Raw genomic sequence first — 46,114 nt, forward strand, 5'->3', positions numbered from 1 at the left:
AGCTGGGCGTCGGGCAGTTTTTCGATCTGGGCGGCATCGAGGGAGGCGAGAATGCGGGCGTAGTCACCGGCGCCGGAGCCGCCGACGGTGGCGAGGTTGTCCTGCTGCACGGCGGCGTCGAACTGGGTCTGGACCTGCTGAAGGTCGAGGACCGGCTGGATCTGAGCGCAGCCGAGCAGGAGGACGGGCAGCAGGAGGCGGGCGAGGAAGGAGAGGCGGCGGGAGTTCATGGGGTGGGGCGGGTTTCAGGCGATGTTTTTGAGGATGATGCGGGCGGAGCTGAGCAGCGCGGCGCTGTCGGCGGGCGAGAGCTCTTCCTGCAGGACCTGGAGGAGGAGTTTTTCGACCAGGACGGGCAGGGTGGCACCATTGACGCGGTTTTGCAGCGTGTCGGAGGCGAGGTCGAGTGCGGCGGTGAGGGTGGCCCTGACGGGTTTTTTGACGCTGGAGCCCAGGAGGCCGTCGAGATTGGCGGAAACGACGGGCAGGATGCCGGTGACGGTGGCGACAAAGACATCGCGACTCATGAGGCGACGCGGGTCGGGGTGGGCGAGCACGGCCTCGGCGGCCTGCTGGGTGACCTGGAAGAGGACGTTGTCGCGGACGTTGCTGGTGTCGAGCTTGAGCAGTTTGTCGGCATTGAGGACGCCGGTGCTGACGGCGGAGCGGACGAGGGTGAGGAAGCCTTCGCCCGTGACGAGCCGGGCGGGATTGTCGCCGAGGGCTTTGGCGGTGGAGCCGATGATCTGGGCGAGCACGGTCTTCACCTCGTCGTCATCAACGCTGTGGAGGAGCTGCTCGGGGTGTTTCGCGACCTCGGCGAAGGCGAACCGGGTGAGCTCGACCAACTGCCGCTTCGAGAGCAGGTCGCGCGCGGTGGCATCGCCTGCGAGGCGTTTGCCGAGGCCGTTGGCGATGGCGGTGATGGTGTCGGCGAGTATTTGCTTCTGAGGGGAGTCGGCGGGGACGAGGGTCTCGATGTTTTCCGTGACGACTTCCAGGGCGCTTTGAACGACTGCGGAGACGGTTTCGCGGCCGAAGACCTTGCCCGCCTGGGCGGTGGAGAGAGCGCCGACGGTGCTGCTGATGAAGGCGGCGAGGAGTTTGTCGTCGGTGAAGACCGTGCTGTTTTCAGCGACGGCGGTGAGGGCGCTTTTGTAGATGAGTTCGAGGGATTCGTTGGTGAAGAGGTCTTCTTTGCCACTGATGCCGGCGATGAGGCCGGAGAGGGTTTGTTTGACCAGGGGCTTGGCCTTGGGGTCATCGGGCATGAAGAGATCGAGGTTCCCGGTGAAGGCGGAGGCTCCACCCCGGACGACGCTGGAGGCGATGCGTTTGATGAGCGTGCCCCGGCGGTCGCGGGCGGCGACGGAGGTGAGGGCTTCGTAGTCGTCGAGAAGCGACTGGGTGATGCCGCCGACGAGGGTCTGGAGGCGGCGGTCGTCATCGAGCAGGCTGACATGGTCCTGGAGCGTGCGGATGGAGGCGTGCAGGACGTCGTGGAGGAGGTCTTTGGGCGTGCTGTCAGAGAAGCTGACGTCATCGAGCTGGCTGATGAACGAGGCGAGGACCTGACGCGTGCCGTTGCTGCCGCCGAGTTTGTCGGGATTGAGGGCAAAGTAGTCGATGCCGATCTCAGCGACGAGACCGATGACGCGCTGGAGGGCGGGGCGGGAGCCGAAGCCGTCCTTGAGCTGGTCGAGGCCTTTGAGCTGCTGGATGATGGTGAGGGCATCCTGGGAGTTGCTTTCCTGGATGTTCATGAGGGTGCGATAGGCGCTGACCTTGTCCTCCTTGCTCTGCACCCAGGCGAAGGCGGCCCCTGGGGCGCGCAATTCTTTGTGGTCGCGGAAGTAGTCGATGGCGGCGGACTCCAGTTCATCGCCCACGAGGTCGCCGACGGGCAGGGAGGCGGCGTGCTCGTGGGTGCGGTCGATGACGATCTGCTGCACCCGGTTTGCCAGCTTGATGCCTGCCTGGATGGCGAAAATGACGGTGGCTGGATTGATCATGCGCCGGGTAAAGCGCATCGGTGATTTCAAGACAAGACAAAAGCAGCCCGGGAGACGCGGCAGCTCGCGCAAAAGCTTGATCCGGCCGTGCCCGCTCCGGTATTCTGCGGCGCATGTGTGATCTCGCTGCCGTGATGGCCCGATGGCTGCCGCTGCTGGCCGTGGGGCTGGCTTCCTGCCAGCAGACGGCTCCTGTCGAGGAGGTGCGGCGGGCAAAGGTGCCGACAACGCAGCGGCTGGTGGTGAGCGTGAAGGATCAGATGATGGTGACGTTTGACCGGGAGATGCCGAAGAAGATCTACCCGGTGAGCACGTCGAAGTTTGGCACGGGTGACAAGCCGCGGTCGTTCAAAACACCGCTGGGGTGGCTGGAGGTGGTGGAGGTGATCGGGCAGGGACTGCCCGCCGGTGCGAAGTTAAAAGCACGGCAGCCGACCGGGGAGGTCGTGCCGCTGGAGGCACCGGGGCGGGATCCGATCGTGACGCGGGTGGTGCGGCTGCGCGGGATGGAGCGTCGCAATGCGCGGACGCTGGAGCGGTTGATCTACATTCACGGAACGCCGGAGGAATCGAAGCTGAAGACGCCGGTGTCGTTCGGCTGCGTGCGGATGGGTTCGGCGGACATCATCGCGCTGTGCCACTGGCTGAAGCCGGGGGCGCGGGTGGACATCGTGGCTGGAAAGCTGCCAGCGCCAGAGGCGTTGCCGGACTGAGGTGGTGTCGCTGGCTGAATGGCTTGCGGCTTGATGTGGCCGTGCAGCGGGGATATGGAGTGGCGGCAGCCCCTGGCTGCCGCCTCCCGAATGACTCCGAGTGTCCTGAAACGCCGCCAGATTTTGAAGACCGTGTCATTGACGGTGTTCGGCACGCTGGTGGCGTGGTATGTGAGTGCGATCCTGAGCTTCGCGGGGAACTCCTACGGCTTTAACAACCGGTTCTCGGAGGTGGCCCTGCAGCACCACTGGTGGTATCTGGTGTGGAGCAATTTCGTGGTGCTGAAAGGGTATGTGCTGGTGGCCGCAGGCTATGTGGGGATGATTTATCCGCTGGTGCGGCTGTGGGGGCAGGTGTGGTCCCTGACGCGGAAAAGCGTGGTGTGGCTGACGCTGCTGTTCGCGGCGCTGCTGTATGGTTTCTTCATCTTCAAGCTGATGCTGGAGAAGCCGTACTTCGGTGATTACAGCTACCTGCTGGGGTGGTATGACGCGCTGGGCCGGGGGTGCGGCACGCGGGTGCAGGATGCTGTGCATGGGCTGATCGTGCAGGTGTTTCCCACGGTGGCGATCGCGGCGGCGGCCGGCTTCTACCTGTTTGAACTGCGGAGCTGGTTCACGCGGGCGGCGCGTCCGCTGCTTTTCAGCATGGCGGCTGTGGGCGGCGTGCTGGGCCTGCTGGTGGTGAGCGGTTATGGAGGTGCCAGGGCTCCCGGCGTGGATGAGGAGCTGGCCGGGACGAAGAAGCGGCCGAAGAACATCCTGATCCTGGGCTCGGACTCGCTGCGGGGCGATCATTTGTCCTGCAACGGGTATCATCGCGCCACTTCGCCCAATATCGACCGCATCGCGGCGAATGGCGTGAACTTCCAACGCTGCCTGACGCCCATCGCATCGACACTGGAGTCGCTGACGAGTCTGTTTTCGTCGCAGTATCCGCACACGCATGGCGTGCGGCACATGTTCCCGAACCGGGCGATGGTGGACCGGGCGAACAAGGAGGCGCCATCCCTGGGGGCCACGCTCCAGCAGCATGGCTACGACACGGCGGTGATCGGTGACTGGTGCGCGTGCGGCTTCAACGAGCTGCCGATGGGCTTCAAGGACATCATCGTCTCCGACTTTGACAACTTCCGCGTTTACATGAGCGAGGTGGTGTTTCTGCATCACCAGATCCTGCCGCTGTTCTTTGACAACCGCGTGGGCCACATGCTGTTCCCGAAGCTGAAGTCGTTCGCGAACTACATGACGCCTGAGGTGGTGACGGACCAGGTGATCGACCGGCTGAAACAAAGGGCTCAGGATGGCAAGCCCTTCCTGCTTTTCGGCTACTACTCCTGCACGCATCTGCCCTACAAGACGCCGACGCATTACGCGAAGCTGTGGACGGACCCGAAGTACGACGGCCCGCACAAGCATGAGCTGGCGCTGAACGTGGACGAATTCATCGGCAACACGGACATCAATGACAAATGGAGCAAGCTGCCGCCCGAGGAGGTGGCGCAGATCACCGCGCTCTATGACGGCTGTGTGCGGATGTTTGACGACTCGGTGGGCCGCGTGATGGCGGAACTGGAGAGACAAGGCCTGATGGATGACACCATCGTGCTGGTCACCGGAGACCATGGCGATGACCTGTTTGAGCCGAATTGCACGTTTGGACACGGCACGACGTTCAATGGTGGTGACCAGGCCAATCATGTGCCGGCCATTCTTCATGTTCCAGGTCTGAAGGAGCCGCAGAAGCATGCAGGAATCTCCCGGACGATTGATTTCGTGCCGACGCTGCTGGATCTGGTGAATGTGCCCGCCGACCGGCGGTTTGAAGGCACCAGCCTTGCTCCGCTGATCCGCGGCGAGAAAGAGAGCCTGGGCCTCGCCTTCTTCGGAGAGACGAGCTACCTGTTCTTCCGGCGGAAAATTCCCGGGGAGGAGCCTCTCTTCATCCCGCCGATGGACGAGACGACGTTCATCGATCCTGATTTCGACTTCCACTTTGTCCTCAAGGACAAGTTTCAGGACGCGGTGCTGAAGACGAAGGAGCACTGTGTGCGCACCGAGCGCTTTAAATACATCCGGACGCCCGGCGTTCGCCATTCGATCGAAAGGCTGTTCGATCTGCGCAATGACCCTCACTGTGAACGTGACGTCAAAGAGCTGTATCCAGACGTGAGGGCACGTCTTGCCGCGGCGCTTGATCATTGGCGGGAGACCCGGGCTCAGAGCACGACTCACGAGATCTACGGGATCCTCGGTGAGGAGACGCTGAAGGCGGCGGCAAAGCCGTGACGATCTGAGCGGGCTTGTTTGCGGCCGATCACGCGGGTGCCACGCACCACTCAATTGCGGTGGTTTGGCGTGGTTTAAAATCAGGAATGAGCGGCAGCTTTGAGAAAACTTACATTTCTGAAATTGAGTGGCCTGTTGTGGCGGCGCATACTCATCAGCAAAGGCATCAAAAACTAGAAGCATCGCGTTTTTGACTCCTGAGTTTGCCAAACCGCCCCACTCTTATGAAGACCCGCCTCCGCAATGCGATTGCCGCGCTCACGCTGGCCTGCCCTCTGCTTGCTGCAGGGCACGCTGGAGATTCGCTCGAGAACGTTCTCGTGCTGTATGACTTCAACAAGCTGATCTGCAACGACTCGCCGAACGTTCCCGCCTTCGTTTCGCCCTGCGTATGCGCGACCGACGTGACGTTGAACCGCCTGTGCCAGCAATTGGAGCAGTGCGGACCTGACGGCAGCCAGTTCCGCAATTTCAGCGGGTGGGACACCGCCTACGACTACTCGTTCGCGCGGAATGACTTCAGTTCGGTGCCGGGAACCCTGTCGTTTGATGTCTCCGTCAGTCCCGACGCCATCGCGAACATTTCGGGCGTGTCGTTTGATTGGATGCGTCCGAACCCCAGCTCGGCCGACTCCATCCAGGCCACCATCTTCTGGGAAGACTCCGCCGGTGCGATTCAATACAGTTCCACCGGTCCGATCGCGCTCACGGACGTCGGTGTCTGGACTTCACGCACCCTCGATTTCCCCATTGACGTGGCCCCGCTGCCCACAGGGATCGACACCTCTGGAAAGCAGTTTCACGTCGAGATCTATGCCTGGGGAGCGGATGGCGGCTCTCTCTACCTCGATAATCTGACCCTCAATGGCACGTGCGCACCGATCCCCGAGCCTGGCGGTGCGGTGCTGGTGGCGGCTGCGGGGCTGGCGCTGCTTTTGCGCCGCAGAAACCGGGCATAAAACGTTCCGATTCTTCATCTGGGAGGGGCCGCAGGGAGATCTGCGGCCCTTCTTTTTTGGGATCAGGCTGGCCCCCGATTGCTGGGTATTTTATACAGATTGTGAAAAAGTGCCGTGCGTGAGGCCGTTTGAGCCGCCATGAGGCCCCTCTCTTTCTACTCTCTTCTTGTCGTTTGCTCGCTCTCTTCTGCGCAAGCCGCGGGCAAAACAGACACCGCGTCAGCTGCCCGGCATATTGACGCCATCCTGGCCAAAGATTGGGCGGCGAACAAGCTGCAGGGCAATCCTGCGACGGATGACACAACATTCGTCCGCCGCATCTACCTGGACATCATCGGACGCATTCCGACCACCCGCGAGGCGGACGAATTCCTCGCCAGCAAGGATGCCGGCAAGCGTGGCAAGTTGATCGACAAGCTGCTGTCCTCGGAAGCTTACGTGCAGCATTTCTTCAACTACTGGGCTGACGTTCTGCGGGTGACCTCCAACGGCAACCAGACAGGAGCCATCACCGGCGCCGCCTACGCCAGCTTCGTGAAGCAGAGCCTTCGCGAAAACAAGCCTTACGACCAGTTCGTGCGCGAGATGGTCGCGGCGCAAGGCAAGGCCTGGGACAACGGCGCCATCGGTTACTACATGCGTGATCGCGGAATGCCGCTCGACAACATGGCGAACACGGTGCGCGTGTTCCTGGGCACCCGCATCGAGTGCGCCCAGTGCCACAACCATCCGTTCGACAAGTGGACGCAGATGCAGTTCTTCAAGATGGCGGCGTTCACCTACAACGTGCAGACCCAGGACTACAACGGCGGAGTGATGGGGGATGTGCGTGATCTGCTCCGCGAACAAGAGAGTGAAGCCCGTGCCGCGATCAAGGAGCCGCAGCGTCCGCAGCGGCCAAAGATCTCCGGCAAAATGACGAAAGAGGAGCGTGCCGCCGCCGAGAAGACCTACGCCGACGCCTACAAGAAGTACGAGGCCGAGATGAAGGACGTGCAGCAGAAGCGCCGCGAGGTGCAGGACAAGCTGCGGAAGGAACAACGCGGCTATCAGGAGGCCATGAACGATGTCCGCGACACGATGCGCTACACCAGCGTCAGCATGCGTGACACGAAGCTCACGTTGCCGCATGATTATCAGTACTCGGACGCAAAGCCGCGTTCCGCCGTCTCCCCAGGCACGATGATGGGCCATGAGAGCAACTGCCTGACGGGCGAAACGCCCCTCCAGGCCTATGCGCGTTGGATGACCAGCGCTGAAAACCCACGTTTCAGCACCGTGATCGCCAACCGCCTCTGGAAGCGTGTGTTCGGCCTCGCTCTCATCGAGCCTCTCGACGAGCTCATGGACACCTCGGTTCCGATGATTCCCGAAATGGAGAAACACATCGAGAAGCTGATCGTGGACCTCAAATACGACATGAAGGACTTCCTCCGTGTGCTCTACAACACCAAGGCCTATCAGGCCCAGGTCACCCGCGACGAATACGCTCCGGGCAATCCGTATCATTTCACCGGTCCTCTTCTGCGCCGCATGAGCGCGGAGCAGATGTGGGATTCGTTCGTCACGCTGATCAATCCGAATCCGGACATGATCAATCAGACCAGCCGTGACGCCATGGAGCAGCGCATCCTGCAGGCCAAGAAGATCGCCGACGGGGTGGATTCTCTGTCACCAGAGGAAGCCTTGGAGGGGCTGAAAAAATCGGCCACGATCTACGGCACCAACCGCGAACGCACGGAGAAGCAGCAGAAGCTGTATGCGGAGGCCCGCAGCGCCGCACGCGAGATGCAGGAGAAGGCGGATGCCATGAAGCCCGGACCGGAGCAGGACGCCGCCATGGCCAAGGCGAAGGAATTGAAGGCCAAGTCCGACGCCATCCGCTCGGAGGTGAACCGGATCCAAAATGAAGGCCGCCGCGTGACCTATGCCGAGGTGATCAACGTGGGGCAGAAGAAGCTGTATGAAAAAGTGACTGGCAAGCCCTACCAGACCGTGGCCTTGAACACCAAAGGTGGCGCTGACGGTGCTGCTCCCGCGATGATGAGTGGCGGAGAAATGATGATGACATCCACTGGCGTCCGCACGGAGCGCGTCAACGTGCCTGGATATGATCGCAAGGAGCTGACTCCGGAGGAAAAGCAGGCGGTGTCCGAGAAGGTCCGCGCCGCGCTGACCGAGGAGGCCGACTTCTATGGCATTCCCGAGAAGGAACGCCGCAACTACTACCGCGATCGTGAAGGGGTGAACCGCAACTGGCTCCGGGCCGCTGAGCTGGAAAGCCCCGCTCCGCGCGGCCACTACCTGCGCGAGTTCGGCCAGAGCGACCGCGAGACCATCGAGAACGCCAACAACGAGGCCAGCGTGCCCCAGGCACTGGCCATGATGAACGGCCAGCTCCTCCCGCAGATCCTCAGCCGACACAGCCAGCTCATGCTCACTGTGAACAAGGCTCAGTATCCTGATGACAAGGTCGAGGCCATCTACAGGACCGTTCTTTCACGCAAGCCCACGGATCGCGAGAAGGAAGCCTGGCTCAAGGCGCAGGACGGCGGGCTCACCAACATGGAAGACCTCGTGTTCTCCCTCCTGAACACCCAGCAGTTCATTTTCATCCAGTAAGACCATCAAAACACCAACAACACGCCCAACGCCATGAAGCACGAACTCGCCACCCAACTCCTCCGCTCCGGCGAAATCACGCGCCGTGACTTCGCCGCCAAGACCGCGTCCTCACTCCTCGGGGTCGGTCTTCTTGGCCACTCGATGACCAGCAAGAGCTTCGCGGCTTTTGAAGGCTCCTCGAAACTGAAGCAGGCCGCCACCGCCAAGAACGTCATCTTCCTCTACATGAGCGGCGGCCAGTCGCACATGGACACCTGGGATGTGAAGGAAGGCGTGGAAACCGCCGGTCCGACCAAGCCGATCCAGACCAGCGCCGATGGCGTCCGCATCTCCGAATACCTGCCGCTCACCGCGAAACAGATGCATCACGGCACCATCGTGAACTCCCTCAGCTCCACGCAGGGCGCCCACGAGCAGGGGAATTACATGATGCACACCAGCTACGAGTTGCGCGGCACGATCCGCCATCCCGCGATGGGCGCCTGGCTCAACGTGTTCCAGGGCGGCGGCAACAGCACGCTCCCGAACTTTGTTTACATCGGCAACGACAGCCGCCACCCCGGCGCGGGCTTCTTCCCGGCCGCGCAGGCCCCGTTGTTCGTCAGCAATCCGGAAAACGGCCTCAAGAACATCAAATCCAGCGTTTCCGAGGACAAATTCAAGGCCCGCATGGCCTTGGCTGACGAGCTGGACAAGGACTTCCGCACCACCTTCCCGCATCGCAACGTCAAGGCCTACGCCGACATGTATGATGATGCGATCGCGATGATGAAATCCGAGGATTTGAAGGCCTTTGAGCTTTCAGACGAGCCTGCCGACGTGCGTGCCGCTTATGGCCGTGAGGCCTTCGGCCAGGGCTGCCTCCTGGCCCGTCGTCTGGTGGAACGCGGTGTCCGTTTCGTCGAAGTTTCCCTCGGCGGCTGGGACACGCACAATGCGAACTTCGTCTCCGTGCCCGAGCGCTGCGAAACGCTCGACAAGGGCCTGTCCGCCCTGCTTGGCGACCTCCACAACCGCGGCCTGCTGAAGGACACGCTCGTCGTTGTCACCACGGAGTTCGGCCGCACGCCTGACATCAACCAGAATGTCGGCCGCGATCACTACCCGAAGGCCTTCTCCGGCGTCATGTTCGGTGGCGGCGTCAAAGGCGGCTTCGTCTATGGCAAGACCGACAAGGAAGGTCGCGAAGTGGTCGAGGACAAGGTCAAGATCCAGGACTTCAACGCCACGATCGCCTACGCACTCGGCTTGCCGCTTGACCAGGTCATCTACAGCCCCAGCAAGCGTCCGTTCACCATCGCTGACAAAGGCCAGCCGCTCACCTCCGTGTTCGCGTAAGCGCCGGAGACTGCATAGACTTACGAGACACGCGATGCTTCACCGGCATCGCGTGTTTTTTTTGTTTGGCGGCGAGAGTCAGCCTTTCGTTTTCTTCACCAGACGGATGCCCTCGATGCGCATCTTCTTGTCCGCGGCCTTGCACATGTCGTAGATCGTCAAAGCAGCCACCGAGACGGCTGTGAGGGCCTCCATTTCGACACCGGTCTGCGCGACGGTCACCGCCGTGGCGGTGATTTGCACCGCTTTGGGCCGCAATTCGAAGTCGAGCTGCACCTTGCTGAGCGGAATCTGATGGCAGAGCGGAATCAGGTGCTGCGTCTGCTTGGCGGCCTGGATGCCGGCGATGCGCGCGATGCTGAGAACGTCGCCCTTTTTGACCTGATTTTTGCGAATCAGATCCAGCGTGGCCGCCGCGAGCATGATGCGGCCTTCCGCGACGGCTTCACGACGCAGCGGCGGCTTGGCGGAGACATCCACCATGGCAGCTTTGCCTTTGCGATTGAGATGGGTGAGCTTGGACATGCGTGTTCAGCCACCGATGGCGATCATGCGGCGGTTGGGCTGGTAGTTGTGCCGAAAGTCGTGCTCCTTCGGCTTCCGGGCCACCACGTTCTGGAAGAAGGCCGCCAGTTCGGCGTCGCTGCATCCTCCACGCAGCACGCTGCGGAGGTCGAATTCCAGATAGCTGCCCAGGCAGGGGCGCAGCTTGCCGTCACTGGTCAGCCGCAGCTTGTTGCAGTTCTCGCAGAAATGCAGGTTCGTCATCGCCCCGATGAAGCCGATGCGCTGACCCGTGGCCGGGATGCGATGATAAACGGCAGGGCCGTTGGTCTTGAAGTCCGGCTCCTCAATCAGCGGGCCGGTGGTTTGTTCGACCAGTTGTCTGGCCGTGGCGATGGCCAGGAAGTTGTCGTCGCTGAGCACTTCCTGCGTGCTGACCGGCATCAACTCGATGAACCGCAGCAGCGCGTTCTTTTTCGCGGCGTAATCGATCAGTGCCGGCAGTTCGCGTTCGGTCTGATTCTTCATCAGCACGCAATTTAGCCGGATCGAGTCAAATCCGGCGTCGATCGCCGCGTCGATGCCGCTCAGGACACGGGGCAGCAGGTCACGGCTGGTGGTGCGCTGATAGACGTCACGATCGAGCGAGTCGAGGGAGACGTTGGCCGTGCGGACGCCGGCTGCGGCGAGCTGCTCGGCCAGCGTGCGTCCGTTTTCGACCTTCGCGAGCAGGGTTCCGTTGGTGGAGATGCCGACGCTCTCGATTCCCGGGATCTGGGTCAGCTCTGCGCAAAAGCCGGCGATTCCAGGCCGCGTGAGCGGTTCGCCGCCCGTGACGCGGATCCGTTTGATGCCAAGTGTGGCCCCGATCCTCACCACGCGGACCATTTCATCGTAGGAGAGTGTTTCCTCCTTCGCGAACCACGCCTGCTCCTCCTCCGGCATGCAGTAACGGCAGCGTTCGTTGCACCGGTCGGTGACGGAGACGCGCAGGTAGGAGATGCGATGGCCGAAAAGGTCTTCCACAGGGCAAGGGGGGCGGGCTGGGCCGTCCTCTAACCACATTCTACGTCTGTGCTCAAGCCTTCGTATGCCGCGATGGAACTCGCATCTTGAAGGTCGTCTCGATGCCTGGCGTGCTGGTCAGTTCGATCGTCCCGCCATGGGCTTCCACGGCACGTTTCACGATGGACAGGCCCAGGCCGGTGCCCTTGATCTGCGATGAGTGGTGCTTGTTGCCCCGATAGAAGCGTTTGAACACAAACGGCAGGTCGTGGGCGGGGATGCCGATGCCGTTGTCCGTCACCTTCAGCGTGCAGCCTTCGTCATCCCACTCGCCGGAGATGCGGATGACGAGCCCCGGCCGCGAGTTTTCCTTGATCGAGTTTTCGACCAGGTTGGTGAAGACCTGGTCCCAGTAAAAACGATCTCCCAGCAGCTTCCCGCCATCCTTGGGGAAGGCGAACTCGATCCGGGCGTCGCGGCCCTCCAGCATCGGCGCGAGGTGATCGGCGGCATCCTGTGCACAGGCCCGCACATTGAAAGGCTCCATGTTCAAAGGCGTCGCCGTGTCTTCCAGTCGCGAGATCGCCAGCATGTCCTCGATGATCCGGGCGATGCGCTTCCCGTGCTTCTCCATGATGTCGAGGCTGCGTTTCATCGTCGCCGGTCCCTTCGCGGCATCCTCTTGCAGCATCTCGATGTAGCCATTGATCAGGGTCAGGGGCGTGCGCAGCTCATGGGACGCGTTGGCGACGAAATCCCGGCGGATTTGCTCCGTCATCGCAGATTCCGTGATGTCCTGGATCATTAACCACGCACCACCGCCGACGTCAGCGGGCAGGGGAGCCGCCTCGATCAGGAAATGCCGGCCGCCCAGGTCCGTTCCGGCACCGACATTACCCGGCAGGATCTGGATCCGGCGTGTGGCGTGGCGCTTTTCGGCCAGCGCCTCCTGCACCAGATCGGCCAGTTGATGATCCCGCGCCTCCTCGATCAGCGCCCGCCCGGTGCGGATCACCTGCCGGTGCAGCAGCCGGCCGAAGGTCCGGTTCGCATAGCGGATCCGCTGCTCCTCATCCAGCAGCACCAGGCCCTGGCTGATCTCATCCAGCAAAGACTCAAAGATCCGCCGCTGCTCGGATTGCTGCTCGGCTTTTTCCTTCGCCAGCCACACCGCCGCCGCCTGCGCTGGCAGTTGGTCTGCGTCACGGGCCCGCATTCCCAGAGTCTTCGCCACGCCCTCCCATCGCTTCTGCCATTGTCGCTCGCGCCGCGTCCAGAGGACGGCGCCGAGGATCAGCAGCAGAAGGAGAAAAAGGCTGAAGGCGGTCATGCAGGCAATCCCGGAGGATTCGAATCAAACTGGAAGCCTGTCCCGCGCACGGTCACGATGTGGCTGCCTGCCGCGCCCAGCTTCTCCCGCAGGCGCTTGACGTGCGTGTCCAGCGTGCGGGTGGCCACGTCCGAGTTGTAGCCCCAGACCTCCCGCAGCAGGTCGGCGCGTGTGTGTACGGCAGTGTCGTTTTCCATCAGCGTGGTCAGCAGTTTGAACTCGGTCGTGGTCAGGTCAAGCGGACTGCCATCCAGGTACACCTTCATGCTCTTGCGGTCGATCAGGAAACGGCCGCGTCTGACCTCGGACACGTGCGTCACCTTCTTCACCCGGCGCAGGATGGCGCTGATGCGGAGGTAGAGCTCCCGCGGGCTGAAAGGTTTCGTCAGGTAATCATCGGCGCCCAGCTCCAGGCCGGCGATCTTGTCCACCACCTGGCTTTTCGCGGTCAGAATGATGATCGGGATGTGCGTCGTGCGCGTGTCGGCACGCAGCCTTTTGAAGACCTGCCCGCCGTCGAGTCCGGGCAGCATCATGTCCAGGACGATGAGATCGGGCTGCTGCTCGACCGCCGCCGGCTGCACTTGCAATCCGTTGGCCACACAGTGCGTTTCATGCCCTTCGCGCGTCAGATGCAGCGTGATGAGATCGGAAATGTCCGATTCGTCCTCAACAATCAAGATCTTGCTCATGAACCGGTGTTCTGTGACGGGGCTGCTCCCTGGGCAAACGCATCATGGTGACGAAGATGTCACATAGCAACCTCCTTGCGGCACGATTCCCCGCCGTTTGTGACGCATTCGTCACTTAGGCCGGCTTGGACAGGGGGGCGAACGACGTTTATGAGGCAGACCATCCTAGGTCCATCCCATGAGGGTCATCATCGTCACCGACACCTTCCCGCCGGACATCAACGGCGTCGCACGCACGCTCAGCACCCTGGGCGAGGGCTTGGAACGCCGGGGCCACGAGGTCAAAGTCGTCACCACCGTCGAAGCCACCGCGCCGGGTGGTTTGCGACGCGAGGTGATGCACTCCATGCCGCTGCCCGGCTACCCCGGCCTGCGGATGGGGTTTGCCTCGCTGCGGCAGATGCTGGAGATCCTGGATCATTTCCGGCCGGATGTCCTCTACGTCGCCACCGAGGCGGTCCTGGGCATCGCCGCCATCCGGGCCGCCGCCAGACGTCGGGTGCCGGTCGTCTCCGGCTTTCACACGAACTTCCAGACCTACCTCGAAGACTACCATCTTCCCGGGATGGAAACCGTGGCGCAGGGCGTCTTGCGGGCCATTCACAATCAAACCGCACGCACCCTCACCCCATCCGCCGACACCGCCACCATGCTGGAGCGCTGGGGCATTCAAAACGTCGGCGTCATGGGGCGTGGTGTGGATACGGAGCTGTTCCAGCCGTCGCGTCGTGATCCTGAACTGCGCAAGACCTGGGGCGCGGACGATTCGACGCCCGTCGCCATCTACGTCGGCCGGATCGCCGCGGAAAAGAATCTCGCGCTCGCCGTGCGTGCCTTTGCGGCCTTCCAGCAGGTGCAGTCTCACGCCCGCATGGTCTTTGTGGGCGATGGTCCACGGCTCGCAGCGCTCAAGGAGGAGCATCCAGGCTTCCTCTACGCCGGTTCACGCAGCGGGGAGGACCTCGCGGCGCACTACGCCTCGGCCGATGTGTTTCTCTTTCCCAGCATCAGCGAGACCTTCGGCAATGTGGTGCTGGAAGGCATGGCCGCAGGCCTCGGCGTCGTCGCCTTCGACTACGCGGCCCCGCGTCTGCTGATCCGTGGCGGTGAAAACGGCTGGCTGGCACCCTTCGGTGACGAAAACGCCTACCTGGAGCAGGTACGTGCCGCCGCGTCCTCGTGGAATGACTCCGCCCTCCGTGCCGCCGCACGTCAAACGGCGTTTGATCTTGGCTGGGAACGTGTGATTGAGCAGTTTGAAAACGAGCTGGCGGCCGTGAGGCACGGACCGGCGCTCCCGCAGTGATGAATGATGAATCTCCAGTGCTGAACCCCGCCACAGGCAAGGCGAAGCTGCGTTTCAAGACCATCTTCATCTCCGATGTCCATCTCGGCATGCCGGACAGCAAGGCCGCCCAGGCCGCGCACTTCCTGCGCAACTGCCTCTGCGACAAGCTCGTGCTCAATGGCGACATCATCGACGCCTGGCACCTCCGCCGCCTCGGCGGCTGGAACAACGGCCACACCAACTTCCTCCGCACCGTCCTGCGCAAGATGGAGAAGGAGAGCACGCAGATCATCTACCTGCGGGGCAACCACGACGACATCCTCGACCGTTTCATCCCGATCCGCTTCGGCTCCTTCGTCATCACCGACGAGCACATTCACAAGACCCCTTCCGGCGACTACCTCGTCGTCCATGGCGATGGCTTCGACGCCGTCACCACCAATCACGCCTGGCTCGCCCGCCTCGGCGGCTTCGGCTACAACTTCCTCCTCCGTATCAACCGCATCTACAACGCCTGGCGCGTCTGGCGCGGGAAGCCGCCCTTCTCCTTCAGCGCCTGGGTGAAGCAGAAGGTGAAGTCCGCCGTCGGTGCCGCCGGGAAGTATGAGGAGCAGCTCCAGAGCCTCGCCCGCCAGCGCAACTGCAAGGGCATCATCTGCGGCCACATCCACAAGGCGGACAACAAGATGATCGGCACCACGCACTACGTGAACTCCGGTGACTGGGTCGAGTCCATGACCGCAGCCGTCGAGACACTCGCCGGTGACTTCGAGATCCTCAGCTACGAGGAGTTCTGCCGCCTCACCCATCGCGATCCGAAAGGCACGGCCGGAACCGGTGATGATGGCGATGAACATTTCCCGCCTGAATCTTCCTCAATTCCAATGTAGCAAAACCGTCACACTGGGTCATTCTAGCTCATGCAAGAACACATCTTGTCCACCTTCAATCACTCGCTCGGCCGGCTTCGTCAGGATGTGCTCGCCATGTCCAGCATGGCGCGCAAAAACCTCGCCAGCGCCATGCGCGGGCTCTTGGAACGCGACACGGATCTCTGCAATGCCGCCATCGCCGCCGACCAGGATGTGAACGAGCTGGAGAAGGCCGTGGACAAGCTCGGCATGCAGATCCTCGTGAAGTTCCAGCCCACCGCGCACGATCTGCGCGTGGTCATGGGTACCATCCGCGTCGCCAACAATCTCGAACGCATCGCTGACCAGGCCTCCAGCATCGCCAAACGCGCCCGCCTCATCAACAACCTGCCCGAGTTCGCCGAGGTGAAGCTCATCCAGCCGGTTTACTCGCTTTGCGACCGCAATCTCGACGCCAGCCTCCAGGCCTTCCTCAACGCCGATCCGGATGCCGCCGCTGCCGCACGTCTGCTCGACAAGGAACTCGATGCCGCCGAGAAGGCGCTCGATCGTGAGCTCATCTCCGTCATGGAGTCGCATCACTCGGAGCTCGAAGGCTACATCCATCTCATCTTCGTCGCCCGCTTCCTCGAACGTGTCGGCGACCACGCCAAGAACATCTGCGAGGACACCATCTTCATCGAGCGTGCGGAGGACATCCGCTTCAGCAAGGACAAACGCGCCGAGGCCACGGCGCCCGTCACCGCTTGAGGCCCACGCGGCATGTCTTCGCGGCGCAAACCTTCCTCGTGGCTCCTCGCCGGTGGGTTCATCGTCATCGCCTGGGTGTTTGCGGATGTCGTCCTGTTGAAAGGCCCGCTGCACGTGCTGGTCATGCGGGGCAGGGCAGGGGAGGCCGCGGTGGAAGTCGCCGGCATCACCATCAGCCGCCGCGAATTCGCTGAGGCGCTCCGGGATGACCTGTGGCGGCGTCATGAAACCTGGGCGGCGCTGGATGCGGCCACACGCAGCCAGCGGCGGCACGGCGTGGTGGAAGCGCTCGTCAGCGACCGCCTCGTTCACGCCGCACGCCTGCGTGATCCCGCCTTCCATCCCGCCGCTCCATCCGTCCGGCGTGAAATAGACATGCAGCAGCGTCAGTTCGCCACGCCTGCGCAGCATCCACCCCGCCTCGCCGCGCAGGGCCACACCCCGCAGTCCTTCCAGGAGGCCGTCCGTGCCGCGCAGCTCGATGAACAGTGGTTGCAGGCGCAGCTCGACCTCCGCGTGCCGCCACCTGGCGAGGCTGCCCTGCGCTCCTGGTATGAGCAGCGGAGGGAAACCCTGCGCATTCCACCCGCCCATCATGCGGCGCACCTCTTCCTCAAAGGCAAAGATCGCAGCGCCGAGCTGGCGCGGCTGCGGCACCAGATCGTGACAAAGCAGCAGACCTTTGCCACGCTCGCCGCCAAGCACTCCGAAGATGAACGCACCAAGAGCATCGGCGGTGATCTCGGCTGGTTCACCCGCGAGCGCATGCCGGCGGACTTCATCGCCGCTGTCGGGCGGCTCCCCGTCGGCCAGTTCAGCGAACCTGTCTCCACCAAGCTTGGCTGGCATCTCATCATCGTTCTGGAGCGCCGTGAATCACGCCTGCCCGGCTTTGACGAAGTCCGGGACGAGATCGCCGCCCTGCTCCACCGCCAGCAGCGTGACGCCGCCCTTCAGCAGCTCATCACCGCGCTGAAAAAAGACGCTGCGGCTTCCACGAAATATCACGCCGCGATCATTGACCACGTGGAGCCCGCGCCCTAAATGCCGGCATGAAATCCAACGTCGGCGTTCTTGGTCTGGGCATCATTGGCAGTCGGGTCGCGGAAAACCTCCGCAAGGCAGGGCATGAGGTCTTCGTCTGGAGCCGTAGCGCCCGCCCCGTGCCGAACTTCCTCGCCTCCCCGCGTGAGGTCGCCGAGGCCGCTGGTATCATCCAGGTCTTCGTGCGCGACAGCGCCGCGCTGCTGGAGGCCGTCAACGACATGAAGCCCGCGCTCAGAGCCGGCCACCTCGTGATGAATCACGCCACCGTCAGCAAGAAAGCCACCCTGGAAGCCGCCCGCATCGTCGAAGCCACCGGCGCCGCCTTTCTGGATGCCCCCTTCACCGGCAGCAAGATGGCCGCGCAGAATGGCAAGCTCTGCTACTACATCGGCGGCAGTGATTTGATGCTCGAACGCGCCCGGCCCGTGCTCGAGGCCAGCTCCGCCAAGATCCTCCCCCTCGGCGGCGTGGGCGATGCCATGGTGCTCAAGATCGTCACCAACCTCGTCTCCTCCGTCATCGTCGAGGCCGTCGCCGAAGCCGCCGCCATCACCAAGGCGAACAACATCCCGCTCGAACTGCTGCACACCGCGCTGGAAGGCAACGCCAACTACTCCACCCTGATCGGCATGAAGCTCCCCGCCATCATCCAGAAGGACTTCGAGCCCCACTTCTCCCTGCGCAACATGCTCAAGGACGCCGACTTCGCCCGCGAACTCGCCGCCGAAGCCAGTCTCGCCGTCCCCGCCATCGACTGCACCGCCGCCATCATGCGCAGAGGCGTCGATGCCGGCCAGGGCGACCTCGACTTCAGCGTCATCGGCGACCGGTAAAGCGTGTTCGCTTCATGGACCTCGGCATTCCGATGCCGGGCCAACGTATCCACCCCATCCGCGCACGCGGTTGAAAGTTTCAGGTTTCAAGACTCTGCAAACAACCAGGAGGGCCATCAAGTCGCCCCAGTCGCGACGGTTCGTGGGCCTTGGGCTCATCCACGCCTGATGCGGCGGGCCTTGAAGATTGTCGTGGGCAGCTTGGGTGCGGAGCATCCGAACGCGCAGACGGTTCGACAGAACTACCTCGGCCTCCTGAAAGCCCTGAACGTGCCGGAAAGTGAGTGGGAAGAGCGGGTGAGGAGCGCGGTGGCCGGGGAGTAGGACGCGGGGTCTCCACGCGCCGACGCTCAACTTTGAAGCGGTTCTCTCGGCTCGAAAGGAAGCGGTGGAGAAGGGCGTCCGAGCGTCGGAGCGCGAGGATGGCGAAGCCTGCTCGCCTGTTTCAAGGCCCAACGTGAACGACGGGCCGGTGATGCCTGAGAATGACCGATCGTGTTCGTGAGCAGGGGAGCCCGCGCGAAGTGCCAGAACGCTCTCTTCCATCGACCCCAGGTCGCCTGATCCATGAACCCACGCCGCAGCAGTCCGGGCAGGAGCGCGGAACTCCGATTCCGCAGCAGGTCGTCGAAGGGATTCGCGGGATGAGGCCGCAAGAACGTCATGGGGCCAAGCCGCTGCTGCGGGCTCGGAAGGCACCCTCGTCCGCCTGGAGGGCGGTGAAACGGCAGGGACGCGCGGCACCGCGTCCGCGTTGGAAAAGGCTCGCCGCTCGGAGGATCCGCGCTCCTTGCCGACTTGTCGTCGGCCGTCCATACTGCCCGCATGCCCGATTTCGACCATCTCCGTGTGCTCCTCCAACGCCGCATCGATCTCATCGCCGATCATGCGTTCCGGGATCGCGATGCGGCGGGGCATCTGGAGGCGCTCAAAAATGTTTCGGAGGAACTCATGGCCGAACATCAAAAGCTGCGCCCGCAACTGCCGCCGCGGCTGAATCATTTCCTCACGCAGGCCAGTTTCTCCAAGGCGCTGGAATATCTCGATAGCTCGGAGGACTGAACGCGTTGAAGTCGGACCATGAACCGACCTCTTCTGGCTCTCGCATCGTTGTTTTCCCTCGTGATCGGTGCCGTGTCCGCGCCTGCGGCCGACAAACCGAACATCATCTTCATCCTGTGTGATGACCTGGGCTCCGGTGATGTGAAATGCTTCAATCCTGAAGGCAAGATCGCCACGCCGCACATGGACCGGCTCGCGAAGGAGGGCGTGAAGTTCACTGATGCGCATTCTGGCTCCAGCGTGTGCACGCCGACGCGCTACGGCGTGATGACGGGGCGCTACGCGTGGCGTTCGAAGCTGCAAAGCGGCGTGCTCGGCGGTTTGAGCCCGCGTTTGGTCGAGCAGGGGCGCCTGACCGTGGCGAATCTGCTCAAGGAGCAGGGTTACTCGACGCACTGCGTCGGCAAATGGCATCTGGGCATGGATTGGGTGCGCAAAGGCGAGGTGGCCGAGCTGAACATCGAATCCGCCGACCAGGTGAACAATGTCGATTACACGAAGCCGATCACGAACGGACCGACCAGCGTCGGCTTTGACACCTACTTCGGCATCAGCGCCTCACTGGACATGGTGCCGTATTGCTTCATTGAAAACGATCACGTCACCGCGAATCCGACGGAGACGATGAAGCTGGAAATGAATGCCGCCGGTGGACGCAAGAGCTTCACGCGTGAAGGCCCGGGAGCGCCCGGCTTCCGTGGTGAGGACGTGCTGCCGGCCCTCACCGAGCGTGCGAAAAAGATCATCGCCGAAAAGGCGGCCGCCGCGGCCAAAGGCAGCCCCTTCTTCATCTACCTGCCGCTGAACTCGCCGCACACCCCGATCCTGCCGAGCGAGAAGTGGGTAGGAAAGAGTGGCATCAGCCTCTACGCCGACTTTGTGATGGAGACAGATGACGCCATCGGCCAGGTCATGCGTGCGACGGAAGAGGCCGGCATCGGACAGGACACGCTCATCATCGTGACGAGTGACAATGGCTGCTCCCCAAGCGCGGATTATCCCAAGCTGGCCGCCGCCGGGCACAATCCGAGCGCGATCTATCGCGGCCACAAGGCGGACATCTTTGATGGCGGCCACCGCGTGCCGTTCATCGTGCGCTGGCCGGCGAAGGTGAGGGGCGGACAGACATCGACACAGCTCGTCTGCCTGACCGATTTCATGGCCACGGCCGCCGACATCGTGGGCGCGAAGCTGCCAGACAACGCCGCCGAGGACAGCTTCAGCTTCCTTCCAGCGCTGCTGGGCGAATCCGGCCAGACCACGCGCAAGAGTGTGATCCACCATTCGATCAACGGTAGCTTCGCGTTGCGTGAGGGGGACTGGAAACTGGAGCTGTGCGCTGGTTCGGGCGGGTGGAGTGATCCGCGTCCCGGTTCTCCTGGCGAGAAAGGTCTGCCTGACACCCAGCTCTACCATTTGAAGGACGACATCGCAGAGAAGAACAACCTGCAATCCTCAGAGCCGGCCGTGGTGACCAAAATGACGGCGGAGCTCGAAAAGATCATCGCGGATGGTCGCAGCACGCCCGGTGCTGCGCAGAAGAACGCGGTCGATGTTCTGGTGAGAAAACCGACGCCTGCCGCCAAGGGCAAGAAGAAGGCGAAATGAGCAAACTTTCTTCGTGCGTTCCAAATCCGACCCGCTAACCTCGCGGCCTCGTTTCCCCTAAACCAAGCACCCACCATGAGCAAAAGCGCACCCAAACTTCACAACGCGATGTGGCCCGGTCTCGTCGGCAAAGGCACTGGCGAAGGCCAGGATCCGCCGATCAGCCTCGAAAAAATGCTCGATCTGACGGCCGCCGCAGACGTGAACGGCCAGAAGTTCGAAGGCATCGACTACTTTCTCTTCCTGCCGCACACCGACCCGAATGCCAGCGATGAAGAGATCAAGAAGATCGCCGATTTGATCGCCTCCAAGGGCTTCGCCGTGGGTTCCCTCGTTGCCCCCGTGTGGCCCGGCACCGTGGGCGACAGCGCCATGGGCGACGACGCCCAGCAGGCCAAGTTCCTCGACGCCGTGAAGATGGCCTGCCGTATCGCGAAGGTCTTCAACAGCACCGGCATCCGCAAATATGGCGTCATCCGGATCGACTCCGCCGAGTTCGGCGTGAACAAGTGGCGTGAGAATCCGGAAGTGAACACCGCCCGCATCATCGACACCTTCAAGAAGGCCGCCGCGATCGCCGCTGACCACGGTGAGCGTCTCGCCGCCGAAGGTGAGATCTGCTGGGCTGGCATGCACTCCTGGAAGGACATGCTCGACGTGCTCGAAGGCGTCGGCATGCCGAACGCCCTCGGCTTCCAGGCCGACCTGGCCCACACCTACCTCTACACGCTGGGCTACAACGCTCCTGAGCACGCCTTGCTGAAGGAAGGCTACACGCAGGACGAGTTCTACGCCGCCTACGAGCAGATGACCGACAAGCTCCGCCCGTGGACGATCGACTTCCACGTGGCGCAGAACGACGGCACCGTCCACGGCGCCGGCTCGCACGACAAGACTGGCAAGCACTGCCAGGCCGACGATCCGAACGGCAAGCTCGACATCGTGAAATGCGCCGGTTACTGGCTGAAAGACGCCCAGGCCCGTGGCATCCAGCACATCTGCTGGGATGGCTGCATGTTCCCGAACGCGGTGCTCGAAACGCCGAAGACCTGGAACACCATCCTCGACACGATGATCAAGGTGCGTGACGCGCACGGCTGGTAAAGCCACCGTGGTTCGCACAGTCATCTGTGCGGCTCTGATAAGTCTTCACAACGCCGCAGAGTCTCCGTGCTCTGCGGCGTTTCTTTTTCGCTGATGCATCGCCTTCTTGTCATCATGATCGTGCTGGCCTCCTGTGCGCGCATGCCTGTGTCTATCCCGCTGCCTCCAGAAGCCGCTGCTGCTTTGCCTTCAAGCTGCCAGCAGGTGATCTATGTGACAGCGGCAGATGATCAGGCGACGGCGGGAGAAATGCGTCTCTTTGAGCGGACCGTCGCGGGAGTTTGGAAAGCCTTCAGCACGTCGATTCCGGTGCTTCTCGGTCGCCATGGTGTCGCCTGGGGTGTCGGTGAGCCAGCATTGCCAGCCCCACGCGGGTTTCGCCTGAAAAGGGAAGGGGATGGCTGTGCTCCCGCCGGTGTTTTTCGAATCACCCAGGCCTTCGGATCAGGATCGAGGCCCGAGTGGGTCAAACTGCCCTACATTCACTGCACCACGCACCATTTCGGCATCGATGACGGTCGTTCACGTCACTACAACCAGATCGTGGATGATCGCGAAACGACCTGCGATTGGAGCAGCCCGGAAACGATGATGCCGAAGGGAGGCTGTTACGACCTCGGCGCTGTGATCGCCCACAACCCGCAAAACGTGCCGGGTCTCGGTTCATGCATCTTCTTGCACATCTGGCAGGGGCCGGAGATCCCGACCTCAGGCTGCACGGCGATGGCCAAAGCCGACCTTCGAGCCGTGTTGACGAGGCTGGATCCTCACAAGGACCCGCGACTGGTTCAATGGGTGCTCAAACAGGATTGAGGGGAAACCTCAGCGATGCTCGACCACGTCGCTGGTCTTGAAGCGCACCTTTGGCAGCACGGCGTAGCGATCATCAGCGTGGCGATAACCCGCGGGGCAGAGCACCGCGGTGGTGAGGCCCTGCGCTTCCAATCCGAGCAGCTCATCGAATTTGGCCGGGACAAATCCCTCCATGGGACAGGTGTCGATGCCGAGCAGCGCACAATTCATCATGAACTGCCCCAGGGCGATGTAGGCCTGCATCTTGGCCCACTCCGTGGTCATGTAGCCCTGTGCCTGCGTGCCTGCGACCATCTTGCGGAAGCCGGCGAGTGCTTCAGGCGTCCCACCACGCACTTCGACCATGCGGGTGATGAAGGCATCGAGGTCGTCGAGGTTGTAGCTCTTCTTCACGGCCATGACCACGAGGTGGGAGCAGTCGGCGACCTGACGCTGGCGCCAGGCATGCGCCACGAGCTGCTCACGCAGCTCCTGATCCTGCACGATGATGAACTTCCAGGGCTGCAGCCCGAAACTCGAAGGCGTGAGCACCAGCGACTCCTCCAATGCGGCCCAGATGTCGGCAGGGATCTTCTTCGTGGGATCGAAGACTTTGGTGGCGTAGCGCCAGTTCAGGGCATTCAGGAGTTCAGTCGTGTCCATGCAGGTTCGAGAGTGAAAGTGCGGGCTGCTGTTTTGGCATTTGCCCGTCATTTCCGCAACAGCGAACCGAAAGCGGGAACCCCGCTACTCCAGCTCCGGAGGGACGTTGCCGTAGCTCCACGGTTTGCCGAAGGGCGGGGCTTTCGGAGGCTCAGGTTTCGACTCCGCCGCCATCTGGTTGGCCAGTTCGATGCCTTTCTTCGCCATCTGTGTGCCCGCCGTGATTTCGAGGTTCGAGTAAGCCGTAAGTCGCGTCTCATAGCCGCCCCCCTGGGGTCCAAAAGCCTCCTCCGTGGGCACGTAGCCGACGATGCCGTTCGAAAGCTCACACGGGAAGGTGAAGGCGTGCTGGCTGCCTTTTTTGATGTCGAGGCCGTATTGCACGAAGTATTCCGCCGGATTCGAGACAAAGCAGGCCGGGCCGATCTTGATGCACTGCACCTCACAATCGACGAGCGGCGAGGTCTTGTTGAGGAAGTCCAGCATGGCGATCTCCTTGGCAAAGAGCCACTCGCTGGTGTCGCCTGCCGGTTTCGGCTGCGAGACGATCGCGAGGGCCTTCTCCACTCGTTTCCGCGATGGCGGGCGACGTTTGATCTTCAAAACTTCCTGCCGTGTGTCGATGGGCGCAGTGGTGCCTCTTGGCATCGAAAGAAGCACACGGACCGCCTCGGCACCGATGCGCCCACCGACGAAACGGCTCCAGTCTTCCGGCTTCGGCCGCTGATTCGGGCTGAGGTTGTCCACCTGGGTGACGTCACCGCAGGCCCCTTGCATGAAGACGACGGGCGCATGGGTGTCGAGGCCGCCCTGAATCGTCTTTTCGAGGTAGTGAATCCAATTGGCCGAGATGCCGCCGGGATTCGTGGTGGCGTGACAGGCGTAGTTGACGATGACGCCGACGAGCTGCCCCTGCAGGTCCCAGGCACCGATCACGCCGACTTGCGGGTCGATCGGTCCGGCGTATTCGAGGATGTCGGGGTTTCCGGGGCCCGGGTGGCTCCAGCTCTGGCCGTTTTTCATGCGCAGGCGGCGGTTGAAGGCGACTTTGTCCTCGTGACCGAAGCCGAACCCAAGTTGCACTGGCACCTTGTTTTGATTCGCCGCCACGACGCCGCTCACGATCTCACGCGTCAGTCGCAGCAGATACCCTGCTTCCGCACAGGAGGACTCCTCATAGGCCAGCTTTTTCACCAGATCGGAAGCGCCATCGTATTCACCGGGCAGGACCATGCCGACCGGCCCGGAACTGTGGGAATGGGACGCGCAGATGAGCACCGCATCGCCTTTGATTCCGGTCGTTTTTTCGATCTGGGCGCGGGCGTCGAGCACGACCTGACGCGGAACGACGAGTGAATCGAGGCCGATCACTGCGGCGGTCTTCCTGCCATCGTCAAACACTGACACACGCACCTTGCAGGCGTCATGGAAGGTCCGGTGGAAGCTCTTGCCGTAGCCGCCGGGCTGCTCGGAGCCGATGTCCGGCGTGATGTCCCGTTCGGCGAAGCCTGCCTTGATGCTAGAGGAGGGCAGGGGAGTCTGGGCGAGTGTGGACGAGATGAGAAGGCCGATGAAGAGGGTGGTCAGGCGCATGAGTCTGATACGCGGAAATGGCCCGCCTTCTGCTTGCGACTCACAAACGATTTACACAGGCAGGTTTTCTCAGTGTTGCTTTTTCCGGTCATCACACCTTAAATTTACCGTGTTCGTTTTCTCCCGACGACCGTGCACGCGCTCTATTACATCGCCAAAGGCCAGAAGACGCTGGGTCCTTGCTCCAAGGACGATCTGCGCAATTTCCTCGCATATGGTTCCATCCGCGACAGCGACCTGGTGAAACGTGAGGATGACGAGCACTGGCGGCCTGTTTCGACCCTGCTGGAGCTGAACCTCGCTGGCGAGGTGCTGGCGGATGGACTGACGACCAAGCCCGTGAGGCGTCGCGTCGCCCGGTATCGCGATCATGATCGTGTGCCTTACGACCAACGGGGCAGCGTGGTGATGCGGCGCATGTTCTTCGGTTTCTTGTTTTTCCCGCCGTTGCTGTGGTGGGCTGCCGTGTCCCTTTACACGGATCACATCTTCCGCCGGAAGAAGGACGAGAACGGTTACCTGCTGGTCTGGGGACGCTGGGTGGAGGTGCTGGCGACGGTGATGATCATCGTGAACGCGCTCGCATGGTGGATGGGCATCACTTACGCCTCCTGGATCCTCGGTCCCGGTCTGCGGGAGCTGAGCAGAGGCATGGGCGAGGCGTGGGACGTCCTGCGCGGCCTGGTGCGGGACATGGGGCTTTGAGAGAGATTTCTGGAGGCTGGCAAGACACGGATTGTCATTCCCTGTGCCGGATTTGGCATCGTGTGCCGTGACTGACATTGAAGCGAAAACGGCCGCGTTTGTGACCGGCATGAAAGCCATGCATTTCATCCCGACCATCGCCCTTTGCATCGCCGTCACCCTTCAAGCCGCGCCATCTGGCACGGACGCCGCCTCGAAGCAGATTGACGCGCTCCTCGCCCAAAGCTGGAAGAAGCACAAGATCACTCCCAACCCGCTCATCGACGACGCCACGTTCCTACGGCGCGTTTATCTGACGGTGGTGGGCCGTATCCCGACCTACGACGAGGCCAAGGCCTTCCATGCCTGCCAGGCACCCGACAAGCGTGCGAAAATCGTCGAATCGTTGCTTTCCAGTGAAGGTTACGTGCAGAACTTTTTCAATTACTGGGCGGACGTGCTGCGCGCGCAGACACAAGGAGTCGCCGGCAGCACAACGGCGGAAAATTATGTGAACTACCTCCGCCAGTCGCTGCGTGAGAACAAACCGTGGGACCAGATGGCCCGCGAACTCGTCTCCAGCGAAGGTTCCTGCTTCGACACCGGCGCCATCGGCTACTACATGCGTGATCGCGGCATGCCGCTCGACAATTTGTCGAACACCACGCGCATCTTCCTCGGCACACGCATGGAGTGCGCCCAGTGCCACGACCATCCCTTCGACAAATGGACGCAGAAGCAGTTCTACGAGATGGCGGCCTTCACGCACAACATGACGGCGTCCAGCTATCGCTCGAAAGGCAACGATGAAGTCAACAAGCTCATCCGAGCTGACAAGTCCATCGACAAGCAGACCCAGGACCTCATGCGGCAGGCCCTTCAAGAGGTCTTCCGCCCGCTGCGTGACACGCTCGTGGTGCAGAACAAGGGCAGCATCCGCCTCCCACACGACTACAAGTACAGTGACGCAAAGCCGAAGGACGTGGTGCCTGCCTCGGTGATGTTTGGCAAGCCCGTCACCCTCGCGAAGGAGTCCAACACCATCGGCGAATTCGGCAAATGGCTCACCTCCGCGGAAAATCCGCGCTTCACCACCATCATCGCGAACCGCCTGTGGAAACGCGTTTTCGGCGTCGGCATCTACGAGCAGGTCGATGAGATGATGGACAATTCAGTCGCCTCGAACCCGGAACTGATGCGCTTCCTCGAAAAACAGATGGTCGCGTACAAGTATGACATGAAGGCCTACCTCCGCATGCTGCTGAACACGCAGGCCTTTGCCCGCGCCAGCGAGAAAGAAGCGCCCCCCGGCGTGCCCTACTACTTCCAGGGCCCAGTCTTCCGCCGCATGACCGCCGAGCAGGTCTGGGACTCCATGGTCGCCCTTGTCAGCCCCGAGCCTGAGCAGCCGAACTGGTCCGCCCGTGAGCGTGAGCGCCGCGAGCTCAACAACCGCCACAACCTCGCCAAGATGCTCGACAAGACCGAGCCCGAACTCCTCTTCGAAGCCTCCAAACTTGTCGCCACCGCGATGAAGGAACAGAACAAGGAATTCGACCAGCTCCGCAAGGAGCTCGATGTCGCCCGTGCGAAGGACGACAAGGAAAAGTCCAAGGAAATCCAGCGCCGCCTCAATGAAAGCCAGCGCATCCTGCGCGAGACCGTCTCCCGCTGCTTCTACGAGGCCGCGAAGAAATCCAACAACCAGGAAATCCAGGCCCAGCTCGCCGCCAGCGCCGGAGACGGCCCCATGGAGATGGCGATGATGAACATGATGGAAAACGCACGCGTCGATGCCAGGGACGCGCCGCTCAATGAGAAGCTCATGACCCGCATCAAGGCCGATGAAGTCCTCCTCGGCATCAAAGATGCGAAGAGCATCAAGAGTTACGAAAACTACCAGAAGACGCTTCACCAAACCTGGAGCCGCGCCGCCGAACTGCCCTCGCCCGCGCCTCGCGGTCACTTCCTCCGCGAATTCGGCCAGAGCGACCGCGATGTGATCGAAAACTCTTCCGATGAAGCCTCCGTGCCGCAAGCCCTCACCATCATGAACGGCTCGCTGCTCAGCCAGATCACCAGCGGCTGGTCGGCCTTCAGCCTGAATCTGCGCAAAGCCGCCACCAACGAGGAAAAGATCGATGTTCTCTTCCTCAGCCTCTACTCCCGTCCGCCCACCGGGAAGGAGAAAGCCAAGATGCTGCAAACCCTCGAGTCCTACGCCTCCAACAAAGCCCTCTGGGAAGACATCACCCTCGCCGCCCTCAGCACGCAACGCTTCATCTTTGTCGAATAAGCCCACGCCGCGTCAATTCCTGAAACTTGAAACTTTTAACCTGAAACTCTTCATGAACTCTGACCTCTCCCGCCGCTCCGTGATGACCCGCATGGCACAGACTTGCCTCGGCGTCGGCATGCTTCCTTCCATGGAGCATCTTTTCAGCAGCAAAGCCTTCGCTGCGGGTGAAGGTGCTGCCACGGCCAAGCAGGCCGCCACCGCACGCAATGTCATCTTCCTCTACATGACCGGCGGTCAAAGCCATCTCGACACCTGGGATCCGAAGCCCGACAACAAAGAGGTCGCCGGTCCGGTGAAAGCCATCAAGACCAGCGCCGATGGTGTGCGCGTCAGCGAATACCTCCCGCGCATCGCCAAAAAGATGCACCACGCCACCGTCATCAACTCGATGGCCACCAACACCGCCGCGCATGAGCAGGCGAACTACTTCATGCACACCAGCTTCGGTTTGCGCAGCACCATCAAGCATCCCGGCATGGGCGCATGGCTCAGCTTCTTCCAAGGCCCCGGCAACCCCGCGCTGCCGCCGTATGTTTACATCGGCAACGACAGCCGCCATCCCGGTGCCGGTTTCTTCGCGAAGAAACACGGCCCGCTCATGGTCAACAACCCCGAGGCCGGCCTGCAAAACGTCCGCCCGCAAAAAGGCGTCACCGATGACCGCTTCGCCATGCGTCGCGACCTCGCGGGCGCTCTCGATGCCGAGTTTCAGGCCAAATGGGACACGCGCGGCGTCAAAGCCTACGCCGACATGTATGACGACGCCGTCCGTCTCATGAAAAGCGAGGACCTCGTCGCTTTCGACCTCACCAAGGAACCCGAAGACGTGCGCAAAGCCTACGGTAAAGAAACCTTCGGCCAAGGCTGCCTTCTCGCTCGTCGCCTCGTCGAGCACGGCGTGCGCTTCATTGAGGTCAGCTTTGGCAGTTGGGACACCCACACCGCGAACTTCATCAACACGCCGCGTCTGTGCGACACGCTCGACACCGCGCTCACCGCTCTCGTCGCCGATCTGGAGCAGCGCGGCATGCTCGACAGCACCATGATCGTCGTCAGCTCCGAATTCGGCCGCACGCCGAAGATTAATCAGAACCAAGGCCGCGATCACTACCCCATCTTCAGCTCCGTCATCTTCGGCGGCGGCATCAAAGGCGGCTTCACCTACGGTGCCACCACACCCGACGGTGCCGGCATCGCCGCCGACAAAGTCGGCCCGCCCGACCTCAACGCCACCATCGGCTACGCCCTCGGCCTCCCGCTCGACCAGGTCATCTACTCCCCCAGCAAGCGCCCCTTCACCGTCGCCGACAAAGGCCAGCCGCTCACGCATCTGTTTGCCTGAGCAAGCCGAATCAACACCAACAACGAAACGCCCGGCAGTGTGAGCTGCCGGGTGTTTTGCTTTGAGAGTCAAAGAACGGGCTGACTGTCAGCCCGTTCCATGCGAAGGCGGATCAGATGTCCGCCGCGCTGTATTCCCAGCCCTGACGAACGGCCGCGCGCTTGATGAGCTTGTTGGCGTCCTCGTTGTCGGTGGTCTGTGTGGCGCTGTCCCAGCGGATGACCTTGCCGGGGTTGGTGATGCCAAAGTTGCCGAAGAGGCAGAGCTTGGTCAGCGGCACGGAGTAATCGAAGTTGCTGCCGGCGGTCTTGTTCTGCTCGATCGCCATGACAAGTTCGAGCTGCGGCTTGCCAGGGGCGAGGCTGCGTTCGAGGGTCTTCGGCGTTTCTTTGAAGAACTTGGCCAGTTTCGGACGATTGCCGACGACTTCCAGAGCCTCGCAGTAATCGCCAGGATTCAGGATGCTGTCCTCGTCACCCACGATGAGGAAGCCGCCCTTCATCTTGTCGAAATCACGGTCAGCTTCCAGCTTCGCCGGACGCTCAGGCTTCATCGGCTTGCCGTCCTTCATGCCTTCATACCAGTGCAGCTTGATGTCGCCGTATTTGGCATGCTTGAAGGAGCAGATCACGTGCGACCAGGCCGGCCAGCTCACATCGGTGAGTTCTCCGACTTCGGCTTCAATCTGGTAGGGTTCGCCGAGTTCGCAGGCCCAGAAAGGACCGTCCATGATGTGGCAGCCCATGTCGCCCATGGCACCAGCGCCGAACTCGCGATGACCGCGCCAGGCGAAGGGGTGAAGGCCGGGGATGTAAGGATGATCGGGGACCTGGGCCAGCCACTGCTGCCAGTTCACGTGGGCGGGAGCCTGGCCGACCGCTTCGGCGACTTCGTTGGACTCTTCCTTGCGGCGTGGCTTTGGAGCTGTCTTGCCGGTGTAGATGTCTTTGGCGGCATTGCCCTGCGGCCAGATCGGACGATTGGTCCACACGTGGATTTCCTTCACATTGCCGACGACGCCGGCGTTCATCCACTCCTTGAGCTGGCGGATCTGCTCACCGGTGTGGCCCTGGTTGCCCATGTTGGTCTTCACGCCCTTCTTCTTGGCGGCTTCGTGAAGCTGATTGGCCTCCCAGATGCGGTTCACCAGCGGCTTCTGCACGCAGACGTGCTTACCACGCTTGATGGCTTCCATGGCGGCCGGGTAATGCGCGTGGTCAGGCGTGGAGACCGTGCACATGTCGATCTTGTCGCCCATCGTTTCGAACATCTCCATGAACGAGGTGAACATCTTCGCGTCCGGATACTTCTTCTGGGCGTCCTTGAGGCGGTTGCTGTCGATGTCGCAGATGGCGACGATGTTCGCACCTTCGGCGGCGATGCCGACGTCAGACGCGCCCTTGCCACCCGCGCCACCGATGCCGGCGACGTTGAGTTTCTTGGCGGCTTCCTGCCCGAGGAGGAGGTTCGGGAAGAAGATGCCACCAGCGGTGGCGGCGGTGCCGCGCAGGAAGGCACGGCGGTTGGGGAAGAGTGTGGGCTTCATGGTTTGGTTTGAGGGCCGCGACGATAGCGGTTAGGCCGCTTGGAACGCAACGGGAATGTCGTCTCCTCCACGAAAATCACCCCGTGGGCAAAGAAACACCGGCAGGGCATTCTTTGTGCTTGGCGAGGCGGCAGCTCACCCGCTAAAACGCCCCATGGACTTTGCCAAATTTGCTTCCGAACTCTCCGGTTTTGTGTGGGGCGTGCCCCTCATTGTGCTGCTTTTCGGCACGCATCTCTTCCTGACCATCCGCACCGGCTTCATCCAGCGCTTTCTGCCTCGTGCGATCAAGATCTCCCTCTCACGCGAGAAGGAAGGGGAAGGGGATGTCTCGCAGTTTGGCGCCCTCATGACGGCGCTGGCCGCCACCATCGGCGCGGGCAACATCATCGGCGTCGCCGGTGCCGTCGCCACGGGTGGACCGGGTGCCGTGTTCTGGATGTGGCTCACGGGCGTGTTCGGCATCGCCACGAAATACGCGGAGGCAGTCCTTGCCGTGAAATATCGCGTGCAGATGCCGGATGGCAGCTATGCCGGCGGCCCGATGTATGCCCTGGAACGCGGCCTGGGGCAGAAGTGGCTCGGCGTCGTGTTCGCTGTCTTCACCTGCGTCGCCGCGTTCGGCATTGGCAACATGTTCCAGGCCAATGCGGTCGTGGAGACGCTGAAGGAGTGGATCAAGCCCGGCGCTGAATCTGAAAACGTCATGCGCTGGGTGGCCGGACTCGTGATGGCGGCCATCACCGGTGCCGTCATCCTCGGCGGGGTGAAAAGCATCGCCAAAGTGTGCGGCTTCCTCGTGCCGATCATGGCCGTGGGCTACGTCATCGGCTGCGTCTTGATTCTGATCAAGAATGCCGCGCTGCTGCCACAGGCGCTCAGCGACATTGTCGGCGGTGCCTTCACCAGCCACGCAGCGGTGGGCGGTTTCACCGGAGCCGCGCTGAAATCCGTCATCCAGTCCGGGATCGCGCGCGGTTTGTTCTCCAACGAATCAGGCCTGGGCAGCGCACCCATCGTCGCGGCGGCCGCGCAGACGCGGAATCCGGTCCGTCAGGCGCTGGTGTCTTCCACGGCCACATTCTGGGACACCGTCGTCGTCTGCGCCATCACTGGCCTCGTCATCGTGAGCAGCGGCCATTGGAAGGAGGGCCTGCCAAAGGCAGCGCTGACGAACGCTGCGTTTGAAGAGCTCCACACCATCGGTCCGATCTTCCTGCTGTTCGGTCTCATGACCTTTGTGTTCTCCTCGATCCTCGGCTGGTGCTACTACGGCGAAAAAGCCGCCGAATACCTCGTGGGACCGCGTGCGGTGAAGCCCTACCGCATTCTATGGGTTCTCATGGTCCTGGTCGGGTCAGTGCAGCCTGCGGCGGCCGTCATGGATTTCTCAGACGCCGCCAACGGCCTCATGGCTGTGCCGAATCTCATCGCCCTCATCTGCCTCAGCGGTGTCATCGCCGCCGAAACCAAGGCGCACTCGAACGAACTGACCGGGAAGGACTGAAAAAGTCTTTCCAGACACTTGCAAGATGGTCATGGACCTCTACTTTGGCGGCCCTTCGACCACCACTGCCTCATGGTGTAATGGTAACACAGCAGATTCTGAATCTGTTATTCAAGGTTCGAATCCTTGTGAGGCAACCAACTGAAAGAATCAGTAGGTCCACGGCTCGGCAGCTCAGGCTCAGAATGAGGTGAAGGTTACGACGCTGATGTTTCGCGGACTCCTGTCAGGTTCGTCGCGTACTTCGGACATCCTCCAGGTCGCGGTGATTGAACTGGATCAGCACCTAGGGCGTCATCTTCTTGATCAGACGATCCCCCAAGCCGAGATCGCGACAGTTCTTCGTGCTCGGGCCGCAAGGCGTGTGTTTCACCGGGCATCTGCCCCCTGTCAGCTCATCAAACCGCTGCCGCCTTGACCCTTCTGTCCTCCTCCGCATGGGTGCGCCCCTCCTGCATGGCTGATCCCAATCTCTCCTCCTTCCTCTGGTCCGTCGCCGACCTGCTTCGTGGCGACTACAAGCAGTCGGAGTATGGCAAAGTCATACTGCCGTTCACCGTACTGCGCCGTCTGGACTGCGTGCTGGAGGGCACCCGCGCCGCGGTGTTGAAGGAAAAGGCCATGCGCGAGGCCGCCGGGCTGAATCCCGAGCCCTTCCTGCTGCGCACCGCCGGGCAGCTCTTTTACAATACGCACTCGATGAGCCTGAAAGAGCTCACGGGCGACGCGGCGAACATCGGCGAGAATCTCCGCGCCTACATTGATGCCTTCTCGCCAGCCGTGCGGGACATCTTTGAGAGCTTCGAGTTCCACACCCAGCTCGACAAGCTGGAGAAGGCCGGGCTGCTCTACCTCGTGGCGGAGAAGTTCAAGAACATCGACCTCCACCCGGAGACCGTCAGCAATGCGCAGATGGGCGCGGTGTTTGAGGAGCTGATCCGGAAGTTCGCCGAGCTTTCGAATGAGACCGCCGGGGAGCACTTCACGCCGCGTGAGGTCATCCGCCTCATGGTGAATCTGCTCTTCATCGAGGACGATCAGGCGCTGACGCGGCCCGGCGTCGTCCGCAGCCTCTACGATCCCACCGCAGGCACCGGCGGCATGCTCAGCGTCGCGGGCGAGCACCTCGCGGAGATCAATCCGGACGCCCGCCTCGTCATGTATGGCCAGGAGTTGAACCCCGAGTCCTACGCCATCTGCAAGGCGGACATGCTCATCAAAGGCCAGGACATCGCCAACATCGTCTTTGGAAACACCCTTTCCGCCGATGGCCTGCACGGGAAGCAGTTCGACTACATGCTGAGCAATCCGCCCTTCGGCGTCGAGTGGAAGAAGATCGAGAAGGAAATCCGCAAGGAGCACGAGCAGCAGGGGCACAATGGACGCTTCGGCCCCGGCCTGCCGCGTGTGAGTGATGGCTCGCTGCTCTTCCTGCTGCACCTGCTTTCAAAAATGCGGCCCGCGAAGGATGGCGGCAGCCGTTTCGGCATCGTGCTGAATGGCTCCCCGCTCTTCACCGGCGGCGCGGGCAGTGGCGAGAGCGAGATCCGCCGCCACCTGCTGGAGAGTGACCTCGTGGAGGCCATCATCGGCCTGCCCACCGACATGTTTTATAACACCGGCATCAGCACCTACGTCTGGATCGTCAGCAACCGGAAGCCCGCCGCGCGGAAGGGCCGGGTGCAGCTCATCGATGCCTCCAGCTTCTGGCAAAAGATGCGCAAGAGCCTCGGCAGCAAGCGCAAGGAACTCAGCCCCGCGCACATCGAGGACATCACCCGCCTGTTTGGCGAGTTCCGGGAGGAGACCCGCGACGGCGTGCCCATCTCCCGCATCTTTAAAAACGAAGCCTTCGGTTATCGCACCATCACCGTCGAGCGACCGGAGCGCGATGCGAAAGGCCAGATCGTCCTCAGCGCCAAAGGCAAGACCAAGGGCAAGCCCGTGCCTGATCCGGCCCTGCGGGACACCGAAAACGTCCCGCTCACCGAGGACGTGGACGCTTATTTCAATCGCGAGGTCCTGCCGCATGCGCCGGATGCGTGGATCGACCCGGAGAAGACGAAGATCGGCTATGAAATCCCCTTCAACCGCCACTTCTACGTCTTCCAGCCCCCGCGCCCGCTGGCGGAGATCGACGCCGAGCTGAAGACCGTCACGGACACCATCCTCAAACTCATCGGAGGGCTCAGCGCATGACGGCGGGCATCTTGGGGACATTTTCGAACTTGGGCGGCTACGGGACTCCAATCCGATCTCACGCAAAGGCGCAAAGGCGCAAAGGTTCCCAGATGCTTTCAGGACTTTGCGCCTTTGCGCCTTTGCGTGAGACCTTAAAGACATTCACTCCGAGGATAACTATTGGACGTTCCGAGGGAGTAATTGCCCGGTCTGAGGGACCTTTTGCCTTCTCCTGGGAATTTATAAGTCTGTCCGGGATACCAAAAGCTCCCTCCGACCCATTAAAAAGTCCCTTCGAGGGAGAAAAGGGGCACCCGGACCTTCGAAAAGGTCGCTCCGAGGGAGCAAAAGCTCGGTCACGGGAATTAAAAAGACCCTCCGCGAGACCTTTTGGTCCCTCCACCCGTCCAAAAGGTGGCTCGGAACGTCCAAAAGCTGCCTTGGCGGGACTTTTTGGGTGCTCCGAAGGCCCAAAAGGCACGATTGACCCCTCAAATGCTCTGGAGGTGCCCGCATGAGCTTTCCCCGCTACCCCGCCTACAAGCCCAGCGGCGTCGAATGGCTCGGCGACGTGCCGGAGCATTGGAGTGTCGAAAGAGTTCGCTGGTTGTGCGAGATCAAGAAAAGGATCTCTGGCGAGCTGGGACATGACGTGCTGTCGATCACTCAACAAGGGATTAAAGTGAAAGACTTGGAGAGCAATGATGGCCAACTGTCGATGGATTATTCCAAGTATCAGTTCGTCGAAGTTGGAGACTTTGCCATGAACCACATGGACTTGCTCACAGGCTATGTGGACATTTCCGCTCAGCGCGGGGTCACGAGTCCGGATTACCGCGTCTTCTCGATTCGAGACACGTCTGTCTGTCACGACAAATACCTGCTGTTTTTGTTCCAGATGGGATACAAGAACAAGATCTTCTACGCCTTTGGGCAAGGGAGTTCACAGCTTGGTCGTTGGCGGCTCCCCACGGAACAATTCAACGATCTAAGATTTCCTATTCCTTCCCACGCCGAGCAAACGGCCATCGCGGCGTTTCTGGACCGGGAGACGGGGAAGATTGATGCGCTGGTGGCGGAGCAGCGGCGGCTGATGGAGCTGCTGAAGGAGAAGCGCCAGGCCGTCATCTCCCACGCCGTCACCCGCGGCCTCAACCCCAAGGCCAAGCTCAAACCCTCGGGAACTCTCTGGTTCGATCAGATTCCATCTCACTGGACGTGTGGACCTTTGAAGCATTTTTGGGAAGTCATCGACTGTAAGCACGTGACCGTTCCTTTTTTGGACGAAGGCATTCCAGTCGCCAGCATCATTGAGGTTAGAAAGTTTGATCTCGATCTCAGTCAGGCGGAGAAAACTTCAGAAGAATCATTCAATCTGATGATCGAGGGTGGTCGCCAGCCGCGCCGTGGCGACGTCATTTATTGCCGCAACACGGCAAATACGGGAACGTCTGCTTATGTGGGAACCGACGAGCGAATTGCACTCGGTCAGGATGTCTGTTTGATAAAGTCATCAGGACGAAGCGGGCGTTATTTGAACTATGTGCTGCACAGTGGCTTCATGAAGTCTGAACTCGACACACTAATGGTCGGCTCGACCTTCAAGCGAATCAACGTAGCCCAGATTCGTGGCTTAATGGTGCCTTGTCCGCCTGTGGAAGAGCAAAACGCTATCGCAAGGCATTTAGACAATGTCACGACCACTTTCGACACGCTGACCGCCGAAGCGCAGCGAGCCATCGACCTGCTTCAAGAACGCCGCACCGCCCTGATCTCCGCCGCCGTGACCGGGCAGATCGATGTGCGGGGGCTCGCGCCGATCACGCTGCCTGCTCCCAGGCTGCATCTGCATCCGTCGTTGCACGGGCCCGTGCCCGGAGCGGAGGAGATGCAGGCCTTCTGGCGGGGCGCTGATCCGGCCGATCTGCCGGAGAACCCCGCCGTCGTGGTGGTGATGGACTGGCTGAACCGCATGGCGGACGTGCGCGGCTTTGAGGCCGCCCTGGCCCGGCTGGGTCTCACGCATGACCAGGTGATGGAGGAGGTCTTCCAACCCGCCGAGAACGGTGATTTCCGCCCCCTGGAGCAGGCGCACCCGCTGGTGCTGATGCAGTGCCTCTGGCGCATCGGCGTGCAGATCGGGATCAACGGCTACCACGACATGAGCGGCCTGATCCTGAGTGATGATTTTTGCGCGATGAACGTCTTCTGGGCCACCCTCCGCCGCAAACTCGTCGCCAACGACTGCCAGCCGCCGCTGGTGTTTGAGACCGTGGGCCGGTAGGAAGTAGCTACATCAGATATGTCCCTTTCCGCTCCCCTTTCTGCCTCGCTCCAACAGCTGGTGCAACTGCTGGCGGTGGTGCGTGCCCGTGCTGAAGAGCGGGCACGCACGACGCACGAGCGCTTCAATGTCTTCACCACGCTGCTGGAGGCGCACGATGAGGTGCGGCTGCACACGCGCTTTCTGCACAACCTCCTCAATCCTGCCGGCACGCATGACTGCGGGGCGCTGTTTTTGAACCTGTTTTGCCAGACGCTCGCGGAATTGCCGCCGCAAGACGCGGCGGGGAATCCTGTGACTTGGGAGCCCGTGCCCTCCGAGGCCGCATGGTCCGTCGGGAAGGAGGTCTCCACCGCCGCGGGGCAGATGGATCTGCTGCTCGAGTGCGCGGGCTGCGGAATCGCCATCGAAAACAAGATCTGGGCGGGGGAGCAGCCCGACCAACTCAAGCGCTACGCCAGCTATCTCCAGCGCCGTCTCGGAACTGGCGGCCGGCTGCTCTACCTGACGCCGGACGGCAAAGCCGCCAACAGCCATGGCGGAGCCGATTACCTGCGCATCTCTTACCGTGAGCACATCCTGGCGTGGCTGGAAAAGTGCCTCCAAGCCTCCTACCGCTTCATTCCCATCAATCAGGTGCTGCTGCAATACCGCGAGGTGGTGCGCGGACTCACCGGCCAGACCGCCGACCAGACTCTCATGAACCAACTGACCGACTTCGTGCTCCAACACCCGGAACTGCTGCGCCAACGGCAGGTGATCAATCAAGCCTTCGACCAGACCCGCGGTGCCTACTTGGACCGGCTGGTAAAACGCCTGCAAGACACGCCACCCACTGGCTACTCGACACGCTGGAACCCGCTGAAGCCCCAAACGCCCTTTGGCCAGCAGGACAACGGCATACTGGTGATCGTGCCCCCGCCTTCCGAGACACGGATGCCGCTCCACGGTGCCGAGTGGTGTCTGTTGCATATCCCGCGCTGGCAAGGTCTGGTGGTGGGCATTGGCTGGCTGCAAGTCAGGCCGATGGAGGAAGATGCTCAAGCCTATTTCAAGCTCCTGAATCAACGTCTGGATGACCAATCGAGGCAGACCGGCTATCACAAAGCCGACCCGCATGACCTCTGGGACGGCACAAAATGGCCGACTGGCTGGCATAACCTCTACCACCCGATGAGCGATGCCTTTTTGGCAGGCTTGGTGGAGAGGCCGGTGGACGAAGTGGCCGCCGAGGTGTGGAAGGGGATTGTGGACCACGTAACTTTGGTGGAGTCGCTGGCCTGCAAAGCGGTAGTGGGAGCCTGAGCCGTAGGCGTGCCGGAAGTTCTATGATTGCAACAGCCTAGCAGAGGCGTAGCGTCTCATTACCTACCATGAGCGACCGGGTACAGATCCAATCCAAGCTTTTCCGATGGGCGCAGGAGCGCTCCAGGCTGAGCGAGGAGGTGCTGTGCCAGAAGTTCCCGAAGTATCCGCTTTGGCTGAGCGGGGAGGAACAGCCGACGGTGAAGCAATTGGAAAAGTTTGCGGCGCAGACTTACACGCCCCTGGGCTACTTTTTCCTGCCCGAACCGCCGGAGGAGCGCCTGCCGATCCCGGACTTCCGCACGGTGAAGGATCGCGGCGTGGCGAGGCCGTCCCCGCACCTGCTGGACACGATCTATGCGGTCCAACTGCGGCAGGAGTGGATGAAGGGATTCCTGATCGAACAGGGGGAGCCGGCGCTGAGTTTCATCGGCAGTCGCACGCTCAAGGACAGGCCGGAAGAGGTGGCCAAAGACATCCGCCACACGCTGGGGCTGGAAGCGCATTGGAGCCGCAGACTGACGACTTGGGAGGAGGCACTGCGCACGCTGATCCAGAAGATCGAAGGCGTGGGTGTGCTGGTGATGATCAACGGGGTGGTGGAAAACAACACGCATCGCCCGCTGGATGTGGAGGAGTTTCGCGGCTTCGTCCTGAGTGACTCGCACGCTCCGGTCATTTTCCTGAACGGCACGGATGCCAAGGCGGCGCAGATGTTCACTCTGGTGCATGAGCTGGCGCATCTGTGGCTGGGGCAGGGCGGCATTTCGGACTTCAAGGAACTTTTGCCCTCGGAGAATGCCGTGGAGATCTTCTGCAATCAGGTGGCGGCGGAGTTCCTCGTGCCAGCGCATGAGATGCGAACTGCCTGGAAGGAAGTGAAGGACGGGGAGAAGCCTTTTGAGCGGCTGGCAAGATTCTTCAAGGTGAGCCCCGTCGTCGCTGCGCGTCGTGTGCTGGACCTGGAGTTGATCAGCCGGGCGGCCTACTTTGCCTTCTACAAAGACTACAAGCAGGCAGCCGCCGACCGTCGGGCGAGTGGTGCCGGTGGTGGGAACTTTTATCTGACGCTGGGCAGTCGTCTGGGGCATCGTTTCCCGGCAGCCGTCTATGGCGCGGCCAAGGAGGGACGCCTGCAATACCGGGAGGCTTACCAGCTCACCGGCCTGAGTGGCAGCAGCTATGACCGCTTTGGGAGGGAGCTGGGCTTCGCGGTATGAAGACGGAGGGCCGAAAATACCTGCTGGACGCCAACGTGCTGATCACGGCGTATCGCTCCTATTATGCTTTCGACCTCTGTCCTGGCTTTTGGCAGTCCATTCTGGATGGCTTCGCCGCCGGACGCATTTACAGTACGCAACGAGTGAAAAAGGAGCTGTCGAAAGGGGACCGACTTCACTTGTGGGTGGAAAGTGATCTTTCTGACGGATTTTTTCTGGATGACTCCACGGCGGCGATCACTGCCGAGTTTGCGCCATTGATGGCCTGGGTCGTGGCGAAAGGCTTCCTGCCAGCTGCACAGGCCAAGTTTGCCAATAATGATGCCGATGGCTGGCTGGTGGCGACTGCCAAAAAGGAGGGATTTTGCCTGGTTACCCATGAGGGACGCCAAGACGGAGCCAAGGCGCGTGTGCCCTTGCCAAACGTGTGCGAGGAGTTCGGCGTGGAATACTGCAATACCTTCGAAATGCTGAAGGAACTGGGCTGCGCCTACCGCTGAATCAACCGCGCCCACTTTTCCATTCATGCCCCTGCACCAAGAACTCAGCTTCGAGACGGAAATCTGCGAGCACCTCGCGGCGAACGGCTGGCTCTACGCGCCGGGCGATGCGGCGGCCTATGACCGGGCGCGGGCGCTCTTTCCAGCCGATGTGCTGGCCTGGGTGCAGGAAACGCAGCCGAAGGCCTGGGATATCCTTTCCAAGAACCACGGCGCGAAGGCGGAGGAGACGCTGCTCAATCGGTTGCGGGATCAGATCGACCAGCGGGGCACTTTGGACGTGCTGCGGCATGGGATCGAGCTGCTGGGGCTGAAGCAGCCGCTGAAGCTGGCGGAGTTCAAACCGGCGATGGCGATCCATGAGGAGATTTTGAAGCGCTACGCGGCGAACCGCCTGCGGGTGGTGCGGCAGGTGCGCTACTCGCTGCACAATGAGAACTGCATCGACCTCGTGCTCTTTCTCAACGGCGTGCCGGTGGCGACGGTGGAGCTAAAGACGGACTTCACGCAAAGCGTGGGCGATGCGATCGACCAATACCGCTTTGACCGGCACCCGAAACCGAAGGGCCAGAACCCGGAGCCTCTGCTGAGCTTCCCCAGCGGGGCGCTGGTCCACTTTGCCGTGAGCAATCACGAGGTGGCGATGGTGACGAAGCTGGACGGACCGGCGACGAAGTTCCTGCCCTTCAACCTCGGCAATGACGGCGCGGCGGGCAATCCGGTGAACCCGGACGGCCACCGCACGGCCTACCTCTGGGAACGTGTGTGGGCACGCGAGAGCTGGCTGGAGATCCTGGGGCGCTACCTGATCGCCAAGCGGGACAAGAAGAAGGTGATCCAGCAGGTCATCTTCCCGCGCTTTCACCAGCTCGATGCCACGCGGAAGCTGCAAGCCGCCGTTTTGCACGACGGACCGGGCGCGAAGTATCTCATCCAACACAGCGCAGGCAGCGGGAAGACGAACAGCATCGCCTGGGCGGCGCATTTCTTGGCGGAACTGCACGATGCGGAGCAGCGCAAGGTCTTCGACACGGTGCTGGTGGTCTCCGACCGCACGGTGATCGACACGCAGCTCCAGGAGGCCATTTTTGACTTTGAGCGCACGAGCGGCGTGGTCGCCACGATCACGAACAAGGACGGCAGCAAGAGCAGCAAGCTGGCGGAGGCGCTGGACGGCTCGAAGAAGATCGTCGTGTGCACGATCCAGACCTTTCCCTTTGCCCTGGAGGCCGTGCGGCAGCTCGCCGCCACGAAGGGCAAGCGCTTTGCCGTGATCGCCGACGAGGCGCACAGCTCGCAGACCGGCGAGGCGGCCTCGAAGCTCAAGCAGGTGCTTTCTCCCGAAGAACTGGCCGAACTCAACGACGGTGGCGAGGTGAGCACCGAGGACATCCTCGCCGCGCAGATGGCGGCCCGCGCGGCGGACAGCGGCATCACCTTCGTGGCCTTCACCGCGACGCCGAAGAACAAGACGCTGGAGCTTTTCGGCACGAAGGACGCAGACGGCCTGCCGCGCCCGTTTCATGTCTATTCCATGCGGCAGGCCATCGAGGAGGAGTTCATCCTCGACGTGCTGCAAAACTACACGAGCTACAAGCTGGCCTTCAAACTGGCCCACGAGGGCAAGGAATACGATCAGGCCGAGGTGGAGCGCAGCGCCGCCATGAAGGGCATCATGGGCTGGGTGCGGCTGCACCCCTACAACATCGCCCAGAAGGTGCAGGTGGTGGTGGAGCACTACCGCGAGTTTGTAGCTCCGCTGCTGGAAGGCAAAGCGAAGGCCATGGTGGTGGTCAGCAGCCGCCTCGAAGCGGTGCGCTGGAAGCTGGCCATCGACAAATTCATCACCGAGCAAGGCTACAAGATCGGCACGCTCGTCGCCTTCTCCGGCGAGGTGAACGACAAGGACAGCGGCGCGGATGCCTTCACCGAGACGAGCAAGACTTTGAACCCGAACCTCAAAGGCAGCGACATCCGCGAGGCCTTCAAAGGCGACGACTACCAAATCCTGCTGGTGGCGAACAAGTTTCAAACCGGCTTCGACCAGCCGCTGCTCTGCGGCATGTATGTCGATAAGCGTCTCGACGGCATCCAGGCCGTGCAAACGCTCTCCCGCCTGAACCGCGCTCATCCCGGCAAGGACACAACCTACGTCGTCGATTTCGTCAACGAGGCCACCGACATCCTCGCGGCCTTCAAGACTTACCACACCACCGCCGAACTCGCCGCCACCACCGACCCGAATCTCGTCTTCAACCTCCGCGCCAAGCTGGACGCCGCCGGTCATTACGATGACTATGAGGTAGATCGCGTGGTGGAAGCCGATTTGAAAGGCGAAAAACAAAGCGAACTGCTCAAAGCCATCGAGCCAGTCGTGGATCGCCTCATGAAGCGCTACAAAGCCGCTCAAGAGGCCCTCAAAGCCGCCCGCGAAAAGAAAGACGAGGCCGCCATCAAGGCCGCGCAGGACGAACTGAACGCGCTGATCCTCTTCAAAGGCGACCTGGGGGCCTTCATCCGCCTCTACACCTTCCTTTCCCAAATCTTCGACTACGGGAACACCGCCATCGAGAAACGCGCGATCTTCTTCAAGCGACTCATTCCGCTGCTGGAGTTTGGCCGCGAGCGTGAGGGCATTGATTTGTCCAAAGTCGTGCTGACCCGCCACAAGCTGGCCAACAAAGGCAAGCAGTCGATGCTCTTGAGCGAAGGCGAGACCCCGAAACTGGAACCGATCACCGATACAGGCGGCGGCAGCGTGCAGGAAAAGACGAAGGTCTTCATGGGCGAGCTGATCGAGAAGCTGAACGAGCTCTTCGGCGCTGAAACCACCGAGCAGGACCAGCTCGTCTATGTGAACCACGTTTTGCGCGGCAAGATGCTCCAGTCCGAAACTTTGCGTCAGCAGGCTGCCAACAACACCAAGGAGCAATTCGCCACCTCACCCGATCTCGACAGCGAACTCATGAATGCCATCGTTGATGCGCTCGATGCCCACACGTCGATGAGCAGCAAGGCCCTGAACTCCGAAGCAGTGCGAAAAGGCCTGAAGAGCATCCTGCTCAACCATGCTGACCTTTGGGAACTGCTGCGGATGAAGGCTGCGTGATTTTTTATCCCAAACCTCAAAACAACTCCGGAATCATCACACCGTCAGTGAGCGGCACGGGGCGGCCATCGGCGGAGCGGTATTCGATCTCGCGGTAGTCGTAGCCGAGGGCGGCGTAGATGCTGGCGTGGATGTCGGAGGGGGAGATGGGGCGGTCTTTGGGATAGGCACCGGTGGCATCGCTGCTGCCGATGACCTGCCCGCCGCGCACGCCGCCGCCGGCGAGGAGGACGCTGTAGCAGCCGGGCCAGTGGTCGCGGCCGGCGTCGTTGTTGATCTTTGGCGTGCGGCCAAACTCGCCCATCCACACGACAAGCGTGCTTTCGAGCAGGCCGCGTTCTTCGAGGTCGTCGAGCAGCGCGGCGTAGGCCTGCTCCATCGGCGGCACGAGCTTGTTTTTGAGGCCGTTGAAGTTGTCCTTGTGCGTGTCCCAGGTGATCGACGGGCCGTTCACGGTGGTGACAAAGCGTGTGCCGGCCTCGATAAGACGACGCGCGAGCAGGTGCGACTGGCCCCAGCTATGGCGACCGTAGCGTTCGCGGACTTTTTCGGGCTCTTTGGAGAGGTCGAAGGCCTCGGCGGCCTTGCCGGTTTGCAGCATGCTGGCGGCCTGTTCGTTGAAGATGTCGATTTGAGCCGTCTGCGGCGAGGTGATGGGCCGTGCGGCGGCGCTCATGTGATTGAGCAGCGCGAGCCGTTCCTGAAAACGCGTGGGCGTGAGGCTCGAATCCAGCGCCATGTTGCGCACGCGGAAGGTTTTCGCGTTCGGATCGTCATCGAGCACAAAGGGATCGTAGCGATTGCCGAGACAGCCGCCGAACTGGCCGGGTGTGAGGTACACCTTGCTATCGCAATGTGGAAACGGCGTGATGACGTATGGCGGCACGCCTTTGGAAAAACCATCGCGCTGAGCGAGCCAGCCGCAGAGTGTGCCGACGCCCGGAATGTCGGTCGGGCTCGGTGTGATAAGCGTGCTGTCCACGCGATAGGGCCTGCCGACGGTGGCCCAGTGCATGCCGCCGTTGTGGCTGCTGTGGCCGTGATGCACGCTGCGGATGAGCGCGAGCTTGTGCATGCGTTTGGCCATCTGCGGCAGCAATTCGGTGATGTGAACGCCGGGGACGTTGGTCTTGATCGTTTTGAACTCGCCACGGATCTCGGATGGCGCGTCGGGTTTCGGGTCCCACAGGTCGATGTGGCTCGGTGCGCCGCCGTTGAAGATCAAAATGACCGATTTGGCCTTCCCGAGGCCGATTTGAGCCTTCGGCATCGGTGAACCGAAAGCACTCAGATGATTCAAACCAAAGCCCAGCATGCCCATCCCGCCTGCTTGCAGGATGTTTCGCCGCGTGGCGCGGATTTCGGGGAGTGCCGGATTCACAACGGCACAAACCTACGACGCTGGCACCGAGGTCTTGCGCTTCATCGTGAAGGTCGTCCCTTGTCCCGATTGCAGGGCTGGCTTCGATCATCAGTGGCGGACGGATGCGGCCCCCAGGATTGCATGCTGGTCCCAGGAGTCACGTGCCGTTGGGCTTCTCATCATTGAGGTTTTCATACACGAGCTGGGCAGGCAAGGGGGGCGGCATCACTCCTCGCTCTCGGCCATTCGCTTTCCCGGCTCTGCAGAGCCTGGGTACGGCTGGCTGCGGCGATCCATTCTCCTTAGCAAGACGGAGACGGGTGATGCATGTCCGGGGCGTAGGCGTCAGAACGGCTGGAAAGCAGGTTCACCGCCTGATCACGTCGTGTTTTTCGCGATAGGGCACGTTTTCAGCGCTGATTTCTGCGCCGGTTGCCGGGAAGGCTTGCGCAAACGAGGGCGCTGGCGAGAATCGCGCCTGCCATGCCCGACCTTGCCACCTTCCGCCCGCTGTTCGACAAGCTCAAAGCCGAGATGCAGAAAGCCATCGTCGGTTATGACGAACTGCTGACGGATGTGCTGGTGGCGATCTTTTCCGGCGGTCACGTGCTGCTGGAGGGCGTTCCGGGGCTGGGGAAGACCTACCTCGTGCGCACGCTGTCCCAGGTGGTCGGTCTGGAGCCGGGACGGGTGCAATGCACGCCGGATTTGATGCCGGCGGACATCCTGGGCACCCACATCGTGGGTGAGGATGAGAAGGGGCATCGTACGCTGCGCTATGAAAAGGGCCCCGTGTTCAAGAATCTGCTCCTAGTCGATGAGATCAATCGTGCGACGCCGAAAACGCAGGCGGCGCTGCTCGAAGTGATGCAGGAACGCTGTGTGACCACGGGGGGCGAACGGCACCTGCTGCCGGAGCCGTTTTTCGTGCTGGCCACGCAGAATCCGATGGAGATGGAGGGCACGTATCCGCTACCGGAGGCGCAGCTCGACCGCTTCATGTTCAAGATCAAGGTGCCGTTCCCGGATCTCGATGCGCTGGTGGAGATTTCCCGCCGCACCACCGGCTTCACCGAGCCGAAGCTCGAAAACATGACGAGCGGGTCGCAATTGATCGAGCTGCAGAAGCTGCTCTCCCAGATGCCTGTGGCGGATCCCGTGGCGCACTACGCGTCCCGCCTTGTCCTGGCCAGCCATCCCGAGCAGCCGGATGCGCTGCCGGAAGTGAAACGCTTCGTCAGTTATGGGGCCAGCCCACGTGCGCTTCAGGCGCTCATTCGTGGTGCTCGTGTGTGGGCGGCCGTGAACGGCGCCACGGCGGTCTCCACGGATGACATTCGTGCGATCGCGCACGTGTCGCTGCGTCATCGCATCATCCTGAACTTCGAAGGCGAGGCGCAGCAGGTGAAGATCGACGACATTATCACCAAATTGCTCGATCAGGTGAAAACACCGGCGCAGCAGGCGGCGTGACTGGTTGAACGGCGGGAATCTCCTGTTTGGAAGTCGCGCTGCGACGCGGGGCATGGCTCAACGCGATCCACCCGCATCGTCTCCCGGCCTTCAAAGGCTTGGAGAAGAGACGGCTGCCTCTCTGCGTCCGAGGTCTTGACCACGGCTTAGCCTCAATGCCGTTAAGCTATAATTTCTGTACTTTCTGTTTTGGTGGTTAACTGACAATGGATGCCCCCATCA

General features: G+C 61.7%; 36 protein-coding genes and 1 tRNA gene. 27 read left to right on the forward strand and 10 right to left on the reverse strand.

Features of this window, described 5'->3' with window-relative positions:
* A partial coding sequence (locus tag IAE77_RS06685; protein ID WP_294223663.1) for a hypothetical protein occupies nt 1-230 on the reverse strand: 230 nt, incomplete at its 3' end.
* A 15-nt stretch (nt 231-245) separates the two neighbouring features.
* Nucleotides 246-2,012, reverse strand: coding sequence for a hypothetical protein (locus IAE77_RS06690; RefSeq protein ID WP_294223665.1), 1,767 nt, complete (start codon nt 2,010-2,012; stop codon nt 246-248).
* A gap of 113 nt (nt 2,013-2,125) precedes the next feature.
* Between IAE77_RS06690 and IAE77_RS06695 the strand changes: the two genes are divergently transcribed.
* From IAE77_RS06695 to IAE77_RS06715, 5 genes are all read left to right on the forward strand, one after another.
* Nucleotides 2,126-2,725 (forward strand): L,D-transpeptidase, encoded by a 600-nt coding sequence (locus IAE77_RS06695; protein WP_294223667.1) that lies wholly within the window; start codon nt 2,126-2,128, stop codon nt 2,723-2,725.
* 90 nt (nt 2,726-2,815) lie between these two features.
* The gene (locus IAE77_RS06700; RefSeq protein WP_294223670.1) at nt 2,816-5,014 is read left to right on the forward strand and encodes a sulfatase; all 2,199 of its coding nucleotides are present in this window, start codon (nt 2,816-2,818) and stop codon (nt 5,012-5,014) included.
* A gap of 224 nt (nt 5,015-5,238) precedes the next feature.
* The gene (locus IAE77_RS06705; RefSeq protein ID WP_294223673.1) at nt 5,239-5,973 is read left to right on the forward strand and encodes a PEP-CTERM sorting domain-containing protein; all 735 of its coding nucleotides are present in this window, start codon (nt 5,239-5,241) and stop codon (nt 5,971-5,973) included.
* 138 nt (nt 5,974-6,111) lie between these two features.
* Nucleotides 6,112-8,595, forward strand: coding sequence for a DUF1549 domain-containing protein (locus IAE77_RS06710; RefSeq protein ID WP_294223675.1), 2,484 nt, complete (start codon nt 6,112-6,114; stop codon nt 8,593-8,595).
* 33 nt (nt 8,596-8,628) lie between these two features.
* A complete protein-coding gene (locus tag IAE77_RS06715; RefSeq protein ID WP_294223678.1) occupies nt 8,629-9,936 on the forward strand; it encodes a DUF1501 domain-containing protein in 1,308 nt (435 codons plus the stop codon).
* A 78-nt stretch (nt 9,937-10,014) separates the two neighbouring features.
* Here IAE77_RS06715 and moaC read toward each other — a convergent pair whose 3' ends face one another.
* Genes moaC through IAE77_RS06735 form a run of 4 tightly spaced genes read right to left on the reverse strand, consistent with a single transcriptional unit; the run spans nt 10,015 to nt 13,467 of the window.
* Nucleotides 10,015-10,461 (reverse strand): cyclic pyranopterin monophosphate synthase MoaC, encoded by a 447-nt coding sequence (gene moaC, locus IAE77_RS06720; RefSeq protein ID WP_294223680.1) that lies wholly within the window; start codon nt 10,459-10,461, stop codon nt 10,015-10,017.
* 6 nt (nt 10,462-10,467) lie between these two features.
* Nucleotides 10,468-11,466, reverse strand: a complete 999-nt coding sequence (moaA, locus tag IAE77_RS06725) for a GTP 3',8-cyclase MoaA (protein WP_294223683.1) — start codon at nt 11,464-11,466, stop codon at nt 10,468-10,470.
* Nucleotides 11,467-11,518: 52 nt separating this feature from the next.
* Nucleotides 11,519-12,775, reverse strand: a complete 1,257-nt coding sequence (locus IAE77_RS06730; protein WP_294223686.1) for an ATP-binding protein — start codon at nt 12,773-12,775, stop codon at nt 11,519-11,521.
* Nucleotides 12,772-13,467: a response regulator transcription factor gene (locus tag IAE77_RS06735; RefSeq protein WP_294223689.1), complete on the reverse strand. Its 696-nt coding sequence runs from the start codon at nt 13,465-13,467 to the stop codon at nt 12,772-12,774. Before IAE77_RS06735 ends, IAE77_RS06730 begins: the two co-directional genes overlap by 4 nt.
* A gap of 178 nt (nt 13,468-13,645) precedes the next feature.
* Between IAE77_RS06735 and IAE77_RS06740 the strand changes: the two genes are divergently transcribed.
* The 10 genes from IAE77_RS06740 (at nt 13,646) to IAE77_RS06785 (ending at nt 22,844) form a co-directional block, all read left to right on the forward strand.
* Entirely contained in the window at nt 13,646-14,773 is a 1,128-nt protein-coding gene (locus IAE77_RS06740) for a glycosyltransferase family 1 protein (RefSeq protein ID WP_294223692.1), read from the forward strand.
* Complete coding sequence (locus tag IAE77_RS06745; RefSeq protein ID WP_294223694.1) at nt 14,773-15,645, forward strand: UDP-2,3-diacylglucosamine diphosphatase; 873 nt, start codon at nt 14,773-14,775, stop codon at nt 15,643-15,645. Before IAE77_RS06740 ends, IAE77_RS06745 begins: the two co-directional genes overlap by 1 nt.
* Nucleotides 15,646-15,675: 30 nt before the next feature.
* Nucleotides 15,676-16,377 carry a phosphate signaling complex protein PhoU gene (gene phoU / locus IAE77_RS06750; protein ID WP_294223697.1) on the forward strand — a complete coding sequence of 234 codons (702 nt, stop codon included), beginning with the start codon at nt 15,676-15,678 and terminating at the stop codon, nt 16,375-16,377.
* A 12-nt stretch (nt 16,378-16,389) separates the two neighbouring features.
* Nucleotides 16,390-17,421, forward strand: coding sequence for a peptidylprolyl isomerase (locus IAE77_RS06755; protein ID WP_294223700.1), 1,032 nt, complete (start codon nt 16,390-16,392; stop codon nt 17,419-17,421).
* 8 nt (nt 17,422-17,429) lie between these two features.
* The gene (locus IAE77_RS06760) at nt 17,430-18,257 is read left to right on the forward strand and encodes an NAD(P)-dependent oxidoreductase (RefSeq protein WP_294223703.1); all 828 of its coding nucleotides are present in this window, start codon (nt 17,430-17,432) and stop codon (nt 18,255-18,257) included.
* Nucleotides 18,258-18,437: 180 nt separating this feature from the next.
* Nucleotides 18,438-18,581, forward strand: a complete 144-nt coding sequence (locus tag IAE77_RS06765; protein ID WP_294223707.1) for a hypothetical protein — start codon at nt 18,438-18,440, stop codon at nt 18,579-18,581.
* A 501-nt stretch (nt 18,582-19,082) separates the two neighbouring features.
* Nucleotides 19,083-19,319, forward strand: a complete 237-nt coding sequence (locus IAE77_RS06770; protein WP_294223710.1) for a hypothetical protein — start codon at nt 19,083-19,085, stop codon at nt 19,317-19,319.
* A gap of 18 nt (nt 19,320-19,337) precedes the next feature.
* Nucleotides 19,338-20,927 (forward strand): arylsulfatase, encoded by a 1,590-nt coding sequence (locus IAE77_RS06775; protein WP_294223713.1) that lies wholly within the window; start codon nt 19,338-19,340, stop codon nt 20,925-20,927.
* A gap of 75 nt (nt 20,928-21,002) precedes the next feature.
* Entirely contained in the window at nt 21,003-22,031 is a 1,029-nt protein-coding gene (locus tag IAE77_RS06780; RefSeq protein ID WP_294223716.1) for a TIM barrel protein, read from the forward strand.
* 93 nt (nt 22,032-22,124) lie between these two features.
* The gene (locus IAE77_RS06785) at nt 22,125-22,844 is read left to right on the forward strand and encodes a hypothetical protein (protein WP_294223719.1); all 720 of its coding nucleotides are present in this window, start codon (nt 22,125-22,127) and stop codon (nt 22,842-22,844) included.
* 9 nt (nt 22,845-22,853) lie between these two features.
* Here IAE77_RS06785 and IAE77_RS06790 read toward each other — a convergent pair whose 3' ends face one another.
* Nucleotides 22,854-23,486 carry an NAD(P)H-dependent oxidoreductase gene (locus IAE77_RS06790; RefSeq protein ID WP_294223722.1) on the reverse strand — a complete coding sequence of 211 codons (633 nt, stop codon included), beginning with the start codon at nt 23,484-23,486 and terminating at the stop codon, nt 22,854-22,856.
* A gap of 84 nt (nt 23,487-23,570) precedes the next feature.
* Nucleotides 23,571-25,079 (reverse strand): hypothetical protein, encoded by a 1,509-nt coding sequence (locus IAE77_RS06795; protein ID WP_294223725.1) that lies wholly within the window; start codon nt 25,077-25,079, stop codon nt 23,571-23,573.
* 132 nt (nt 25,080-25,211) lie between these two features.
* Between IAE77_RS06795 and IAE77_RS06800 the strand changes: the two genes are divergently transcribed.
* The 3 genes from IAE77_RS06800 to IAE77_RS06810 all read left to right on the forward strand — a co-directional run bounded on the left by IAE77_RS06800 (nt 25,212) and on the right by IAE77_RS06810 (nt 29,404).
* Nucleotides 25,212-25,784 (forward strand): DUF4339 domain-containing protein, encoded by a 573-nt coding sequence (locus IAE77_RS06800; protein WP_294223727.1) that lies wholly within the window; start codon nt 25,212-25,214, stop codon nt 25,782-25,784.
* A gap of 67 nt (nt 25,785-25,851) precedes the next feature.
* On the forward strand, nt 25,852-28,059 hold the full coding sequence (locus tag IAE77_RS06805; protein WP_294223730.1) for a DUF1549 domain-containing protein: 2,208 nt from the start codon (nt 25,852-25,854) through the stop codon (nt 28,057-28,059).
* Between the two features lie 52 nt (nt 28,060-28,111).
* Complete coding sequence (locus IAE77_RS06810; RefSeq protein ID WP_294223733.1) at nt 28,112-29,404, forward strand: DUF1501 domain-containing protein; 1,293 nt, start codon at nt 28,112-28,114, stop codon at nt 29,402-29,404.
* Between the two features lie 112 nt (nt 29,405-29,516).
* Here the strand turns inward: IAE77_RS06810 and IAE77_RS06815 are convergent, their stop codons facing one another.
* Nucleotides 29,517-30,950 (reverse strand): Gfo/Idh/MocA family oxidoreductase, encoded by a 1,434-nt coding sequence (locus IAE77_RS06815; RefSeq protein ID WP_294223735.1) that lies wholly within the window; start codon nt 30,948-30,950, stop codon nt 29,517-29,519.
* Nucleotides 30,951-31,104: 154 nt separating this feature from the next.
* On the opposite strand from IAE77_RS06815, the gene IAE77_RS06820 reads away from it, so the two are divergent.
* The 8 genes from IAE77_RS06820 (at nt 31,105) to IAE77_RS06855 (ending at nt 43,056) form a co-directional block, all read left to right on the forward strand.
* Nucleotides 31,105-32,457, forward strand: coding sequence for a sodium:alanine symporter family protein (locus IAE77_RS06820; RefSeq protein ID WP_294223739.1), 1,353 nt, complete (start codon nt 31,105-31,107; stop codon nt 32,455-32,457).
* A gap of 66 nt (nt 32,458-32,523) precedes the next feature.
* Nucleotides 32,524-32,597, forward strand: a tRNA-Gln gene (locus IAE77_RS06825).
* A 316-nt stretch (nt 32,598-32,913) separates the two neighbouring features.
* A complete protein-coding gene (locus IAE77_RS06830) occupies nt 32,914-34,656 on the forward strand; it encodes a class I SAM-dependent DNA methyltransferase (protein ID WP_345780964.1) in 1,743 nt (580 codons plus the stop codon).
* A 496-nt stretch (nt 34,657-35,152) separates the two neighbouring features.
* Nucleotides 35,153-36,922: a restriction endonuclease subunit S gene (locus IAE77_RS06835; protein WP_294223744.1), complete on the forward strand. Its 1,770-nt coding sequence runs from the start codon at nt 35,153-35,155 to the stop codon at nt 36,920-36,922.
* Nucleotides 36,923-36,940: 18 nt separating this feature from the next.
* Nucleotides 36,941-38,227: a PD-(D/E)XK nuclease family protein gene (locus tag IAE77_RS06840; protein ID WP_294223747.1), complete on the forward strand. Its 1,287-nt coding sequence runs from the start codon at nt 36,941-36,943 to the stop codon at nt 38,225-38,227.
* A 68-nt stretch (nt 38,228-38,295) separates the two neighbouring features.
* On the forward strand, nt 38,296-39,447 hold the full coding sequence (locus IAE77_RS06845) for an ImmA/IrrE family metallo-endopeptidase (protein ID WP_294223750.1): 1,152 nt from the start codon (nt 38,296-38,298) through the stop codon (nt 39,445-39,447).
* Nucleotides 39,444-39,947: a DUF4411 family protein gene (locus tag IAE77_RS06850; RefSeq protein ID WP_294223754.1), complete on the forward strand. Its 504-nt coding sequence runs from the start codon at nt 39,444-39,446 to the stop codon at nt 39,945-39,947. The genes IAE77_RS06845 and IAE77_RS06850 overlap by 4 nt, the downstream gene beginning before the upstream one ends.
* Nucleotides 39,948-39,972: 25 nt before the next feature.
* Entirely contained in the window at nt 39,973-43,056 is a 3,084-nt protein-coding gene (locus IAE77_RS06855) for a type I restriction endonuclease (RefSeq protein ID WP_294223757.1), read from the forward strand.
* 16 nt (nt 43,057-43,072) lie between these two features.
* On the opposite strand, the gene IAE77_RS06860 is transcribed toward IAE77_RS06855, so the two are convergent.
* A complete protein-coding gene (locus tag IAE77_RS06860) occupies nt 43,073-44,437 on the reverse strand; it encodes a DUF1501 domain-containing protein (protein ID WP_294223761.1) in 1,365 nt (454 codons plus the stop codon).
* Nucleotides 44,438-44,902: 465 nt separating this feature from the next.
* On the opposite strand from IAE77_RS06860, the gene IAE77_RS06865 reads away from it, so the two are divergent.
* On the forward strand, nt 44,903-45,892 hold the full coding sequence (locus tag IAE77_RS06865) for a MoxR family ATPase (protein WP_294223764.1): 990 nt from the start codon (nt 44,903-44,905) through the stop codon (nt 45,890-45,892).
* Nucleotides 45,893-46,114 lie beyond the last annotated feature (222 nt).

Origin of the sequence: Prosthecobacter sp., from assembly GCF_014879935.1 — a bacterium.
GTDB lineage: Bacteria > Verrucomicrobiota > Verrucomicrobiia > Verrucomicrobiales > Verrucomicrobiaceae > Prosthecobacter.

Excerpts from the sequence above, each read along its gene's own strand:
- IAE77_RS06690 (WP_294223665.1), bottom strand. The coding sequence starts at position 2,012 with ATGATCAATCCAGCCACCGTCATTTTCGCCATCCAGGCAGGCATCAAG.
- IAE77_RS06695 (WP_294223667.1), top strand. The coding sequence starts at position 2,126 with ATGTGTGATCTCGCTGCCGTGATGGCCCGATGGCTGCCGCTGCTGGCC.
- IAE77_RS06700 (WP_294223670.1), top strand. The coding sequence starts at position 2,816 with ATGACTCCGAGTGTCCTGAAACGCCGCCAGATTTTGAAGACCGTGTCA.
- IAE77_RS06705 (WP_294223673.1), top strand. The coding sequence starts at position 5,239 with ATGAAGACCCGCCTCCGCAATGCGATTGCCGCGCTCACGCTGGCCTGC.
- IAE77_RS06710 (WP_294223675.1), top strand. The coding sequence starts at position 6,112 with ATGAGGCCCCTCTCTTTCTACTCTCTTCTTGTCGTTTGCTCGCTCTCT.
- IAE77_RS06715 (WP_294223678.1), top strand. The coding sequence starts at position 8,629 with ATGAAGCACGAACTCGCCACCCAACTCCTCCGCTCCGGCGAAATCACG.
- moaC (WP_294223680.1), bottom strand. The coding sequence starts at position 10,461 with ATGTCCAAGCTCACCCATCTCAATCGCAAAGGCAAAGCTGCCATGGTG.
- IAE77_RS06730 (WP_294223686.1), bottom strand. The coding sequence starts at position 12,775 with ATGACCGCCTTCAGCCTTTTTCTCCTTCTGCTGCTGATCCTCGGCGCC.
- IAE77_RS06735 (WP_294223689.1), bottom strand. The coding sequence starts at position 13,467 with ATGAGCAAGATCTTGATTGTTGAGGACGAATCGGACATTTCCGATCTC.
- IAE77_RS06740 (WP_294223692.1), top strand. The coding sequence starts at position 13,646 with ATGAGGGTCATCATCGTCACCGACACCTTCCCGCCGGACATCAACGGC.
- IAE77_RS06745 (WP_294223694.1), top strand. The coding sequence starts at position 14,773 with ATGAATGATGAATCTCCAGTGCTGAACCCCGCCACAGGCAAGGCGAAG.
- phoU (WP_294223697.1), top strand. The coding sequence starts at position 15,676 with ATGCAAGAACACATCTTGTCCACCTTCAATCACTCGCTCGGCCGGCTT.
- IAE77_RS06755 (WP_294223700.1), top strand. The coding sequence starts at position 16,390 with ATGTCTTCGCGGCGCAAACCTTCCTCGTGGCTCCTCGCCGGTGGGTTC.
- IAE77_RS06760 (WP_294223703.1), top strand. The coding sequence starts at position 17,430 with ATGAAATCCAACGTCGGCGTTCTTGGTCTGGGCATCATTGGCAGTCGG.
- IAE77_RS06770 (WP_294223710.1), top strand. The coding sequence starts at position 19,083 with ATGCCCGATTTCGACCATCTCCGTGTGCTCCTCCAACGCCGCATCGAT.
- IAE77_RS06775 (WP_294223713.1), top strand. The coding sequence starts at position 19,338 with ATGAACCGACCTCTTCTGGCTCTCGCATCGTTGTTTTCCCTCGTGATC.
- IAE77_RS06780 (WP_294223716.1), top strand. The coding sequence starts at position 21,003 with ATGAGCAAAAGCGCACCCAAACTTCACAACGCGATGTGGCCCGGTCTC.
- IAE77_RS06785 (WP_294223719.1), top strand. The coding sequence starts at position 22,125 with ATGCATCGCCTTCTTGTCATCATGATCGTGCTGGCCTCCTGTGCGCGC.
- IAE77_RS06790 (WP_294223722.1), bottom strand. The coding sequence starts at position 23,486 with ATGGACACGACTGAACTCCTGAATGCCCTGAACTGGCGCTACGCCACC.
- IAE77_RS06795 (WP_294223725.1), bottom strand. The coding sequence starts at position 25,079 with ATGCGCCTGACCACCCTCTTCATCGGCCTTCTCATCTCGTCCACACTC.
- IAE77_RS06810 (WP_294223733.1), top strand. The coding sequence starts at position 28,112 with ATGAACTCTGACCTCTCCCGCCGCTCCGTGATGACCCGCATGGCACAG.
- IAE77_RS06815 (WP_294223735.1), bottom strand. The coding sequence starts at position 30,950 with ATGAAGCCCACACTCTTCCCCAACCGCCGTGCCTTCCTGCGCGGCACC.
- IAE77_RS06820 (WP_294223739.1), top strand. The coding sequence starts at position 31,105 with ATGGACTTTGCCAAATTTGCTTCCGAACTCTCCGGTTTTGTGTGGGGC.
- IAE77_RS06830 (WP_345780964.1), top strand. The coding sequence starts at position 32,914 with ATGGCTGATCCCAATCTCTCCTCCTTCCTCTGGTCCGTCGCCGACCTG.
- IAE77_RS06835 (WP_294223744.1), top strand. The coding sequence starts at position 35,153 with ATGAGCTTTCCCCGCTACCCCGCCTACAAGCCCAGCGGCGTCGAATGG.
- IAE77_RS06840 (WP_294223747.1), top strand. The coding sequence starts at position 36,941 with ATGTCCCTTTCCGCTCCCCTTTCTGCCTCGCTCCAACAGCTGGTGCAA.
- IAE77_RS06845 (WP_294223750.1), top strand. The coding sequence starts at position 38,296 with ATGAGCGACCGGGTACAGATCCAATCCAAGCTTTTCCGATGGGCGCAG.
- IAE77_RS06850 (WP_294223754.1), top strand. The coding sequence starts at position 39,444 with ATGAAGACGGAGGGCCGAAAATACCTGCTGGACGCCAACGTGCTGATC.
- IAE77_RS06855 (WP_294223757.1), top strand. The coding sequence starts at position 39,973 with ATGCCCCTGCACCAAGAACTCAGCTTCGAGACGGAAATCTGCGAGCAC.
- IAE77_RS06865 (WP_294223764.1), top strand. The coding sequence starts at position 44,903 with ATGCCCGACCTTGCCACCTTCCGCCCGCTGTTCGACAAGCTCAAAGCC.